Origin of the sequence: Eubacterium sp. AF15-50 (genome assembly GCF_934835595.1) — a bacterium.
Lineage (GTDB): Bacteria > Bacillota > Clostridia > Lachnospirales > Lachnospiraceae > Eubacterium_G > Eubacterium_G segne.
The window spans coordinates 1-40781 of the sequence record NZ_CAKVZL010000009.1; the positions used below are offsets into that span (position 1 = coordinate 1).

46 protein-coding genes are annotated in these 40781 nt (G+C 34.2%); 12 read left to right on the forward strand and 34 right to left on the reverse strand.

Going from position 1 to position 40781, the window contains the following annotated elements:
- Window positions 1–876, forward strand: an 876-nt coding sequence (locus tag Q5O73_RS02085) for an FtsW/RodA/SpoVE family cell cycle protein (protein ID WP_302668948.1), incomplete at its 5' end; no start/stop codon positions are given.
- A 105-nt stretch (window positions 877–981) separates the two neighbouring features.
- A complete protein-coding gene (locus tag Q5O73_RS02090) occupies window positions 982–1380 on the forward strand; it encodes a methylglyoxal synthase (RefSeq protein WP_021953060.1) in 399 nt (132 codons plus the stop codon).
- Window positions 1381–1493: 113 nt separating this feature from the next.
- Here the strand turns inward: Q5O73_RS02090 and Q5O73_RS02095 are convergent, their stop codons facing one another.
- On the reverse strand, window positions 1494–1709 hold the full coding sequence (locus Q5O73_RS02095) for a DUF378 domain-containing protein (RefSeq protein ID WP_021953059.1): 216 nt from the start codon (window positions 1707–1709) through the stop codon (window positions 1494–1496).
- Between the two features lie 132 nt (window positions 1710–1841).
- Here Q5O73_RS02095 and Q5O73_RS02100 point away from each other — a divergent pair, with 132 nt between their 5' ends.
- The 8 genes from Q5O73_RS02100 to Q5O73_RS02135 all read left to right on the forward strand — a co-directional run bounded on the left by Q5O73_RS02100 (window position 1842) and on the right by Q5O73_RS02135 (window position 8752).
- Window positions 1842–3260, forward strand: coding sequence for an HlyD family efflux transporter periplasmic adaptor subunit (locus Q5O73_RS02100; RefSeq protein WP_021953058.1), 1419 nt, complete (start codon window positions 1842–1844; stop codon window positions 3258–3260).
- Between the two features lie 23 nt (window positions 3261–3283).
- Window positions 3284–3976, forward strand: a complete 693-nt coding sequence (locus tag Q5O73_RS02105) for a YggS family pyridoxal phosphate-dependent enzyme (RefSeq protein WP_186840403.1) — start codon at window positions 3284–3286, stop codon at window positions 3974–3976.
- A gap of 27 nt (window positions 3977–4003) precedes the next feature.
- A complete protein-coding gene (locus Q5O73_RS02110) occupies window positions 4004–4594 on the forward strand; it encodes a cell division protein SepF (RefSeq protein ID WP_021953056.1) in 591 nt (196 codons plus the stop codon).
- A 2-nt stretch (window positions 4595–4596) separates the two neighbouring features.
- A complete protein-coding gene (locus tag Q5O73_RS02115) occupies window positions 4597–5355 on the forward strand; it encodes an RNA-binding protein (protein ID WP_302628864.1) in 759 nt (252 codons plus the stop codon).
- Between the two features lie 39 nt (window positions 5356–5394).
- Entirely contained in the window at window positions 5395–5934 is a 540-nt protein-coding gene (gene lspA, locus Q5O73_RS02120) for a signal peptidase II (RefSeq protein ID WP_021953054.1), read from the forward strand.
- A 12-nt stretch (window positions 5935–5946) separates the two neighbouring features.
- Entirely contained in the window at window positions 5947–6858 is a 912-nt protein-coding gene (locus tag Q5O73_RS02125; protein ID WP_302668949.1) for an RluA family pseudouridine synthase, read from the forward strand.
- Between the two features lie 118 nt (window positions 6859–6976).
- A complete protein-coding gene (locus Q5O73_RS02130; protein ID WP_118588612.1) occupies window positions 6977–7681 on the forward strand; it encodes an ATP-binding protein in 705 nt (234 codons plus the stop codon).
- A 15-nt stretch (window positions 7682–7696) separates the two neighbouring features.
- The gene (locus tag Q5O73_RS02135; protein ID WP_021953051.1) at window positions 7697–8752 is read left to right on the forward strand and encodes a tyrosine-type recombinase/integrase; all 1056 of its coding nucleotides are present in this window, start codon (window positions 7697–7699) and stop codon (window positions 8750–8752) included.
- 160 nt (window positions 8753–8912) lie between these two features.
- Here Q5O73_RS02135 and Q5O73_RS02140 read toward each other — a convergent pair whose 3' ends face one another.
- The gene (locus Q5O73_RS02140) at window positions 8913–9290 is read right to left on the reverse strand and encodes a LysM peptidoglycan-binding domain-containing protein (protein WP_021953050.1); all 378 of its coding nucleotides are present in this window, start codon (window positions 9288–9290) and stop codon (window positions 8913–8915) included.
- 216 nt (window positions 9291–9506) lie between these two features.
- On the opposite strand from Q5O73_RS02140, the gene lexA reads away from it, so the two are divergent.
- On the forward strand, window positions 9507–10124 hold the full coding sequence (gene lexA, locus Q5O73_RS02145; RefSeq protein ID WP_302668950.1) for a transcriptional repressor LexA: 618 nt from the start codon (window positions 9507–9509) through the stop codon (window positions 10122–10124).
- Window positions 10125–10235: 111 nt separating this feature from the next.
- On the opposite strand, the gene Q5O73_RS02150 is transcribed toward lexA, so the two are convergent.
- From Q5O73_RS02150 to Q5O73_RS02235, 18 genes are all read right to left on the reverse strand, one after another.
- A complete protein-coding gene (locus Q5O73_RS02150) occupies window positions 10236–11492 on the reverse strand; it encodes a GTP-binding protein (RefSeq protein WP_302668951.1) in 1257 nt (418 codons plus the stop codon).
- 128 nt (window positions 11493–11620) lie between these two features.
- Window positions 11621–12922 (reverse strand): alpha-amylase family glycosyl hydrolase, encoded by a 1302-nt coding sequence (locus Q5O73_RS02155; RefSeq protein ID WP_302668952.1) that lies wholly within the window; start codon window positions 12920–12922, stop codon window positions 11621–11623.
- A 14-nt stretch (window positions 12923–12936) separates the two neighbouring features.
- On the reverse strand, window positions 12937–13284 hold the full coding sequence (rsfS, locus tag Q5O73_RS02160; RefSeq protein ID WP_302625034.1) for a ribosome silencing factor: 348 nt from the start codon (window positions 13282–13284) through the stop codon (window positions 12937–12939).
- A 3-nt stretch (window positions 13285–13287) separates the two neighbouring features.
- Window positions 13288–14490, reverse strand: a complete 1203-nt coding sequence (gene nadD, locus Q5O73_RS02165; protein WP_302668953.1) for a nicotinate-nucleotide adenylyltransferase — start codon at window positions 14488–14490, stop codon at window positions 13288–13290.
- 15 nt (window positions 14491–14505) lie between these two features.
- Window positions 14506–14799 carry a ribosome assembly RNA-binding protein YhbY gene (yhbY, locus tag Q5O73_RS02170; RefSeq protein ID WP_302668954.1) on the reverse strand — a complete coding sequence of 98 codons (294 nt, stop codon included), beginning with the start codon at window positions 14797–14799 and terminating at the stop codon, window positions 14506–14508.
- 12 nt (window positions 14800–14811) lie between these two features.
- Complete coding sequence (obgE, locus tag Q5O73_RS02175) at window positions 14812–16095, reverse strand: GTPase ObgE (protein ID WP_302668955.1); 1284 nt, start codon at window positions 16093–16095, stop codon at window positions 14812–14814.
- Window positions 16096–16169: 74 nt separating this feature from the next.
- The gene (rpmA, locus tag Q5O73_RS02180) at window positions 16170–16454 is read right to left on the reverse strand and encodes a 50S ribosomal protein L27 (protein ID WP_118588605.1); all 285 of its coding nucleotides are present in this window, start codon (window positions 16452–16454) and stop codon (window positions 16170–16172) included.
- Between the two features lie 2 nt (window positions 16455–16456).
- On the reverse strand, window positions 16457–16780 hold the full coding sequence (locus Q5O73_RS02185) for a ribosomal-processing cysteine protease Prp (protein ID WP_021953041.1): 324 nt from the start codon (window positions 16778–16780) through the stop codon (window positions 16457–16459).
- 14 nt (window positions 16781–16794) lie between these two features.
- The gene (gene rplU / locus Q5O73_RS02190; protein ID WP_021953040.1) at window positions 16795–17103 is read right to left on the reverse strand and encodes a 50S ribosomal protein L21; all 309 of its coding nucleotides are present in this window, start codon (window positions 17101–17103) and stop codon (window positions 16795–16797) included.
- A 151-nt stretch (window positions 17104–17254) separates the two neighbouring features.
- The gene (locus Q5O73_RS02195; RefSeq protein WP_302668956.1) at window positions 17255–18430 is read right to left on the reverse strand and encodes a DUF4317 domain-containing protein; all 1176 of its coding nucleotides are present in this window, start codon (window positions 18428–18430) and stop codon (window positions 17255–17257) included.
- Between the two features lie 25 nt (window positions 18431–18455).
- Entirely contained in the window at window positions 18456–19187 is a 732-nt protein-coding gene (locus tag Q5O73_RS02200; RefSeq protein WP_302668957.1) for a vancomycin high temperature exclusion protein, read from the reverse strand.
- A 19-nt stretch (window positions 19188–19206) separates the two neighbouring features.
- Window positions 19207–20652, reverse strand: coding sequence for a response regulator (locus tag Q5O73_RS02205; protein ID WP_302668958.1), 1446 nt, complete (start codon window positions 20650–20652; stop codon window positions 19207–19209).
- Window positions 20652–21017 (reverse strand): sensor histidine kinase, encoded by a 366-nt coding sequence (locus tag Q5O73_RS02210; RefSeq protein WP_302668959.1) that lies wholly within the window; start codon window positions 21015–21017, stop codon window positions 20652–20654. The genes Q5O73_RS02205 and Q5O73_RS02210 overlap by 1 nt, the downstream gene beginning before the upstream one ends.
- Window positions 21018–21089: 72 nt before the next feature.
- Entirely contained in the window at window positions 21090–22328 is a 1239-nt protein-coding gene (locus tag Q5O73_RS02215) for a sensor histidine kinase (protein WP_302668960.1), read from the reverse strand.
- Window positions 22329–22445: 117 nt separating this feature from the next.
- On the reverse strand, window positions 22446–24026 hold the full coding sequence (locus Q5O73_RS02220) for an extracellular solute-binding protein (protein ID WP_302668961.1): 1581 nt from the start codon (window positions 24024–24026) through the stop codon (window positions 22446–22448).
- Window positions 24026–25153, reverse strand: coding sequence for a ribonuclease E/G (locus tag Q5O73_RS02225; RefSeq protein ID WP_302628872.1), 1128 nt, complete (start codon window positions 25151–25153; stop codon window positions 24026–24028). Before Q5O73_RS02225 ends, Q5O73_RS02220 begins: the two co-directional genes overlap by 1 nt.
- A complete protein-coding gene (locus tag Q5O73_RS02230; protein WP_021953032.1) occupies window positions 25146–25826 on the reverse strand; it encodes a TIGR03936 family radical SAM-associated protein in 681 nt (226 codons plus the stop codon). Before Q5O73_RS02230 ends, Q5O73_RS02225 begins: the two co-directional genes overlap by 8 nt.
- Window positions 25816–27678, reverse strand: coding sequence for a TIGR03960 family B12-binding radical SAM protein (locus Q5O73_RS02235; protein ID WP_302628873.1), 1863 nt, complete (start codon window positions 27676–27678; stop codon window positions 25816–25818). The genes Q5O73_RS02230 and Q5O73_RS02235 overlap by 11 nt, the downstream gene beginning before the upstream one ends.
- Window positions 27679–27858: 180 nt before the next feature.
- Here Q5O73_RS02235 and Q5O73_RS02240 point away from each other — a divergent pair, with 180 nt between their 5' ends.
- Complete coding sequence (locus tag Q5O73_RS02240; protein WP_021953030.1) at window positions 27859–28530, forward strand: PHP domain-containing protein; 672 nt, start codon at window positions 27859–27861, stop codon at window positions 28528–28530.
- A gap of 354 nt (window positions 28531–28884) precedes the next feature.
- Here the strand turns inward: Q5O73_RS02240 and tnpB are convergent, their stop codons facing one another.
- The 14 genes from tnpB to Q5O73_RS02310 form a co-directional block, all read right to left on the reverse strand.
- Window positions 28885–29982 carry an IS200/IS605 family element RNA-guided endonuclease TnpB gene (gene tnpB / locus Q5O73_RS02245; protein WP_302668962.1) on the reverse strand — a complete coding sequence of 366 codons (1098 nt, stop codon included), beginning with the start codon at window positions 29980–29982 and terminating at the stop codon, window positions 28885–28887.
- Window positions 29982–30404, reverse strand: a complete 423-nt coding sequence (gene tnpA, locus Q5O73_RS02250) for an IS200/IS605 family transposase (protein WP_021953028.1) — start codon at window positions 30402–30404, stop codon at window positions 29982–29984. The genes tnpB and tnpA overlap by 1 nt, the downstream gene beginning before the upstream one ends.
- Window positions 30405–30541: 137 nt before the next feature.
- Complete coding sequence (gene hisIE / locus Q5O73_RS02255) at window positions 30542–31774, reverse strand: bifunctional phosphoribosyl-AMP cyclohydrolase/phosphoribosyl-ATP diphosphatase HisIE (RefSeq protein WP_302624984.1); 1233 nt, start codon at window positions 31772–31774, stop codon at window positions 30542–30544.
- Complete coding sequence (gene hisB, locus Q5O73_RS02260; protein WP_021953026.1) at window positions 31774–32361, reverse strand: imidazoleglycerol-phosphate dehydratase HisB; 588 nt, start codon at window positions 32359–32361, stop codon at window positions 31774–31776. The genes hisIE and hisB overlap by 1 nt, the downstream gene beginning before the upstream one ends.
- Window positions 32362–32374: 13 nt before the next feature.
- On the reverse strand, window positions 32375–33688 hold the full coding sequence (hisD, locus tag Q5O73_RS02265; RefSeq protein WP_021953025.1) for a histidinol dehydrogenase: 1314 nt from the start codon (window positions 33686–33688) through the stop codon (window positions 32375–32377).
- 9 nt (window positions 33689–33697) lie between these two features.
- Window positions 33698–34339, reverse strand: a complete 642-nt coding sequence (gene hisG, locus Q5O73_RS02270; RefSeq protein ID WP_021953024.1) for an ATP phosphoribosyltransferase — start codon at window positions 34337–34339, stop codon at window positions 33698–33700.
- A gap of 8 nt (window positions 34340–34347) precedes the next feature.
- Window positions 34348–35553, reverse strand: a complete 1206-nt coding sequence (gene hisZ / locus Q5O73_RS02275; RefSeq protein ID WP_118588598.1) for an ATP phosphoribosyltransferase regulatory subunit — start codon at window positions 35551–35553, stop codon at window positions 34348–34350.
- Between the two features lie 115 nt (window positions 35554–35668).
- Window positions 35669–36199, reverse strand: coding sequence for a Holliday junction resolvase RecU (locus Q5O73_RS02280; protein WP_021953022.1), 531 nt, complete (start codon window positions 36197–36199; stop codon window positions 35669–35671).
- A complete protein-coding gene (locus tag Q5O73_RS02285) occupies window positions 36200–37189 on the reverse strand; it encodes an RluA family pseudouridine synthase (RefSeq protein WP_186840407.1) in 990 nt (329 codons plus the stop codon).
- Window positions 37190–37207: 18 nt separating this feature from the next.
- Window positions 37208–37909, reverse strand: a complete 702-nt coding sequence (locus Q5O73_RS02290; protein WP_021953020.1) for a pseudouridine synthase — start codon at window positions 37907–37909, stop codon at window positions 37208–37210.
- Window positions 37910–37925: 16 nt separating this feature from the next.
- A complete protein-coding gene (locus Q5O73_RS02295) occupies window positions 37926–38357 on the reverse strand; it encodes a hypothetical protein (RefSeq protein WP_021953019.1) in 432 nt (143 codons plus the stop codon).
- A 16-nt stretch (window positions 38358–38373) separates the two neighbouring features.
- Complete coding sequence (locus Q5O73_RS02300; protein WP_021953018.1) at window positions 38374–38745, reverse strand: RidA family protein; 372 nt, start codon at window positions 38743–38745, stop codon at window positions 38374–38376.
- Between the two features lie 68 nt (window positions 38746–38813).
- Entirely contained in the window at window positions 38814–39653 is an 840-nt protein-coding gene (locus Q5O73_RS02305; protein ID WP_021953017.1) for a M23 family metallopeptidase, read from the reverse strand.
- Between the two features lie 58 nt (window positions 39654–39711).
- Window positions 39712–40781: ABC transporter ATP-binding protein (locus Q5O73_RS02310; RefSeq protein ID WP_302668963.1), on the reverse strand; the 1070-nt coding region annotated here is incomplete at its 5' end.

Genomic DNA, 40781 nt, shown 5'->3' on the forward strand with positions numbered 1-40781 from the left:
GTTGGTACTGTAAATAAAGGTGCTAAAAGATGGATTAATTTAGGCTTTACAGAGTTTCAGCCGTCGGAAATTACAAAAATATTTTTAATAATATTTATTGCCACGTACCTTTATAAAAGGCGTGAAACCCTTGATACCTTTAAGACATTAGGTGGTGCAGTTTTGTTTTTAGGCGCTCCAATGGTACTTATATTGGCACAGCCCGACTTATCAACAACTATTGTAATAGCAGTAACCATGGCAGCTATATTGTTTTTATCAGGAATTAACCATAAAATTGTAACTGCAGTTATTGTAATTGCAATACCGGTATTTTGTATTTTCGGATATTTTGTTGTTCAGCCGGATACAGGAAAGAAAATATTAAGTGAATATCAGTATAACCGTATTGTAGGTTTCTTCCAGGACGATAATGAAACAGCCAAAAAGATACGATATCAGCAGGAAAATTCCCTTTTGGCAATTGGTTCAGGTGGTTTAACAGGAAAGGGATTATATAATAACACGGTAACATCAGTTAAAAACGGTAAACTCCTTTCAGAGTCCCATACAGACTTTATTTTTACAATAGTAGGTGAAGAACTGGGATTTGTTGGAGCGGCTGCAGTAATTCTTTTGTTATTTATGATTGTTCTTGAGTGTTTTATAACAGGCTCCAGAGCCCCCACGTTTTCCGGAAAGCTGTTTTGTTTCGGATTTGGGGTGTTGATTGCAATTCAATCCTTTGTAAATATTGCAGTTGCTACATTCTTATTGCCTAATACAGGTGTGACCCTGCCTTTTGTAAGTTATGGTCTTACATCGCTCCTTAGTATGTATATTGGTGTGGGAATAGTTCTAAATATTGGATTACAACGGACGAAAGCAAGAGTTTAAGAATTAAATAAACAAATTTTTTTGAAAAAATTTTAAATTTAACATAATTTTTGTGGAAGTTTTGGAAATATTTAGGTATACTATTCTTATGGAATGGAGGATAATATGAACATCGGATTAATAGCACATGATTCAAAAAAGAAATTAATGCAGAATTTTTGTATTGCGTATAGAGGAATTTTATGTCAGCACTCATTGTTTGCCACAGGAACTACAGGCAGACTTATTGAGGAAGCTGCCAACTTATCAGTTTATAAATATTTAGCAGGTCACTTAGGAGGAGAACAGCAAATGTGCTCCCAGATAGAGCAGAACGATTTGGATTTGCTTATTTTTCTTCGTGATCCTTTTAACCCAAAATCACATGAGCCTGATATTCACAAGGCAGTCAGACTGTGTGATATGCATAATATTCCTTTAGCAACAAATATTGCAACTGCAGAGCTACTGATTAAATCACTTAACAGAGGAGATTTAGAGTGGCGTGAAATTTACAAAAATTAGTAAATATTTAAATAAAACATCCATATATTATAGATTTAAACTATAGTATATGGATGTTTTATTACTGTTTGTCTTATAAGCTTATAAAGTATGTTTAAAACACTTAAGAAATATTATCTGTTTTCGCCAAAAGAGCATACTCTGCCAAAAAGACTAATGGTATACAAGCCGGATATTCCAACTATGGCATATACAATTCTTGAAAGCCATGTCATCTGACCAAAGAGAAAAGCTACAAGGTCAAACTTAAAAAAGCCGATTAGTCCCCAGTTAATGGCACCGATAATAACAAGTGTCAGTACAAAATAATCAAAACCTTTAGATTTCATGTATTTACCTCCTTTAATGACTGCTATTATTTTTTCCAAAATAAAAAAAATAATACATTTAAAAATGTTTTAAAATATTGACTTAGTAATAAGAATATTAGATAATGAAAGTTGAATTTTAGGAGAAACATAATGGAAAAGCAAAAAAGAAAAAGAAAAAAAAAGGTAGTTAAATTTAACTCACCTATTAGCATAAATATAGGAATAGTTGTATTTGGTCTTATACTTGTTTACATATTGATAAATGCTGTTATTTACTTTACAACAGAAAAAACAAAATATTATGAGGTTGTTACAGGGTCAAATGCAAAGGGAATTAACACTTCCTACGTTGGTATAGCAATGAGAAATGAAATAATTGAATATGCTAATCAGACAGGTTATGTTGATTATTTTATCAGGGAAGGCTCCCGTGTTTCAAAAAATTCCACCTTGTATAGTATTGATTCCACAGGAAATTTAAATCAGCTACTGTCAAAGGCAGGAGAGGATTACTCTAATATGACTGATGAAAACATGCAGACGATTTCCAATTTGCTGTATGATTATAGCAACAATTATGACGACATGGATTTTTCTGATGTTTATGATTTTAAAAGTACATTAAAGGGTTCCATTGTGGACTTGCTTAATATGAACTCGTTACAACAGTTAGCAAAGAAAAACGGTGGAAATTTTGCCATAGAAAAGTCAGCTGCTACAGGAATTGTTCTTTACAGGGTTGATGATTTTGAAACGTTAACGTCAAAAAAACTAAAGGCATCAATGTTTGATAAATCATTATATAATTCAGCTTTATTTTCGTCGGGAGATAAAATAGAAAAAGGCGCACCGGTTTACAAGACCATCAATTCCGATGAATGGAGCATAGCAGTTCAGTTGACTAAAAAGACTGCCCGTGAATACAAAAAAGAGGCAAAGGAAAGAAAGTCTGATTATGCTAATATAAAAATAAAATTTTTAAAAGACGGTTTAAATACCACTGCCAACATCAAGGTAGTCAGAGGCACTGATAAAAAATATTATGGAGTAATTACTCTTTCAAAATATGTTGTTAGATATGCTACAGACAGATATATTGATATTGAAATTGTCAATACTCCAAAAAACGGATATAAGGTGCCAAAGTCATCTATCGTATCAAATGATTTGTATGTTATTCCGGCAAAATACAGTACAAAGGGAAAGAATGACAATAATGTAGGCTTTAACGTTCAAAGCAGTGACAGAAACAAGGGAGAATCTAAGATATATTATCCTCCTATTGCATATGCAGATGATGAGAATTATTATGTATCCAGGTTGTATTTTAATGACGGAGAAGTTATTACGAAGCCTGACTCCCACGAAACATATGTTATAGGTCATACCAGAAAGTTTATGGGTGCCTATAATATAAACAATGGTTATACTGTTTTTACCGTGGTATCTATTTTAGACAGCACAGATGAATATAACATTATTAAGATCATGGATTATAGCCTGAAGATTTATGACCGAATTGTATTAGATGCATCTAAGGTGACGGAAAATCAGGTTATTTACCAATAGATATAACAGGAAGGTGAAAAGAAATGATAAATGAAAATATCAGCAAGGTAAGAGAAAATATTGTTAAGTCATGTGAAAAGGCAGGAAGAAATCCTGAAGAGGTAACCCTTATTGCAGTAAGTAAAACCAAACCGGTTTCTGCCATAGAGGAAGCTCTTTTGTCAGGAACATTAGATTACGGGGAAAATAAGGTTCAGGAATTATGCGATAAATATGATGTTTTACCGAAAAATATCAGATGGCACATGATAGGTCATTTACAGAGAAATAAAGTTAAATATTTAGTTGGTAAAACGTATCTTGTTCACTCTGTTGATTCTTTAAGATTAGCAGAACAGATTGAAAAAGAGTTTGCTAAACATAATCAGGTTTGTGATATATTAGTGGAAGTAAATATAGCTCAGGAGGAAAGCAAATTTGGCATAAATGCAAAGGAGACAGAAGAACTTATAAGAAAAATTGCAAAATTTGAACATGTAAGAATTAAAGGGCTTATGACAATTGCACCATATACGGAGGATCCTGAAAGTAACAGAGAATACTTTAGGGAAATTAAGAAATTATCGGTTGACATAAGAGATAAAAACATTGATAATGTTAGTATGGATGTTCTTTCAATGGGAATGACAGGTGACTATATGGTGGCTGTGGAAGAAGGTGCTACCATGGTTAGAGTTGGAACCGGAATATTTGGTGAGAGAAATTATAATATATAAATTTAATGATAGATATAGGAGAGAATGATGTCAAAATTTGGGGATAAATTTAAAAATATTTTCACCGTGGATTATGAAGATGATTACGATGATGATTTCTATGATGATTACGAAGAGGATAATGCAGAGGAAGCAGAGCCGGTAGTAAAGAAAAAACGTGAAAGAGTGGTAAGGGATGATGACTTTGAATCAGCACCGTCACCTACACCTTCAAGAACAAGAACTACCCGTTCAACATCTTCCGCAAGAAATAGTGGAAGAAGTACAAGAAGCAGCAAGGTAGTACCAATGAGAAGTAACAGTGATATGGAAGTATGTGTTATTAAGCCGACAGCTTATGAGGAAACAAAGGATATTATTGATACATTATTAGATGGAAAGTCAGTGGTACTTAACTTAGAAGGAATGCGTTTAGAACTGGCACAGCGTATAGTTGATTCTGTCAGTGGCGGATGTTATGCCATAAGAGGAAATCTTCAAAAGATTAGTGGGTACATATATTTAGTAACTCCAAGCTCTGTTGACATTACAGGGGATTTCGCAGACAGTATCAGTGACAGAACTAGTGATTACAATTCAGCATCCTATGAATCCAGGAGAAGTTATTACGGTGAATAGATTTGAATAAAGAAGAACATTTTCTAATAAACAGGTTTAATGAGCTTGCAGATGTGGCATTTAATAGAAATATATATACCAACACCGAGTTTTTAAACATAAATGAAATAAATATATTAGAATCAGTGAAAAATAAATTACCTCCTGTTAGAATTAACCTTACAGGGGGTAATAATTATGCAGAAAGAAAAATTGCCATATTTTCTACAATGGAGATATATTATCAGGAGGAAATTCCAGTTTCCATAATAAAAATTGCACCAAAGAATTCCAAATATGCTGACAATCTTACTCACAGGGATTATTTAGGTGCTATTTTAAATTTAGGAATTGTAAGAAGTAAAATAGGTGATATTTTTATAAAGGATAACATTGCATATATTTACTGTATGTCAGATATTGCAGAATATATAAGTGAGAATCTCACAAAGGTCAAACATACTTTTATTGATAATGAGGTTTTACCGGTTAATAACAGCGTGGATATTAAACCTACATTAAAGAATATAACAGGTACCATTTCCAATGTAAGGCTAGACAGCGTTATATCCACGGCTTTTAATATGTCCAGAAACAGTATTATTGTCTATATCGAAAACGGCAAGGTGTTTGTTAATGGAAAATTAATAACATCTAACGGTTACAGTATTAAGGAAAATGATATTATTTCCGTAAGAGGGTTAGGCCGTTTCGTTTTCAACAGGGTGTTAAAGGAAACTAAAAAAGGAAGAAATCTTATATCCATAGACCTTTATGTTTAAAATTATATTTTCAGATTAAATTGAAAGGACGTTTCAGCAATGAACAAATATAAATACTGGCTTAAAATTGCCTTATTTGAGATGATTTTGATTATATTCGACCAGATAACCAAGTATTGGGCTGCAATCAGCTTAAAAGGCAAAAATGAATTTAATATAATTAAAGATGTTTTGTGTTTTCATTATTTGGATGGTGGAAATACAGGTGCAGCATGGGGAATGTTGTCTGGAAAGACTTTTTTATTTGTAATTTTTACTTTAGTGGCAATTGCATTTATTGTAAAAATTATGTCAAATATTTTCAGATTAATGCGATCTGATAAAAGCACAAAACTTGTGGCTCTAAATTATGTTTTTGCAACACTTATGGCAGGGGCGGTTGGCAATTTGATTGACCGCGTTTTACACCAGTATGTAATAGATTTTATATATTTTAAGCTGATTAATTTCCCAATATTTAATGTTGCAGATATTTATGTTACAGTTTCATGTTTCATTATTATTGTTATGTGTGCTTTTATTATAAGCGAAGATGATTTTAACAATATTATTTCTTTAAAAAGAAATGACAGCAGATAGGAGAAGCAGATAATGTGTGAAAAGATATGCATCAATGAAGAGACCCAGGGAAAGAGAATTGATAAGTTTTTAGGCAAGGCACTACAGGATACTTCCAGGTCATATGTACAAAAACTTATAGATGATAAAAATATTTTAGTGAATGGCCGGGAATGTAAATCTAATTATAAACTTAAATTAGGTGATGTTATATCCGTTGATATTCCGGAACCGATATTTGCCAGCATTAAAGCCGAGGATATCCCTTTGGATATTTTATATGAAGATGATGATGTTTTAATTGTAAACAAGCCTAAGGGCATGGTTGTACATCCTGCACCGGGACATTACACAGGAACATTAGTTAATGCTTTAATGTTTCATTGTAAAGATAATTTATCCGGTATTAATGGAGTCTTAAGGCCGGGGATTGTTCATAGAATCGATAAAGATACTACAGGCGCACTTATAATATGTAAAAATGATTACAGCCATAATTTTATTTCACAACAGCTTAAGGTTCATTCCATTACACGAAAATATGTAGGGATTGTCCAAGGCAGATTTGATGAAACTGAAGGCGTTATAGATGCACCAATTGGCCGTCATCCAAATAATCGGAAACATATGTGCATTATTGAAAAAAACGGAAAGACGGCAGTTACCCATTATAAGGTTTTAAAGCAATTAGATAAATTTGCCTTTATGGAATTTCAGTTAGAAACAGGACGTACACATCAGATAAGAGTTCATATGGCAAGTATAAATCATCCTTTATTAGGTGACAGCATTTATAACCATAATAAATGCCCATATAAGCTTCAAGGACAATGTTTACATGCAAGGGTTATAGGTTTTGTACATCCTACAACAAAGGAATATATGGAGTTTGAGGCTCCAATACCGGAATATATGATTAATCTTATTGAGAAAGTGCTTTCATAGCACTTTTTTGTTATATCTTTATTCGTTAAACTTGTGTTTTGCGAATAGTTGTATTATAATAATTGAAAAAGTAAGAAAAAAATTTTTAGTACTATTTTTGCTTTTGGTGAGGTAATTTATGAAGCTTCAGAAATTATATAGTTATGTAAGACGTGCCATGGATGATTATTCTATGGTTGATGACGGTGATAAAATTGCTGTTGGTGTATCAGGTGGCAAAGACAGCCTGGCACTTTTATATGCATTAAGTGGTTTAAGAAAATTTTATCCTAAAAAGTTTGATATTGTGGCTTTGACGGTTAATTTAGGATTCGAAAATCAGGACTTTAATCTTATAAAAGATTTTTGTAAGAATTTAGATGTGGAATGTAAAATAATTGACACGGAAATTGGTGATATTGTATTTCATAAGCGAAAGGAATCTAATCCCTGCTCTCTTTGTGCCAAAATGCGCAAGGGTTCTCTTAATGATGTGGCAAAGAAAATGGGATGTAATAAGGTGGCATATGCCCATCACAGAGATGACATGATTGAAACAATGCTTATGTCACTGATTTATGAAGGGCGCTTCCACTGCTTTAATCCTGTTACATATCTTGACCGTATGGGGCTTAATGTTATACGTCCAATGATGTATGTTTCGGAGATGGATGTGATTGGTTTCGCCAATAAATATAATCTTCCGGTGGCTAAAAATCCATGTCCGGTGGACGGTCATACTAAAAGGGAATATATTAAAACTCTAGTCCGTCAGTTAAACAGGGAAAATCCTAATTGCAAAGACAGACTTTTTACTGCTGTTTTAAATGGCGGTTTTGATTAGATTTCAGGAGGAACAATGGCTACACAAAGAAATTATCATGATCAGGTTATTGTAGATAATAATTTAAAACTTAGGGAGTTGCTTAAAAGTCTTCCAGCGTTTTGTGGGGAGTTTTTTAGAGGAATTGAGCCTACTACTTCTTCTAGGACAAGAATTGCCTATGGATATGATTTATCAGTATTTTTTAATTACTTAAAATCAAATAATCCGAAATTAAAGAATGTTAATATTCATGATATAACCCTTGATGTGTTAGATAAGGTTACAGCTACTGATATTGAAGAATATTTGGATTATCTTAAGTTTTATATAGATTCAGATGGTAAGGAACACACTAACAAAGAATGTGGAATTAAAAGAAAATTAGGTTGTCTTAGAACCTTATATAAATTCTTTTATAAAAAAGAAAAAATAAGCACTAATCCTGCTTCTATTGTTGATATGCCAAAAATCCACGAAAAAGAGATTGTACGACTTGATGCAGATGAGGTAGGCAATCTTTTAGATGAGGTGGAAACAGGGGATAAATTAACGGATAATCAAAAGTATTTCCATGAAAAAACAAAGATTCGTGATGTGGCAATTTTAACATTGATGTTAGGTACAGGTATTCGTGTTTCTGAATGTGTGGGAATAGATATTGGAGATGTTGATTTTAAAAATTCAGGAATTAAAATCAGGCGAAAAGGCGGAAACGAAACTGTTGTATACTTCGGCAGGGAGGTTGAGGAAGCTTTACTTGATTATATAGAGGAAAGAAAGCATATTATTGCTGTAACAGGCCATGAAAATGCACTATTCCTCTCTCTACAGAAAAAACGTATGAGTGTGCGTTCAGTGGAAAAATTGGTAAAAAAATATTCTTCCTTAATTACTAATTTAAAGAAAATAACTCCTCATAAGCTTCGGAGTACATATGGTACATCTTTATATAAGGAAACGGGAGATATATATTTGGTCGCAGATGTTTTAGGACATAAGGATGTAAATACAACCAGAAAACACTATGCAGCTATTGAAGACGAACGACGCCGTAAGGCAAGAAATGCCGTCAAGTTAAGAAAAGATTAAAAGAAAAGACTAATTTTAAGAAGAAAATAATTTAGTTTGTATTTGGGGAAATAATACCGGAAGGGATAAACATCCTTTCCGGTATTATAATGTGGATGTAAAATAACATATGGATAACTTATTCTACTACCACAGAAACAAAAATATATAAATAAAAAGATTATTTATATTCATTAGAATAATATGAAATAACAATGTAGTTTCCGGCTGTAATGTTATCAGAGGAAAGTTCATTGTTTTTCTTTACCTCAGATATGTATTCAGGAACAGAAACATTGCTATTGGCAGTGTATTTCTGTGCTATGGATGTTAATGTATCTCCAGGCTGAACTTCATAGCTGGTGTAATATTTGTATGAAGGGTTATCTCCCTGTACAGTTGCGTTTACGTTAACGAAACTAATGGCTGTAACAACAGCTACTGCCAATAATGCAATAAAGCTACAGGATAAAATAATTCTCTTCTTTAATTCAGCAATGCGGGTACGTTTCTGTTGTGCAACAACTTCCCTTCTGTTGTAATTCATTGATTCTTTCATATGTAAATCCTCCGTCGAATAATTGTATTTATAAAAAGTAGTGAACATTTGTTCGTATCTTGTATTGATATAATATCACCAGAACAAATGTTTGTCAATAACATTTTCGAATATTTGTTCGATCTTGTTATTGCCTTTTCTTTTCATATATGATAATATTAACATATATTAAGTACATTAAACGGGACTTACAAATATGAAAAGGAGATTTTTTTTATGGCTGGAAAGATTACACCAAAACAGCAACAGATATTAGATTATATAAAAGATGAAATTTTGTTAAAGGGATATCCTCCTACTGTTAGGGAAATATGCGAGAAGGTATCCTTAAAGTCTACTTCTTCTGTTCATGCTCATCTTAACAGTTTAGAGGAAAAGGGCTATATCAGAAGAGACCCTACTAAGCCAAGGGCAATTGAAATTATAGATGATGAATTTGGATTGTCCAGAAGGGAAATGACCAATATACCTGTTATAGGACGGGTGGCTGCCGGAGAACCACTGCTTGCTGTGGAGAATATTAAGGATTATTTTGCCATAGCTACAGAGTTTTTGCCTAATGCAGAGACATACATATTAGAGGTTCATGGAGACAGTATGATTAATGTAGGTTTTTTAGAGGGAGATTATCTTATTATAGAAAAAACTGATACTGCTAAGAACGGAGATATCGTTGTGGCTTTAATAGATGATTCTGTTACAGTTAAGCGTTTTTACAAGGAAAACGGATATATCAGACTTCAACCTGAAAATGACAACATGGATCCTATTATTGTGAATGACTGTATTATTGTTGGAAGGGCACATGCACTTTATAGAAGAAATATTATGTAAAATTAGATGGTTAATTTATTATTGAGATTAATGAGCTCTTATTCATAAAAAATCCGGTGTTAAACATTTCTGCTTAATACCGGATTTTTGCTGTTCTATTTAATTTTGAAATTAGTAGGCAAGACATTTATCAAGAGAATCAATGATACCTTCTTTATCCATATCATGACCGATAAATACCAATTTAATCATTCTGTCTCCTACTTTTTCATCCCAATCATCTATAAGTGTAGGGTCTTCCTGCATCATTTTCTGACGAACCTTTTTAGGAGCTGTAGCAACCCACTGACCTGCATTGGAAATGTTGCACTGCTTTCCTGCTTGCTCAAAAAGATAAGCATTATTGTTATCTTCAGCTGCCCAGATAAGACCTTTACTTCTTATAATTGTTTTTGGCATATTGTCAAGCCAGTCCTCAAATTTTTCCTTTTCAAAAGGAGTTCTTCTGTAGTAAACGAATGAGCCGATGCCGTACTCTTCCGTTTCACCCTCTCCGTGATGGTGATGATGGTGGTGACCGTGTTCGTCATGGTCGTGATCATGCTCGTCATGATGATGCTCATCGTGTTCATGCTCATCATGTTCCTCCACTTCCTCATGGTGCTTGCGGCGTTCATCTTCCTCACTGTAATCGTATGAATCTAATTCCTGAATCCAGCCGGCAGACATACTTGCATCTTCAAAATCAAATCTGTTAGTGTTAAGAATTTCATCAACGTCAATCTGTCCGTATGTTGTTTCAAGCATAACAGCTTTTGGCTGAAGCTTTCTGATAATTGCCTTAACCTTGGCAAGCTGTTCAGGTGTAACTGTATCAACTTTATTTAAAATAATGGTGTTACAAAATTCAATCTGCTGAATTAAAAGATTTTCAATATCTTCATCATCTATGTCATCTTTTACAAGATTTTCACCACAACCAAACTCATCTGCCATCCTTGCAACGTCAACTACTGAAACAATATTGTCTAAGCGGGCAATTTTTGCTCTCTTGTCATAAGAACCGTCTAACATCGTAATGGATTGAGCTATAGGAATTGGTTCGCAAATACCACTGGCTTCAATTAAAATATAGTCAAACTTTCCTGAACCAATTAAATCAACAATCTGATTAATAAGATCAACTTTTAAAGTACAGCAAATACAACCGTTTTGCAGTGGAACTAAATTGTCATCTTTCTGGGTAACCTGTCCGCCCTTGGCAATTAATGAGGCATCAATGTTTACCTCGCCAATATCATTTACAATAACAGCAACCTTATATCCCTTCTGATTTGAAAGAACCTGGTTAAGTAATGTTGTTTTGCCGGCTCCTAGGTAGCCTGTAAGTAATGTGACAGGAACTAATTTTCTTGCTGTCTTTTCCATATTATCTACTTCCCTTCGTTAATAATTTATTTATATAATATTGCAGTATGCTGCAAAGATATAATCCTCTTAAACCACTATATGGTAATACAAAAATATACATATAATGTTAAGTAAATGTTAAATATCTATTTTAAAATATAGGCTGTGTAACCTTTCATTTCAAAATCAGGTTTTACAGCTATATTATTACCTGAAATCAAATCTGTAAAAGTGTCTTTTTCTGAATTAAAGGAACAGCTGAAACTGTTCTCATCTGCATTAATTGCCACATAAATATTTTCACCATTACAGCTTCGTTTAAATATACATTGTCTGTTTGTAAGAACAACTGATGTAAAATTTCCATAATTTAATGCCTGCTGACTCTTTTTTATGTGGGATAATTTTGCAATATAGGCACTTAATTCATTGAAAACAGGTTTATCAAAGCTTGGTCTTAAAGCAGGATCTCCCTGATTTTTATCTGCCCTTTCACCCCACTCGCTTCCATAATAGATACAAGGAATACCAGGCATGCCAAATAAAAGTGCATAAATAAGCGGCAGATGATTTTCGTTGGAAAGAATACTTGCCACTCTTGTAACATCGTGGTTATCTACAAATGACAACAAGTGTTTTCCTTTGTAAAGAGTCCAGTTCTCCGGTCCAAACTGACGAAGGAGTGAATGATTAATTTCAAACATATTCATGCTGTTAAAGCTGGAATAAAGTCCCTTGTAGCATTCATAATTAGTGGCACTGTTAAGCATTTCAGGATTCATGCGCTGGTTATAATCTCCGTGAAGCATTTCTCCTACTAAAAAGAAATCATCTTTAAGACTATCAACATGTTTTCTTAATCTTCTTAAGAAGTCAAAATCAAGACAATATGCTACATCAAGACGTATTCCGTCAATGTCAAACTCTTTTATCCAGAAGGTTACGGCATCTAAAAGATATTCTACTACATCGTTGTTGTAAAGATTAAGTTTTACAAGGTCATAATTGCCTTCCCAGCCTTCATACCATAAACCGTCATTGTAGTTTGAATTCCCGTTAAGATCAATATTAAACCAATGAAAATAAGGTGAGTTTTCCCGGTTCTTTATCACATCCATAAATGGCGAAAAACCACGTCCTACGTGATTAAAAACGCCGTCAATAACTACTTTTATTCCGTTGGAGTGCAACTGACTGCACAATTCCTTAAAATCGGAATTATCCCCTAATCTTACGTCTAATTGCTTATAATCTCTTGTATTGTATCCGTGAGTATCAGATTCAAATATAGGTGAAAAATAAATGGCATTGGCACCTATTTCTTTGATATGGGGAATCCATGAGGCAACCTTTGTAATACGATGGGTTAAAACTCCGTCATTTTCAAAGGGTGCACCGCAAAATCCTAAGGGATAAATCTGATAAAATACACTCTCATATGCCCACATTTATATCTCATCTCCTAAAGTTCGTTTATATTAACGGTTTTGCCATCCCGCCAGATTCTTTCCAAATCATAGAATAGTCTGTCGTCCTGATTAAATACATGAACTACAATATCCTTATAATCCATTAAAATCCAGTTGGCATTATTATATCCCTCAATGCTTTTTGGGTGAACATCTTCTTTACCTAATTGCTCAACAACATTGTCAGTTATGGCTTTTATCTGGTTAATATTACTTCCACCGGCTATTATAAAATAATCAGCCAAAACTGAAATTTCCGAAATATCAATTATGGAAATATCCATTCCTTTTTTATCATCAATTGCATTATAGGCAATTTTTACCATTTCCTTTGAGGTCATGTATTAATTCTCCTTATTTTCGTTAATTACATTTTTATAATAAGAATATGCTTCACTTGTGTTATCATCAATTAAATCAGCTGAATTTACCTGTAAATAATCCATGGTGTCTTTTAATATGTCATACACAAGTAAATCTAGATTTTTTAAAGAAATGCTTCTTAAATAATCTAAATTAGGCTGCTTTGTTCGTTCCGGTTCAATGTAATCTGCTGAAAAAATTATTTTTTCCAAATCAGTCATATCTTCCCTGCCTGTAGTATGCCAACGGATGGCAGATAATATTTCAGGGTCGGTAATATTATACTTCTTTTGGGCAATAAAAGCTCCTACCTTAGCATGTAACAAATCAGGCTTTTTCTTTTCTGAATCAGATACTTCTATATTGTTTTCATAACATATATTTAAAAGCTCAGAATCACTCATGTATTTGGCACAATCATGAAGAATACCTGCAAAATAAGCTTTGTTAGGGTTTACCTTAAAATGCTCCGCCATGGTTTTGGCTGTGTCTGCAACTCCTAAAATATGTTTAAAACGGGAAGGTTTCAATAAACTTTCCAAATCTTCCTTGATTTTATTAATGGACCATGCCTTATTTACATTGTTATTGTTGTTGTATAAATTATTTTCTACAATATATTCGTATACAGGTTCAGGGACCATGGATTTTATGGCTTCATAACTGTTGCAGCGGATATAACTTGAAGAAATATCAACTGCAGGCATGGAAAGAATACCAATATGAGTATTGTACTCCTTCTCTATTTCAGAAATATTAACATCCATTTTTTTTGAACTTTCGTCGTCACGCTTAACGGCAATAAGCTTAGCAAACTTTAATATAACGTCAGGTCTGTACCAGCTTTTAAAAGAGGCAATGGAATCACTTCCCATAATAAAATAATATTCATTTTCAGGGTGAAGCTCCTTTAACATATGAAGAGTGTCTGCTGTATATGTTACATCATGACTGTTAAGCTCAAAATCGGAAAATCTGATTTTGTCCAGTGAACCAATGGCAAGCTTAATCATATTTGCCCTGTGAAAATTGCCTGTTATTTTGTTCTTATCCTTATGAGGAGGATAAGGAGTTGGCATAATTAATATTTCATCAAGATTAAATTGCTTAAGCGCTTCTTTTGCAATTGTAATATGAGCATTATGAATGGGATCAAAAGTTCCTCCCAGTATACCGACTTTCATTACGCACTCCTTTAATTACGGTAAAATGATTTTTCTGTTCTTTTCTTCTTTTGCAGGTCTGTATAATACAATTTTACGACCAATAACATGAACCACTCCTGACTTTGTTCTTTCAGCTAAAACCTGAGCAACCTGATGGCAGTCATCAAAGCAGTTCTTTAATATGTTTATTTTAATTAATTCTCTTTTTTCCAAGGCTTCATCAATGGCTGATGTAAGTTCCGGTGTTACGGAGGACTTACCAACCTGAAATATAGGCTGTTCCATTGCTGAAATTTTTCTTAAATATGCTCGCTGTTTACTATTCATTTTTTTCTCCATTTATTTGTAATAATCAAACTGGTGACCATAAATTTTTACTGTATCACCGTCTTTTATACCGAGATTTTCCAATTCTTCCAATATGCCATTATCCTTCATAAAGTTCTGGAAGAACATAAATCCTTTTTCAGAATCAATATTTGTATAACCAAGCATACGTTCAATTCTAGGCCCCTCAACAGAATAAAGTCCGTCTTCGATTTTTTCTACCGTGTATGGCAATTCAATTCCTAACTGGTAATCTTCAGGGTTATATTCCTGTTCATATACTGTTGGGGCATCATCAAACTGATCAAGCATTTCCCTTACATAGAATAATAATTCTTTAAGTCCCTTACCGCTTACGGCAGATATTGGAAATACTTTAATTTCCGGTTCAAATTCTGCCTTGATTTTATCGATAACCTCGTTAGTGTCACCATATATAGCATCGATTTTGTTGGCAGCTATAACCTGAGGACGGGTAAGAAGTTCAGGGTTGTATGCTTCAAGCTCCTTATTAATAGCCTTAATATCAGCTATAGGATCACGTCCCTCTACGGAAGCTGCGTCTATCATATGAATGATTACTTTGGTTCTTTCAATATGCTTTAAGAATTTGTGACCTAATCCTACTCCTTCAGATGCCCCTTCAATTAATCCCGGAATATCTGCGATTACAAAACCCCTTCCACCATCTAAATCCACAACACCAAGGTTAGGATTTAATGTTGTAAAGTGATAGTTGGCAATTTTCGGGTCTGCATTGGTAACTCTTGATAAAAGAGTTGATTTACCTACATTTGGAAAACCTACAAGTCCTACATCGGCAATACTCTTTAATTCAAGGGTAACATTTAATTCCATGCTTTTCTGACCCGGCTGGGCATACTTTGGAACCTGCATTGTAGCTGTGGCGTAATGCTGATTTCCCTTACCACCACGTCCGCCTTTAAGTACAATGACACGTTGATTTTCGCCACTCATATCTGCAACAATTTTGCCGGTTTCAGCTTCTCTTATAATGGTACCTTCAGGAACTCTTATAATAAGGTCTGCACCATTCTTACCTGTTTTATTCTGTTTTCCGCCTTCCTGTCCCGGTTCCGCTTTGTAGTTATGTTTATGTCTGAATTCATAAAGAGTATTAAGTCCTTTATCAACTTCAAATATTACATCTCCACCTTTTCCGCCGTCGCCACCGTTTGGACCACCGTTTGGTATATATAATTCTCTTCTAAATGAGACGTGTCCGTCTCCACCTTTTCCGGATTGGATAAAAATTTTAGCAAAATCTGCAAACATGATAAATCCTCCATTATTTAAAATAGGCTCCAAATCAAAACCTGATTTGAAGCCCAATACTGTTCGTGTATAAATTATTCAGCTACCGGATAAACAGAAACCTGTTTCTTGTCTCTGCCTTTTCTTTCAAATCTTACGATTCCATCAGCTGTAGCAAATAATGTATCGTCACCACCACGTCCTACGTTAACGCCCGGGTGAATCTTTGTTCCACGCTGTCTGTAAAGAATGTTTCCTGCTAAAACAAACTGTCCGTCTGCTCTTTTAGCACCAAGTCTCTTTGACTCTGAGTCTCTACCGTTCTTTGTAGAACCCATACCTTTTTTATGAGCGAAGAACTGAAGGTTCATCTTCATCATAGCTATACCTCCTTATAATCTAATGATATAAAATCTTTGTATTCCTTTTCCAAATCCCTAAGTCCTAAAACAAGAGATTTAAGTAAAATTTCTGCTTCCATGCCGGGCTTGTCGTCTAGCATATAATCAATAACGCCGTCATCCTCATGTTGAAAAACACTGAATCTTTCTTCAGTAAGTTCTTCAATGGAATTCATGCAGTTAATGGTTAAAGCAGAAATGCCTGCACATACAATGTCATATCCGGCTTCCGAATATCCGCTGTGTCCGCTTACACGAAAACCAACATAATCATTATTACTGCAATAAATAGTAATGTTTGTCATATCTTATACCTTCACTATGCATTGATCTTGTCAATCTTAAGCTCTGTATACTGCTGTCTATGACCATTCTTTTTATGATATCCGGTTTTTCTCTTGTACTTGTAAACGATAACTTTCTTAGCCTTGCCATCGCCAACAACTGTAGCTTCAACTGATGCACCGTCAACTGTTGGGTTACCAACCTTAACATCATCACCGCTAACCAAAAGAACCTGATCAAAAGTAAACTTGTTTCCAGCTTCAACGCCGAGCTTTTCAACTCTAACTGTTTCGCCTTCAGAAACCTTATACTGTTTACCACCTGTTGCTATAACTGCGTACATTATGGGCACCTCCTATTACTCATTACTCGCCAGCTTCGGTGACTGCATATGCAGTACTTATAACCACACTGAGCGGCATACCATTGTATAATAACATCATAAGATGTAGATGTCAATTGATTTTTGACGATATATTACATGATTTAGGTTATTAATTTATTTTTATACTGTCATTTTGAGATATTGGAATAACTAAATAGGTTTCACCGTCAATATCTTCCTGGCGTATAAGTTCACGCTTCTCATCGTTTACCTTAATTATTATATCACTTCCCTCTGTATCATAGGCCTGGGCAATTTTTCTGTTAAGCTCTTTTATTTCTTCTTTTAAAAGCACTTTTTCGTTATTGTCCTTTACTGCCTTTACTGCTTTATTAGGAATAATATCTCCTAAAAGAGGCAGTTCGTCTTTATCTATTGCAGAAATATATTCTTTACCGATTTTGTCGGCTTTATTCTCTTCTATTCCTGCATAAGTCAGGGCACTTTTTATATTTTCTTCGTTTACTACTGTTTCAGGCTCTGAATCAGAAATCTGCGCCAGTTCAATATTAACTGATTCCATAACCTCTTTTAAATCATCCTCAGAAGTTACATCAGATACCATATCGCAAAGTACGTTCTGCTTCTGGACAAAGGTAAGTTTCTCACGGCATCCCAGTATATCCTGAATTAACTCATTATGAGGATTCTTGCTGTCAGCCGTGTACATTAATACTGAATGAATGTCACTGCTTCTTTCGTTAAATGCCGGAAAAATAAATCCTGTTTCAGGCATTCCAACCATCCACTCCCTGTTAAGGGTTCCAATGCGCATATCGCTTTTGTTATATCCAAGTCCCGGCTTTGATAAAATCATAGGACAAATGGCACATATTATGTACTCATACACTTCTTCTGATTCATCAAGCTTGTTATTATCTGTTGTTTTAGTCATAACGTCATATACATCATGGAACAGTAAAATAAGATAGTTGCCTAAAGAGTCATATTTTTCTATAACCATGTCATAGAAAGCATCCAATAATCCCTGATCCTTTAAACCGCTTTTCTTAATTCCTAAAAGGAACTGCTGATGGCCTCCCGGCTGTTCTTCTTCAAGTGGAAAATCCAGTTCAAGTATATTATTTCCAACATTTGTGGATAAAACTTTTTTTGCAATTTCTAAATATTTATAATATTCTTCATCTTCCAAATTTAAAAATATTTCATCTAATTTTATAACTTTATTTTTTGAATCATTTACATAACATCCACACATTTTTGTAAATGTGCAGCTGTCTTTCTTTAGTCTTCTTCGTAATTCACCAATAGATTTTTTATCCATTATAGCCTCCCTTGGTTGTTGTAGTTTATTTGTCGTTAGTTATGTCACCGCTGCCCTTTAAGTCTATTTTATCACCTAAATATTTAAGTTCCGGACGGGCAATGCACTTGCCAAATGCCTTTATCCTTGCAATATATTCCCTAAACTGCCAATATATCATTTTTTTGCTGTAGTACCGTAAATCCGATGATACACCATAGGCATCAAGTCCTAAGCTTTTGGCAATATAAAGAGCCCTGTACAAATGATATTTCTGGGTAACAATAATCACTTTTCTGGCACCAAAAATTTCCTTTGCACGATACATTGAATCGTAGGTTTCAAAACCTGCGTGATCCATAAATATATCCTCTGAAGGAACACCTTCGTTAATTGCGTAATTTTTCATGGTATTTACTTCGTCATAATTTTCTCTGCCATGATCCCCTGACATAAGTATTTTACCGGCTGCATTGTCCTTATATAATCTGTCACCGATTATAATTCTATCTTCAAGCATATTAGTAGGGGAGCCGTCTTTTCTCACTCCGGCACCTAAAACAATAATGCAGTCAGCATCCATATCTTTAGCATCCTCTAATGAAATGACATTTTCGGATACAGAGTTAGTCATGTACAGATTTATACAAACAACTGCTAACAGTGTTACGAGACAAATAAAAAGTATCCATAGGAAAATTTTTATCAGCATTTTTTTAAATCCACCTTTTTGTTTCTTGTCCGCTTTAGTACCTTTTTGGTCTTTGCACTTTTTCATTCTGCTTTCTCCTTTAGATTTAACCTAAATTATTACGGTACTGTGAAGGAGTAAGACCTGTAATACTTTTGAAGGTTTTCATAAAGTGTTTTTCATGGTCGTATCCTACAGCCTGAGAAATTTCATTTATTTTCATATCTGTTTCAGTAAGAAGTTTTTTTGCTTCTCCAACACGGATGTTTTTTAAGTAGTTGACAAAATTAGTTCCGGTATACTGCTTAAATGTATAAGAAAATAATGAATAATTCATGGATATATAATTAGAAACAACAGCCATATTCAAGTCTGTAGCATATTTTTCCTTTATATATTCAATAGCTTTTTGCATTTTTATATTAGTTTTGTGTTCGTCTATATCCTGACCTACAAGTTCGTTAAAATGGTTAATCCATTCTTTTATCACATCCATGTATACATCAATGGTTTCAAAGGCATATATATCAGCTAATTCATTAATGTCCTCTTCTTTGTTGGCTAAAACATTTTTATAAACCTTCATTGTGGTTCTTATAATTATTTTCATTTGCTCCTGAAACTCATTAATGTTGTATTTGCCGGACTTTACACCTTCTGAAAATGCAGTAAGCTGTGATATAGCTTCCTCTAACTTGTTTGAACAAATAAGATTGGCTGTCTGCATCATATATTTAACACCATATTCAAAGTCTTTAGGAAGTTCTTTGAAACCATCTGCATCTACTAACTTTTCGCATTTTTCAAAGGAAAATCTTCTCATTTGGGCAGCTTCGCAAAAAGCCTGTTTAACGTCAAAGAAATTTTCATATACTAAACTTACACCAACATAGTAATGCTGAAGTTTGGCTTTAACATCGTTAAAATATTGGGCATCAGTAATAATAAAGTTAAGAGAGTCACGCCCCTGAACATAGAAATACTTATCCTTTTCCGTAAATTCATTATCGTCTTCCTTTGCACTAAAACAAAATACTGCATACTTATCAAAAGGAATGTATTTGTGTATTATATTGCATGTGTTTTCAAGTTCTGCCACGGTAATATCATCGCAGAAAATCATATATTTAAGCTGCTGGAAGGCTACGTTACGCTCCTGCATATATTTTTCCTGTTCTGCTTCATAGATGTCTTCAAACTTAACTAATGTTTCCGTGATTTTTTTTCTATCTACAGGTTTTAAAATATATTCCTGAACTCCGTTTCTAAGCATACCTACCGCATAGTCGAAATCATCAAATCCACTTACTGCGGCTATTAAAGGCTTCTTCTTAAATTCTGAAGCCTTGCTTACTAATGTAATTCCATCCATTTTAGGCATTCTAATATCTGTAAACATTACGTCCACTTCCTGATTTTTTAGAATTTCAAGAGCAGCTTCACCGTTGTTACATTCAATAATATTCTCTATTTCCACACCGCTTCTCTCGATCATAGAGCGAACGCCCTGCCTTATTAATTTCTCATCTTCAACTAAAAGTAAAGTTTTCATTATTGATTCTCCTTGTCAAGTGGTATTTTTATAAGCACTTTTGTGTATACGCCTTCTTTTGAAAAAATCTGTAAACCGTATTCGGCTCCAAAGTACATTTTTAGTCGTTTAGAAACGTTATATAAAGCACGTCCGTGTTCCTTAGATTCATCAACTCCATCAGCGGCATTTATACGTTCTCTAAGTTCCTGTAATTTCTCTTCGGACATACCTGCACCGGCATCGGATACTTCTATATTGACTACATTATTTTCTTCAAATGCCTTAATATAAATATAAGTGTCTTCTGCCATATTTTCAATACCGTGGTATACGGAATTTTCTACTAAAGGCTGTAGAGACATTTTAGGTATTCTAAGTTTCATATATTTATCAGGTATATTAAGAGACAAATATATTTCGTAGTCAAATCTTAAATTTAGAAGATTTAAATAATTTTATATGTAATGAATCTCCTCGCTTAATTCTACCATACCTGAGGTCCATTTCATACTATATCTGAACATTTGCCCCAGGGATGTAATGGCATCTGATATTTCAAACTCAGACTTAATTTCAGCCATCATTTTTATTGTTTCAAGAACGTTATACATAAAATGAGCATTTATCTGATTTTGTAGGGATTTAATCTCTGCATTTTTTACCAGCAGCTGTTTTTGGGTATTTTCCCGGTTTAACTCATCAAGGGAAACAACCATTTTGTTTATTTGTTTACCAAGCTCTGATATTTCATCATTTCCTGATTCTGTAAGTTTAATGTTCTCGCCATTTTCAATTTGGGCAACTTCACTGGTTAGAATATTAAATCTTCTAAAAATATTTCTTATCATAAAAAATACAATAATTATGAATATTGCCGTTGAAATAAGCATAACGTACAAGTAAGGTATCTGGCTCATATAAAAGGAGTCAACGGTATCTTTTATTCCTTTTATATGTACAAAACATCCATTCATGGAAGGTAAATCAGATACAGAAACAATACAGCTTTGATTGCTAAAAGTTGCAAAAACTGACTTGTTTTTTAATTTATATGTAAATTCAAACAGTTTTTTTCTGTTTTTATCAAAAATCTTTTTGTTTTTGTCTGAAGAATAAATGCCACCGTTATTGTCCACAAAACAGCATAGTTCACTGTTATTTTCGTTAAAATATCCTGAAAACATATTTTCAAGAGGCGTTGATATTTCTAAAATAGCAAGGAGTTTGCCGTTGTCATCTTTTATCTGGCTTACTAAACCTATCAGGTGAGAGTTTTTATTTACACTATCAGGAAACACCTTATCTAAATAATCTATCTGCCATGGACTGTATTTATAAGTATCTGCCCAGTCCATGTTTGAAAGCCGTCTTATTTTGTAAAATGATGGTTTTTTCTCTGTAATGTCAGCGTTTACAAAAAGCCGCACCTGATATATGTAAGGATTAATAGTGGTCATGGTTTCAAGGGCAGACAGCTCTTTTTTGTAAAAATTGATTTTTTCAGAAGAACTTAATTCCTCACCCTTTTGTCTTAACTTTATATAATCCTTAATGGAGTCATTTTGTTCTATTGTCTGTTTGGCTAAATTACAAACTTCCTGTATATCATTGGCATTTTGCAAAAAAGTTTTCATATAAATTTTTTCGTCTTTTAATGCAATATCTTTGACATTGCCGCTCATGTTTATAAACATAATAATAGTCCAGGAAACGGCACATAAAATTATAAATGTGGTAATTATAATAATTACTTTGCCGCTTAGGGAGTTTATATGCATTTTAAATTTGATTTTATTAGAAACACGTTTCATTTATTTATCTAAACCTAACTTTTCTATATTTTCCTGTATTTTTAATGTAAGGGCACTTAACACCCTTTCGTATCCCATCTGATATCTTTCTTTCATATAGTTGTTATAAATTTTATCAAATTCCCTGTCGGATTTTGATAGTAATAAAAGAGGTAAAACGTCACCCCATTTTTTTTCGGCTTTGTTTTTAATTTTTCCAACATCTGTTGAAGTGTCAAAAACAATGGTATATTGCCCAACGTATGTGGTATAAGGATATGACCATTTTTTTAGCTGGGTAACGGGATTATCAGGATCATCCTTAATCCACTGGGATGCCATGGCATCATTTTGCATCATCCAGTAACAGGAATCACCTCCATATATACTGTTGTATTTTTTACGGTCAGTGTATAGAAGCTTTCTAACGTTATCCTTTATTTCAGGAACACCATCTTTGTTGTAGTCCCACATCTCACCCTGGGTTCCTAACCATGTCATTTTCTGCCCTTCTTCACTTAAAAGGTATGTGAGAAGTTTTATGGCAGCCTTAGGGTTTTGGCACTTCTTTGAAATCATGGTTACAGTCCAGCCATTTACGCTTGTTCCCGGAAGAGTGTAGTCGTCACCGGAAAGATTTTTCGGACCGTCAACGGCAATGTATATGCTATCAGGATTGTTTTTATAAAGATTTTTTTCCTGATCAGATAAATCCGTATATTGATATATCATGCAGAAGTATTGTCCGTTATTAATTTTTTCAGATTTCTGGGTTCGACTCTCAACAAAAATTTCATCCTTTAAAAGACCTTCTCCGCCAAGTTTTCTAAAGGCTTTAAGCCATGTAATATAGTCCTTGTTTTTTAAACGGTCAATGGCATTCCCTTTTTTGTCAACGTAAGGAACTGCTAAGAAATCCAAAAGATAATTATCAAAGGAATCACAGCCTATATCGTTAAATTCAGTACAATCTACAGGAATCATTTCATTTCCGTCAATTGTAGGAAACATTTTGGCTGCTTTTTCTACTGCTTTAACAAAGCCTTCAGGTGTAGTCATATCAGGACTTCCAATGGCTTCGTAAATATCCTTTCTTACAAGAAAGGCTTCATTGGAAGCTAAATTATCATATTTTTCGTAATCTGACGGAGAACAGGCTGAATTTGGATAGCCGTATAAATGTCCGTTAGGTCGTGAGTGCCACTTTACAACCTGCTCATTTACAACGTTATAAAAGTAAGTATCGTATTCATCTGCAAGTTTATCCAGAGCATATACTTTTTTATCGTTTATCATTTCACTTATTTCAGGTTCCCACCATCCCAGAGTTATTAAATCAGGAAGGGAATCGGAGGCAATCATTGAATCCAGCTTCTCATTGGGATTGCCGGTTGGTGTAATAAAGCTGATGTTACACTTGGTTTTCCTGGTAATGGCCTTTGATACAATGTTATTACCCCAGTCTGTATTAAACCACGAAAAATTTATATACCATGACAAATCTGTATATTTTTCTGCTTTTTCTTTTTTTCCACAACTGCAAAACAGCGATAATGCCAGTGCAATGCATAACAATACACTAATTATCTGTTTATTTTTCATTACTTATCACCTACTATTTCCTTTAATGGCTTTTCTTTTTTTTGGCGGGAAATTTCCATTAAGCCTAAATGTGTCATTCCCCATATATTACATTTAACGTAATCACAGTCAACATATGATTTTAAGATGCCTTCAAGATTTTGGTAACTTTCTTTTTTAGACATATTTATAAAATCTACAATTATAATTCCTGAAATATTACGAATCCTAAGCTGCTTAGAAATTTCAAGGGCTGCCTCAAGATTGATTTTTTCAAATGTTTTTTCTTTGTTACTATGAAATTCTGCTTTTCCCGTATTTACATCTATTACAGTTAACGCTTCCGTAACTTCAATTACCAGATAAGCTCCTGACTTAAGCCATACTTTTTTTGATAATGCATTTTTCAAATGTTTTCCTAAAGCATATTTGTTACATAAGCTTATGGAAGTATCTGTAAAATAAGCTGCAGATATCCGGCTATTTGTAAGAAATTTATAAACATTTTCATTGTCTGTTTTTATTTCTCCTGAATATTTATTTATAAATTCATTACATGCATTAACAATTTTGTTGTTTTCAAAAAGCAAAGCTTTAGAAGTTGAAAAATTAAATTTCCTTAATATATCTTCATATTGTTTCTTTAATAAATCAGCCTGAGCTAATATATCCTCCATGGAACAATCGGCTCCGGAAGTTCGTAAAATAAATCCATATTCCCCGGTGTCAAGAGAGGAAAGGGACGACTTTAACCGGTTGCGTGTGTCATTATCCGTGATTTTTCTTGATATGCTTATTCCACTGCCACCTACTACCATTACCAAATTATCAGAAGAAAGGTTTAGCTTTAAGGTAAGGGCATAGTCCTTGGTTTTTATTTTGTCTCCTGCAACCTGAACTAAAATTTTGCCCCCGGACTTTGGCTTTTTCTCTATATTTTTAAGGGAAAGAAATCCTTTTAAATTGTCCCCGAATTCCACGAAAGCTGCATCAATATTTTTTACAACATCCTTAACATATCCGCAATAGATATTACCTATTAATGAATTGTCACTGAAATTTTGAATACGATACAATTCATCATTAATAAAATAAAATCCAAGTAATATGTTATTATAAAAATCACTTATAATCAGCCTGTTATCCAATGTTTTCTCCTATATCACTACCAATATTATCTAAGGAAATGAGCTTTCCATCCTCAGTGCAATACATATCAAGACGCTCATAAATATATGAGGTATCACTTTTTTGTGTGAAATTTTCAAGGGCTGTAACTACTAATTCCGGTTTCAGATTTTGAGCACTTCCCTGGGCAAGCTTTATAAAAATGCCATTATCCTCTTTTTTGATGGAATATATCAATGGCTTTATATCTACTTCCTTCTCACTTTTCTTAGTCTTCTTAATTACATTGATGGAATCCTGATTTATAAAACCGGTAATATCATCGTCTGTAAATATATCTGTATATACAAAATAATCTGCAGCAGACATAACAGCCATGGCATTTTTGGCATTATCAGGAAGTAATTTATAGCTTAAAACTTTTACTCCTTCAACGTTTTGCTCGTTTATTCTTTCTATTGCCTCTTTAGTAGAAAGGGTGGAGTTTACTTCCATATCAAAGTATTCACCTTTACTTAAAACACCTACACTAAGAGGTGCTGCAAAAGACATTTTCTGGTGAGGTGAAAAACCTTCCGAATATGCCACATCAATTTCACCACGGCGCATTACTTTTTGAAAATATCTAACCATATCCAAATGACCTATAAATTTCATTTGTCCCTGTTTTGAAAAACGCACTCTAATTTTCATGGCAAATACCTCCTCCAAAAGATGCTGCTCCACATCCGGAACATTTCATACGACAGTTAGGAGTTACGGTTTCATTATGGGCATTATGCCATTCTCTAAGTAAGAAATTTTTAGTTACTCCTGTATCAATGAAATCCCAAGGGAAAATTTCATCTTCTTTTCTTTCTCTTGTTACATAAAAATCAACATCTATATTTGTTTCTTTAATGGCTTCCTGCCATAATTCTTCATTATGAAATTCTGACCAGGCATCATATATTCCACCTTTTTCATATACATAAAGAATGGTTTTTGCCAGTTTTCTGTCGCCTCTTGCCAGTAAACCTTCAAGTACACTTATATCTGACTCATGCCAATGATATTTAATACTTTTTCTGTTTAACAGAGTTTTTAATTTGTCATTAACTCTTCGTGCCTTATCCAGAAAATCTTTGGAGGTACACATAGGTGCCCATTGAAATGGTGTAAAAGGCTTAGGCACAAAGAAAGATGTGCTGGCAGTAATCTGGCATTTTCCGTTTCTCTTTTCTTTTGGCACTGTTTCATAATATAATTCAGCTATTTTTTCGCATAAATCCATTATTCCGTCAACATCGTCGTTAGTTTCAGTTGGCTGACCTAACATAAAATAAAGCTTTACTTTATTCCAGCCACCTTTAAATGCCTGTTCACATCCATTTAAAATATCCTCTTCCGTAAGTCCTTTATTAATAACGTTACGCATTCTTTGGGTACCTGCTTCCGGGGCAAAGGTTATGGAGCTTTTCTTTACATCCTGTACCTTGCTCATTACGTCTAAAGAAAAGGCATCAATTCTAAGAGAAGGCAGGGAAATATTTATATGTCGTGATTTACACTCTTCTATTAAGAAATCAATAAGCTCTTTTAAATGACTGTAGTCACTGGTGCTTAAGGAACTTAAGGAAATTTCTTCCTGCCCTGTGGCTTTTAGCATAGTTGTAGCTAAATATTTTAATTTTTCAAGGCTTTTTTCCCTTAACGGCTTATATACTGAACCTGCCTGACAAAAACGACACTCTCTTATACAGCCTCTTTGTACTTCAAGAACACATCTGTCCTGTGTTACCTTAATAAAGGGAACAAGAGGCTTTTCAGGGTATTCTACTTTGTCAAAATCAAGTACAATATCTTTTCTTACGCCACCTTTGGCATGAGGGTTATTAGGAACCATTTCTTTAATGGTGCAGTCTTCATTGTATGTCACATCATAAAATGCCGGGACATACATACATGGAATTTCCGCAGCCATTTCCAAAAACTCTTTCCTTGTACCACCTTTTTTCTTGTTTTCTTTATATAAATCAAGGAGGTGATAAAATTCAGTTTCCCCTTCGCCCATATAAAAAATATCAAAAAAATCTGCTACCGGTTCCGGATTGTAAGAACATGGACCGCCACCCATAACAATAGGCTCATCCTCACCTCTGTCCTTTGAAAGTAAGGTCACCTGACTTAAATCAAGAAGCTGTAATATGTTAGTGTAACACATTTCGTATTGTAATGTTATGCCGATAAAATCAAAGTCCTTTACACTATCCTGGGATTCTAGGGCAAATAATGGGATATTTTTCTCACGCATTATTTTATCTAAATCAACCCATGGGGAGTATACTCTTTCACAGTACACATCATCTCTTTTATTTAATAAGTCATAAATAATCTGTATACCTAAATGGGACATACCTATATCATATACATCAGGAAAGCACATGGCGTATCTGATATCTACACTTTCAGGGTCTTTAACTACCATGTTTACTTCATTTCCAATGTAACGTGCAGGCTTTTCTATATTTAACAATATTTCATCTGATAAAGCTAATTTTCTCATATTTCTCCTAGACTTTTATATTAATTCTGTAGTTTTTGTGATATTAATGTGTTATACTATTTAGCTGTAAAAATAAGTTTCACATATGCTTTAATTTAGTATTATACCATTCCTTATAATACTATATAGAAATGTTTTTTACAATAAAAGCGAAATATTAACCCGGGAGATTTTAATAAAATGTACAAATACGAAACACACTTACATACAAAACACGGAAGCGCATGTGCTACTATTTCAGGAAAGGGACAGGCTTTAGAATACAAGCATGCAGGCTATACCGGAATTATTATTACCGAACATTTTTTTAGGGGAAATACCTGTATACCAAAGGATTTGCCATGGGAAGAAAGAATTAATCTGTTTTGCAGAGGATATGAGGAGGCAAAATACTATGGAGATAAAATAGGTCTTCAGGTATTCTTCGGATGGGAAGAAACATATGATGGACAGGATTTCTTAGTTTATGGACTTGATAAAGAATGGCTGCTTAATCACCCTGAAGTTGAACATTGGACAATAAAGGAGCAGTTTTTGGAGGTTTCAAAATATGGTGGAATGGTTATACATGCTCATCCTTTCAGAGACAGACCATATATACCAAAAATCAGACTTTTTCCTAAGCAGGTACACGGGGTGGAGGTGTACAATGCAGGAAATTATAACGAAGAAAATGAAAGAGCATATATGTATGCAAAACAATATAATCTTCCAATTACTGCCGGGGGTGACAGCCACCATCATGATATTACCTGCTCCGGCATTGGCGTGGAGGAAAGGTTTGAAAGTATTGTGGACTACATTAAATGTATTAAAGAAAATAAGCCAAAACAGTTGCTTTATATTAATTAAAAAATGGGGCTATCGCACAGCCCCATTTTTTAATTAACGTAAAGCAACATTATAATTATTTTTTAACAAAACATCTGTTTTATTTTTTTATGGAAATAACTTTAATATCAGACCATTTCCCATATATTATTTTTTTATTAGCAAAGGTATAAGCTCTTGCTTTTACATAATAAACCATTTTTAACACTTACAGGTATTAATTATAGTTGACACTCCCCACAGCTAAAGCAGGGGGATTCTTGCTTCAACCACTACTGCACTTGCTGATGCCTTTCGGTATCACAATGTCTTACACAGTGTCCACAAGCTAGATTATACTGTTCCCGTATGCCCTACGGTGCAGTTTATGTATATTTATGCTGACTGCATTTGCAGTCCTTTATTCAAAATATTTATACTTGCATTAGTATCCCTGTTATGTACAGCATGACAATACGGGCACTCCCATTCACGGACTGCAAGATTTTTTATTAATGGGTTTTTATACCCACAGCAAGAACAGGTCTGGCTGCTCGGGTAAAGTGTTGGCACTTTGATTACATCATTCCCATACCAGACAGACTTGTATGCAAGCATATCAAAAAACTTACTCCATGATGCTGAACCGATGTGCTGTGCCAGTTTATGATTACGCATCATATTTTTTACTTTCAAATCTTCGATGCAGATTGTTTGGTTTTCACGAATCAGCATGGTAGACTGTTTCTGCAGGAAGTCATTTCTCTGGTTTGTAATCCTTTCGTGGACTAAGGCAACCTTAATACGCTGTCTGTTGCGGTTATTGGAGTTTTTCTGTTTTCTTGACAGCTTACGCTGTTCACGGATCAGTTTACGCATTGATTTTTCAAGATATTTCGGATTTGACACACTACTTCCGTTACTGTCTGAGTAAAACTCTTTAATACCTACATCAATGCCTATGCAACCACCATTGTTCGGTCTTGGCTGTGGTTCAAATTCCACGTTAAGAACCGCAAAATACCTGCCTGCAGGAGTATGCTCAATCGTTACATTTTTGATTTTTCCAACTTCCATGGACTGACGTATTCTGACATAGCCAAGTTTAGGGAGTTTGATGTATTTACCTGCAATACGGATTTTACCACCCTGGTTTACGGTCCTGTATGACTGGTGGTGATTGTGTTTACTTTTGAATGTTGGGTGTGCTGCATGTTTCTGAAAAAAGTTTACAAACCCTCTGTCGAGGTCACGCAAAGACTGTTGTAACGCAATAGAATCCACCACTTTCAGGAAAGCAAAATCTTCACACTTTTTAAGTTCCGTCAGCATTGCGGAAGTCTGGGAATAGCCTATTTTACTTCCGTTCCTAAAGGCTTCATTACGCATGGCAAGTCCCTTGTTGTAGATTAGTCTGCAACAGCCAAGAGTCTGATTGATTAAATTCTGCTGTTCCCTGTTAGGGTAGATTCTAAATTTGATACCTTTTTGCATTATCCCATTTTACCTTTTTGTCTTTGCGATGTTTTCTGATTTTCAATATACTGCCTGATTATTTCCAGTGGAGCACCACCCACTGTAGATACAAAATAGCTGTTTGTCCAAAGAGTTGGCATTTTTGTTCTGAGATACGGAAATTCTTCTCTTAAAATTCTGGAAGTATATCCTTTTAAGGACTTTACTGCTTTGTGGATACCAAATTGCGGGTCTACTTCCATCAGTATGTGTACATGATCTGGCATTATTTCCATTTCCAGAATGTCTACAGAAAGATTTATGGCATGCTCAAGGAGTAATTCCTTTAATCTGACATCCACACCATTAATTAATACTTTTCGCCTATACTTTGGACACCATACCACATGGTATTTGCAGGAATAGACGACATTGTTATTGGATTTATATGTTGTATTCATGCCTGTATTATACTACCATTTTAAAGTTAATACAATCATATATTTGTCCATCTTCATTTACTTGCGTAAATTCGATGGACATGTCTTATATCCCCATAGCTAAAGCAAGGGGTTTTACGACACATTTGGATAAATTTTTATCGTCTGGAAAGTTCCTTTGTAATTTCTTTCCAGGTTACGCCTTTTTCTGCCATTAATACCATTACATGGTACAAAAAGTCAGAAATTTCATATTTAACTTCCTGTGGATCAGGATTTTTGGCGGCTATTACTATTTCAGTGGCCTCTTCTCCTACTTTTTTAAGAATTTTATCTATTCCTTTATCAAAAAGATAGTTGGTATAGGAGCCTTCCTTTGGATTTTTCTTTCTGTCAAGAATTACTTTATACACATCCTCAAAAACTTTTATGGGATTTGTGTTGTCATATTCTTTTTTTACAAGATTGTTAAAGAAGCAGGTATCTGCCCCTGTGTGGCACGGAACACCTATTTGTCTTACTTTAGCAAGCATTGTATCTAAATCACAATCCATGGATAATTCTTTTACAAACTGATAATGCCCGGAGGTTTCACCTTTAACCCACAGTTCATTACGGCTTCTGCTAAAATATGTCATACGACCGGTTTTTATGGTTAAATTAAAGGCTTCTTCGTTCATGTATGCTAACATAAGAACCTGACTGGTTTTGTAATCCTGAACAATAACAGGAATCATTCCGTCACTGTTGGTTTTAAAATCAGAAAACTTCATGTCAGTTTCAAAAGTGTTTACAGCTAATCCACTCTCCTTTAGCTTGTGCTTTAATTCCATAAAGTCAAAGTTTTCATTAAAGATATCTGAAGAAACACCATAGAGTGAATTATCAGGTGTAAGATTATATACATCATTACAATTAGTAAGTAATACTTCGTCATCTGTAGCTATTACTTTGTCTGAAATCACTAAAGAATAAAGTCCTTTGTTGCATGATAATTTTTCAATATCAGTATCTAGCAAAATTGATATATTTTCACTGCCAAAGCGCTCAGAGGCCTCTTTAATAAGCTCCTGATTATTTTTTAATGATAATATTGCTTTTTTAGCTCCTGTATATATATATTTCTTTACATCTTCTAATCTTTTTACATTTCCGCCTACAAGCATTGGAATGTCAACATTGTCTGCAATGTTAATTATGGTACTGATATTGGCTTCATGTTCCCTGTCGGTAGAGGAAATATCATAAATAAGAATTTCGTCAGCTCCGTTACTGTCAAAGCATAAGGCAATTCTTACGGCATCTCCGTCGCCTAACAGCGTTGCACCGCCTTCATCTACGGCTTTTCCTTTATATAAATATATTGTTGGTATTAATTTTATTTGGTTCATTATAGTGTTCCTTTCGTGGATAAAACATCATTTATTCTGCTATCGGTTAATGTTGCCTGATCAAGGGCTTTAGCGAAAGCCTTAAAAATACCTTCAATCATATGGTGGTTATTACCACTTTCAAGCATTTTTATATGAAGATTCATTCCTACGGCATAGGTAATTGCGTGGAAAAATTCCTTAACCATTTCAGTGTCAAAATATCCTACCCTGTCAGTTGTAAAATCTACATTAAAAACAAGATAAGGTCTTCCTGACAAATCAAGGGCACACAATACAAGGGACTCATCCATTGGAAGAATGGTATGTCCGTATCTTCTTATGGATTTTTTGTCTCCTAATGCCTTTCTAATGGCTATACCAAGGGCAATGCCGGTATCTTCTATTGTATGGTGACAATCCACATATAAATCTCCTGTAACTTTAACAGTTAAATCAAATAATCCGTGTTTTGCAAAGCTAATAAGCATATGGTCAAAGAAACCAATGCCTGTGTTGACTTCAGATTTTCCAGTACCATCAAGATTTATGGATACTTCTATCTGGGTTTCGCTGGTATTTCTTACACAATCGCCTGTTCTTGTCATAATATCCTCCCTTTTACTGACAGTTGTTGTCATCTTCCTCAAATCTTACTCTTATGGAGTTAGCATGAGCTGTAAGTCCTTCAGCCTTGGCAAATTTTTGAATATCATCACTAAGAGGCATAAGGGCTTCTCTTGAAAAACTGATTATGCTTGATTTTTTTATGAAATCATCAACACTAAGTGGTGAGAAGAATTTTGCCGTACCATTAGTTGGAAGTACGTGGTTTGGACCTGCAAAATAGTCTCCAAGAGGTTCGGAACTGTATTCTCCAAGGAAAATAGCTCCTGCATTTCTAACTCTTGTCATTGTGTCAAATGGATTTGTTGTTAAAATCTCTAAATGCTCAGATGCAATTTCATTAGCGATATCTATCACATCTTCCATATTATCTGCAACAAGTATATATCCGTAATTTTCTAATGATTTAGTTAAAATTTCATTTCTTTTTAATTTTGAAACAAAGAAGTCAACCCACTTTGAAACTTCATTAGCAAGTTCAGTGCTGGTAGTTACTAAAATAGCTGAAGCAAGTTCGTCATGTTCTGCCTGAGATAAAAGATCAGCAGCCACATATCGTGGATTGGCACTTTCATCAGCTATAACCATTATTTCACTTGGACCTGCAACAGAATCAATGCTTACATAACCAAAAACAGCTTTTTTGGCAAGGGCTACGTAAATATTTCCCGGTCCTACAATCTTGTCTACTTTCTTGATGGATTCGGTTCCGTAAGCAAGAGCTGCAATTGCCTGAGCACCGCCTACTTTATATATTACATCTACTCCTGCTTCGTTAGCTGCAACTAATGTATTAGGATTAACTTTTCCATCCTTTCCCGGAGGTGTAACCATAACTATTTCATCTACCCCTGCAACCTTTGCCGGAATAACGTTCATAAGTACAGATGACGGATAAGCAGCCTTACCTCCCGGTACATAAACACCAACACGGGCTAAGGCAGTAACCTTCTGACCTAAAATTGAACCATCTGTTTTGGAATCAAACCAGCTGTACTGCTTTTGTTTTTCATGATAGTCTTTAATATTTTTTAGGGATTTTTTAATAATATCCACTAATTCAGGGTTTTCCAAAGAATTATAAGCTTCTTCAATTTCTTCCTTAGTAACTTTAATGTTTTCTGCTGAAATGTCAGCTTTGTCAAATTTTAATGTGTAATCAAATAATGCCTTGTTACCGTTTTCCTTAACATTTTGAAGGATTTCATTTACACTGTCGGCATATTTATCATAATTATTTGGGCTCCTTTTTAAAAGGTCGTTTAAAATATTCTTTTTTGATGTGTCATCTAATTTAACTATTCTCATGGTTGCCTCCTAAAGATTTATATTTTGCTTTAAATCTGAAATAATTTTTCTGATTCGTTCGTCTTCCATTTTCATGCTTACCTGATTTACTACCATTCTGGCTGATAATGGACAAACTTCTTCTAATACTTCAAGACCGTTTTCTTTTAAGGTAGTTCCTGTTTCCACAATATCAACAATAACCTCTGATAAACCTACAATAGGAGCTAACTCAACAGAACCGTTTAATTTAATTATTTCAACAGTCTGATATTTTTTGTTATAGAAATAATCCTTTGCAATTTTGGGATACTTTGAAGCCACACGTATCATTTCGTGGTCTTTTAAAAGCTCCCTGGCAGATTTAGGACCACATACACACATGCGGCACTTTCCAAATCCTAAATCAAGTACTTCATATAATTTTCTGTCTTCTTCTAAAATTGTGTCTTTTCCTACAATTCCAATATCGGCAGCACCGTATTCCACATAAGTTGGAACATCACTTGCCTTGGCAAGGAAAAAGCGAAGCTTTAAATCTTCATTTACAAAAATAAGCTTTCGTGTTTTTTCATCTTTCATCTCCTCACATTCAATCCCAATATCTTCAAACATTTTCATGGCTGTTTTTGCCAGACGTCCTTTAGCTAATGCAAATGTTAAATATCTCATGTTGTCACCTACAATTCCACGGCACCATCATTAGAAACATATGTAATCTTTGATGCACCGTCCTCTTTCTTGAAATTAACGTATTCCTCAATGGCAATATCCGGCTTTTTTGGAATAAGCTCTGTTTTTATGCCGTTATTTCTTAAAACCTCTGCTAAAGATAGTGCAGATTTTCTAAATGCCGGTTCATATATAATAACCTGATATTCATAATCGGTTTTTCCGGTATATGATTTGGCATTTAAGGCTACCATTATCTGGTCCATATAAATGGCAAAACCAATGGAAGCTGCATTTTTTCCAAACTGTGACAGTAATTTGTCATATCGGCCTCCTGCAACGATTTTGTCGCCGGTTCCATAGGTATATCCTTTAAAAATAATTCCGGTATAGTATCCGTAATTGCTGGATGTACCTAAATCAAAGCTTATATATTTTGATACCCCATAATCTTCTAAAATAGAATAAAGGGATTTAAGACGCTTAATGGCATCTAAAGCAGTTTTATTTGAAGTGAGCTGCTGTGCCTTATCTAATACTTCCACAGAACCAAACAGCTCCGGTAATTTAAGCATTGCTTCCTTTGCTTCACCTGTTACACCCTCACGGTTTAAAATTTCTTCAACACCAAAATCATTTTTGTTTTGAATGTAGTTATTAATTTCATTTTCCGTTTCTGCATCCAAACCACAGTCCTGAAGTATTCCGTTATAGAAATCCACATGACCGATTTCAACTAAAAACTCCTCTAATCCAGCGGCTTTTAAGGATTCCACAACTAAGGCAATCATTTCTGCATCCGCCTCTACGGAATCATCATTTATCAGCTCACAGCCAAGCTGTGTAATTTCTTTTAACTTTCCCTGAAGTTCGGAATTGTTAATGTATGTGTTGGCATTGTAGCACAATTTAATTGGAACATTAACATCCATATAATACTTTGCTGCAAGTCTTGCAATGGAAGGAGTAACGTCAGGTCTTAATACAAGAGTGTTTCCTTCCCTGTCAAAAAACTTGTACATATTTTTAGAGGCAACAGATCCTCTCTCCTTACTAAATATATCAAAAAATTCAAAGGTTGGTGTTTGAATATTATGAAATCCATATAAATTAAATAAATTGTTTATTTTGTTTTCAACTGTCATTTTTATGGCACATTCCTTACTGTAAATGTCCCTGACTCCCACCGGTGTATGTAATAATACCTTTTCCATAGTACCTCCTAAAATATTTAGTCAATCGCTTTAACGAATTAAAGTAGTAATTCACTACCTTATTACCAGAATGAAATTATATTACACTAATTTACATTTCTTGTCAATATTTGGATTATCTGTTTTGTAAATCTCTTTTTATTCCTTCAAGATAATGAACAACAGCTCCTGATGTGGAATTAATTTTGTAATTTTTATCTATTTCATCATATGTAAAACTTTTCCTGCCACCGTTTAAGCTTCTTTCATAGAAAAATTTGATATCTTTAAAGGGTATATAGTAAGTTTCATTTAAACTACTAAAAAATAACAGAATAAAGGAAATTCCACCCTGTTTTTCAAAATCTTCCATGAATTTAACCTGATGTTCATGAATGTTCATTATAGGAAAGGTTTTAACGGCACATTCCTTTGCATCAAAACAAACAGGTATTCCCTGTACGGCTCCTATGTAATCAACGGTACTTTGCTTCTCAAAATATGCCAATGTAATATGCCTTGTGCTTTGGTCAATTTCAACAGGAGTAATGGGTGTGGGAATTTTCTGAATTAATGCAAGCTTCTGCTGTCTGTAGTGTTCATTTGTCATATTTATCATATCTTCAAGGGTTGAGCCACGAAGCCCTCTTGACGACCATGTTCCCATTTAAACCTCCGTTGGTGTTTGAATATTTTCATCAATTATTTTTTTGAAAATTTCAGGAACAGCTGCCTTTATCGTTTGCTGGGATAAATCACATAAAGCTCCTTTGATTTCGGGAAAACTCATTATCCATGAATGTAGAAGCTGATCCTTTAATCCGTATTTTTCTTTGTATATATCATTAATTTTTTTATTTCCATATTTGTAATCACCAATGATTCCGTGACCAATTGAAGATAAATGGGCACGTATCTGGTGGGCGCGTCCTGTTACAAGTTTTACTTTTAATAATGTAAGGTTTTCTCCAAAACCAATAGGCTCATACTTTGTTTCAATATACTTTCCATCAGGTGTTTCTTTGTTTGAAATAGTAACCTTGTTAGTTTTTTTGTCTTTTTTTAAATAACCCTTTATAGTTGTGGTTTTATCAAGGTAACCTGAAACCAGTGTTAAATAAAACTTGTCCATGGAACGTTTTTTTATAATTTCAGACATTGTCTGTAGCCCGATTAAAGATTTTCCGGCTATAATTAATCCGCTGGTATTGCGGTCAAGACGGTTACAGACTCCCGGTTTAAAGGTCTTTAGTTGGGTAGCCGACAGACTTTTAGTTTCAACAAGGTACGAAATAATATATTCATTAATTGAAATGTCGTCTTTTTGGGCTTTTTGGCTTAAAATTCCTGATGGCTTATTTACAATGATAATATTTTCATCTTCATATACAACATCTAATGAAAAATGGGGAAGAGTTAAAACACTGCTGTTTCCTTTCCCTGTAAACTTATCAATGGTGTCATCTGTCATATAGATTTTCACACTGTCGTTAATATTTAATTTCTCTTTACCATTAGCTTTTTTGTTATTTAAAACTATATTTTTTTTACGAAGCATTTTATAAATGAAACTTCCCGGTGCTTCTTTGAAAAATTTAAAAAGAAACTTATCAAATCGCTGTCCGACTTCATTTTTGCCAATAATAATTTCCTGCATACATTCTTACCTATTGTTTTAGTTTGATTTTAAGTTGCTAATTTCTTCTTCAGTTAGTTTCCTGTATCCTCCGGACTTTAAGTTTTTATCCAATATAAGAGAACCCATGGAAATTCTTTTTAGGAATGTAACTGTAAGACCAATTGCCTGAAACATTCGCTTAACCTGATGATATTTTCCTTCAGTTATGGTTATATATGCCCTGTTTCTACCAGAAAGAATCTCTAACTTAGCAGGTTTAGTAATATTTTTTTCACCAATATCCAGTCCTTTAGCAAACAAATCTATATCACTGTCTATTAATTCCCCGTTTAATTCCACGTAATATGTTTTATTTACATGTTTTTTGGGAGATAACAGATTGTGGGATAATTCACCGTCATTAGTAATTAGTAACAACCCTTCGGTATCCTTATCTAAACGACCAACCGGGAAAAGTCCTTCTTTAGGAGTTACATCCATAATATCCATAACGGTTTTGTAATTATTATCCTTTACTGCCGTAAGGACTCCCGGAGGTTTGTTTAACATATAATAGTAAAATTTGTTATATTCTAAATTTACTCCGTCAAGGGAAACTATATCATTATTTTCGTCAATATGTCTTTCAGGTTTATTTTCCAAAACATTATTCACAAATACTTTTTTTGATTTTATCAATTCCTTAACCTGACTTCTTGAACCGATTCCCTGATTTGTAAGGTATTTGTCTAATCTCATTAAAAACCTCGCAAAATTAATTTAAATCCCTGTAAAGAGTTTCAATAACTTTTTTCTGTTCTTTGGTAAGTTTGACCTTTGGCGAATTATCATCGCAGGTATTCCTATTTTCAACAATAAGAACAGTACAGTTTTTTTCAGGGGTGTGGGTGTGAAATGTACCTTTTTTTACATTGTAAAGCTTTAAGGGCTCAAGTTTTATGGCTTCTATTTTACCGATTTCAGAACCTTGTCCACCTAAAAACAAAGTAAAATCTCCATTTAGTAAGATAAACACTTCGTCAGATTCATTATGCTTTTGCATATCCTTTAGTTTATCCACTTCTAATTCTTCACAATATCTAAGCTCAGCAACACGCCAGCTTTCAAAATCAATAAGGGGAAGGTAGCCTTCTCCGTTAAAAGACGATATTTCTAAGTTATTGTTAAACATATAATCCTTTGTCATATTGTACTCCTAATTTTTAAATTTCTGCAATTACTTCTACTTCACACAATACATTCTTTGGAAGGGTTTTAACTGCCACACAGCTTCTTGCAGGTTTTCCTGTAAAATATTTTCCGTAGATTTCATTAAATGTAGCAAAGTCATTCATATCAGCTAAAAAACAAACTGTTTTTACGGCATTTTCGTATGTAACACCTGCTTCTTCAAGAATTGCTCCTAAATTCTTCATTACCTGTTCTGTCTGCTCGGTAATGGTTGCACCTACGATTTCACCTGTTGCAGGGTCAAGGGCAATCTGTCCTGATGTAAATAAAAGATTTCCTGATTTAACTGCCTGTGAGTATGGTCCGATAGCTGCCGGAGCTTTGTTTGTACTTATTTTATTCATAATTTTGTACCTTCTTTCTAGTCAATATTCTTATATATTTTACACTTTTAAAGTTGTTATTACAAGAGTTAATAATCGGCAGCAAGGGTTTTAGCCTCAAGGTATTTTAAAACCGTATAGGGATTAACACTAAGCTCTGAATAATTTTTGGTGGCAATATATATTCCAAAATGAAGATGAACGGCAAAATTCCCGGAAGTTCCTTCTACTTTTCCGTAACCGGTATCTCCCATATATCCCAGCAATGTTCCGGCTTTAATTTTATCTCCCTTTTTTATCCCTGCGTAGCTGCTTAAATGGGCATAATAAAAATAACCGGAGGAATTACTTCTTATGCCAACCCGGTATCCTCCCTTTTCAAGCCAACCCATGTTTTCCACAACTCCATCAGTAACGCTAATTACCGGGTAGTATCCGCTAACATTATTTTCAGCCATAATATCAATACCTTCATGTTTGTATTTGCCATTATAATTTCTGTCCGCACCATAGGAATTATCATATGAAACCCAGTAGTCAGAAGAATTGCTTTTTAAAACAGGAAAAAACTTAATGTCATTATATATTGCAGCTAAGGCTTTACTGCATTCCTTATATTCGTAAGGATGTGAAAAGACAAATTGCTTTTTCATATTTTTAATATCTTTGTAGGTTTCGCTAAAATTACTTATGGAGCAGTTATTAAAAACGTAAAGGGGTGTAAGAATATCTGACAAGGTGCATTTCTCATTAGATGCGATTTCAGCAGCATTTGTAATAGCTTTTTCTGAAATGTTATTATTTCTGAATTTTTCAGATTCTACAATATTTACGGTAATATCATAGTAAGCGGAAAAAATCTCTGAAAATATATAATTATTTAAAACAGATAAAACTAAAATTAAAAAGATACAATAAGTTTTCTTCATAAAATAAGCGGCATATATTTTTTACTAATATATGCCGCAAAGTATTAAAATAAAACTTTTAACTTTGACTGCTTCCTGTTTGGAGACGATAATAGGTTCCCTTTTGTGCCATTAATTCATCATGGTTTCCTCTCTCAATAATTCTTCCGTTTTCAAGAACCATAATACAGTCGCTGTTTTTGATGGTTGATAATCTATGGGCAATAACAAAGGTAGTTCTTCCTTTCATTAATGCATCCATTCCTTCCTGAACTATACGTTCTGTTCTTGTATCTATGGAGGACGTAGCCTCGTCAAGAATTAATGCCGGTGGATTAGCAACTGCTGCTCTGGCTATGGCTAACAACTGACGCTGTCCCTGAGATAAATTACCACCATCTCCTATTAGCATTGTGTTATATCCATCAGGAAGTCTTCTAATGAAGTTGTCAGCATTGGCAAGCTTTGCTGCCGCAATTACTTCTTCATCTGTAGCATCTAGATTACCATAACGGATATTTTCCATAACTGTGGCAGAGAATAAATGAGTATCCTGAAGTACAATTCCAAGAGAGCGTCTTAAATCTGCCTTTTTAATTTTGTTTATGTTAATTCCGTCATATCTGATTTTACCATCCTGAATATCATAAAATCTGTTAATTAAATTAGTTATGGTTGTTTTGCCGGCGCCGGTAGAACCAACAAAGGCAAGCTTCTGTCCCGGATTAGCATAAAGCTTTACATCATGAAGAACAATTTTGTCATCATTGTAGCCAAAATCAACACCGTCAAAAACAATTTCACCTTTCATAGGAACATAAGTTGTGGTGCCGTCTTCTTTATGATAATGCTTCCATGCCCAGGTTCCTGTTCTTTCGCTACATTCTACAATTTCACCTTTTTCATATTTTGAACGTACCAATGTAACATAACCTTCGTCAGTTTCAGGCTTTTCGGCTAATAGTTTAAAGATTCTGTCAGCTCCTGCTAATGCCATAACAATACTGTTCATCTGCATTGTTATCTGATTAATTGGCTGGGCAAACTGCTTATTATATGTTAAAAAGGTAATGAGTTTTCCGGGAGTCATGGTAAATCCTGCTATTCCGTTAATGGCAAGAACTGCACCTATACAGGCACATAATACAT

Bases quoted from the DNA above. Each gene is read 5' to 3' on its own strand.
- Q5O73_RS02105 (WP_186840403.1), top strand. From the start codon at position 3,284: ATGATAAATGAAAATATCAGCAAGGTAAGAGAAAATATTGTTAAGTCA.
- Q5O73_RS02155 (WP_302668952.1), bottom strand. From the start codon at position 12,922: ATGTGGGCATATGAGAGTGTATTTTATCAGATTTATCCCTTAGGATTT.
- Q5O73_RS02235 (WP_302628873.1), bottom strand. From the start codon at position 27,678: ATGAGAAAATTAGCTTTATCAGATGAAATATTGTTAAATATAGAAAAG.
- Q5O73_RS02210 (WP_302668959.1), bottom strand. From the start codon at position 21,017: ATGAAACTTAGAATACCTAAAATGTCTCTACAGCCTTTAGTAGAAAAT.
- Q5O73_RS02300 (WP_021953018.1), bottom strand. From the start codon at position 38,745: ATGAATAAAATAAGTACAAACAAAGCTCCGGCAGCTATCGGACCATAC.
- hisIE (WP_302624984.1), bottom strand. From the start codon at position 31,774: ATGAACCAAATAAAATTAATACCAACAATATATTTATATAAAGGAAAA.
- Q5O73_RS02125 (WP_302668949.1), top strand. From the start codon at position 5,947: ATGTGTGAAAAGATATGCATCAATGAAGAGACCCAGGGAAAGAGAATT.
- Q5O73_RS02280 (WP_021953022.1), bottom strand. From the start codon at position 36,199: ATGGGAACATGGTCGTCAAGAGGGCTTCGTGGCTCAACCCTTGAAGAT.
- Q5O73_RS02150 (WP_302668951.1), bottom strand. From the start codon at position 11,492: ATGGAAAAGACAGCAAGAAAATTAGTTCCTGTCACATTACTTACAGGC.
- Q5O73_RS02090 (WP_021953060.1), top strand. From the start codon at position 982: ATGAACATCGGATTAATAGCACATGATTCAAAAAAGAAATTAATGCAG.
- tnpA (WP_021953028.1), bottom strand. From the start codon at position 30,404: ATGAATACAACATATAAATCCAATAACAATGTCGTCTATTCCTGCAAA.
- Q5O73_RS02295 (WP_021953019.1), bottom strand. From the start codon at position 38,357: ATGACAAAGGATTATATGTTTAACAATAACTTAGAAATATCGTCTTTT.
- rplU (WP_021953040.1), bottom strand. From the start codon at position 17,103: ATGTACGCAGTTATAGCAACAGGTGGTAAACAGTATAAGGTTTCTGAA.
- obgE (WP_302668955.1), bottom strand. From the start codon at position 16,095: ATGTTTGCAGATTTTGCTAAAATTTTTATCCAATCCGGAAAAGGTGGA.
- hisD (WP_021953025.1), bottom strand. From the start codon at position 33,688: ATGAGAATAGTTAAATTAGATGACACATCAAAAAAGAATATTTTAAAC.
- rpmA (WP_118588605.1), bottom strand. From the start codon at position 16,454: ATGATGAAGATGAACCTTCAGTTCTTCGCTCATAAAAAAGGTATGGGT.
- tnpB (WP_302668962.1), bottom strand. From the start codon at position 29,982: ATGCAAAAAGGTATCAAATTTAGAATCTACCCTAACAGGGAACAGCAG.
- Q5O73_RS02290 (WP_021953020.1), bottom strand. From the start codon at position 37,909: ATGAGATTAGACAAATACCTTACAAATCAGGGAATCGGTTCAAGAAGT.
- Q5O73_RS02285 (WP_186840407.1), bottom strand. From the start codon at position 37,189: ATGCAGGAAATTATTATTGGCAAAAATGAAGTCGGACAGCGATTTGAT.
- Q5O73_RS02195 (WP_302668956.1), bottom strand. From the start codon at position 18,430: ATGGATAAAAAATCTATTGGTGAATTACGAAGAAGACTAAAGAAAGAC.
- nadD (WP_302668953.1), bottom strand. From the start codon at position 14,490: ATGAAAGTCGGTATACTGGGAGGAACTTTTGATCCCATTCATAATGCT.
- hisZ (WP_118588598.1), bottom strand. From the start codon at position 35,553: ATGGAAAAGGTATTATTACATACACCGGTGGGAGTCAGGGACATTTAC.
- Q5O73_RS02140 (WP_021953050.1), bottom strand. From the start codon at position 9,290: ATGAAAGAATCAATGAATTACAACAGAAGGGAAGTTGTTGCACAACAG.
- hisG (WP_021953024.1), bottom strand. From the start codon at position 34,339: ATGAGATATTTAACATTTGCATTAGCTAAAGGACGTCTGGCAAAAACA.
- Q5O73_RS02305 (WP_021953017.1), bottom strand. From the start codon at position 39,653: ATGAAGAAAACTTATTGTATCTTTTTAATTTTAGTTTTATCTGTTTTA.
- hisB (WP_021953026.1), bottom strand. From the start codon at position 32,361: ATGACAAGAACAGGCGATTGTGTAAGAAATACCAGCGAAACCCAGATA.
- Q5O73_RS02240 (WP_021953030.1), top strand. From the start codon at position 27,859: ATGTACAAATACGAAACACACTTACATACAAAACACGGAAGCGCATGT.
- Q5O73_RS02100 (WP_021953058.1), top strand. From the start codon at position 1,842: ATGGAAAAGCAAAAAAGAAAAAGAAAAAAAAAGGTAGTTAAATTTAAC.
- lexA (WP_302668950.1), top strand. From the start codon at position 9,507: ATGGCTGGAAAGATTACACCAAAACAGCAACAGATATTAGATTATATA.
- Q5O73_RS02095 (WP_021953059.1), bottom strand. From the start codon at position 1,709: ATGAAATCTAAAGGTTTTGATTATTTTGTACTGACACTTGTTATTATC.
- Q5O73_RS02230 (WP_021953032.1), bottom strand. From the start codon at position 25,826: ATGAAAATTAGAGTGCGTTTTTCAAAACAGGGACAAATGAAATTTATA.
- Q5O73_RS02185 (WP_021953041.1), bottom strand. From the start codon at position 16,780: ATGACAAACATTACTATTTATTGCAGTAATAATGATTATGTTGGTTTT.
- Q5O73_RS02205 (WP_302668958.1), bottom strand. From the start codon at position 20,652: ATGAAAACTTTACTTTTAGTTGAAGATGAGAAATTAATAAGGCAGGGC.
- Q5O73_RS02110 (WP_021953056.1), top strand. From the start codon at position 4,004: ATGTCAAAATTTGGGGATAAATTTAAAAATATTTTCACCGTGGATTAT.
- Q5O73_RS02200 (WP_302668957.1), bottom strand. From the start codon at position 19,187: ATGAAAAAGTGCAAAGACCAAAAAGGTACTAAAGCGGACAAGAAACAA.
- Q5O73_RS02135 (WP_021953051.1), top strand. From the start codon at position 7,697: ATGGCTACACAAAGAAATTATCATGATCAGGTTATTGTAGATAATAAT.
- Q5O73_RS02130 (WP_118588612.1), top strand. From the start codon at position 6,977: ATGAAGCTTCAGAAATTATATAGTTATGTAAGACGTGCCATGGATGAT.
- rsfS (WP_302625034.1), bottom strand. From the start codon at position 13,284: ATGACCTCAAAGGAAATGGTAAAAATTGCCTATAATGCAATTGATGAT.
- yhbY (WP_302668954.1), bottom strand. From the start codon at position 14,799: ATGAATAGTAAACAGCGAGCATATTTAAGAAAAATTTCAGCAATGGAA.
- Q5O73_RS02220 (WP_302668961.1), bottom strand. From the start codon at position 24,026: ATGAAAAATAAACAGATAATTAGTGTATTGTTATGCATTGCACTGGCA.
- Q5O73_RS02215 (WP_302668960.1), bottom strand. From the start codon at position 22,328: ATGTTTATAAACATGAGCGGCAATGTCAAAGATATTGCATTAAAAGAC.
- lspA (WP_021953054.1), top strand. From the start codon at position 5,395: ATGAACAAATATAAATACTGGCTTAAAATTGCCTTATTTGAGATGATT.